Genomic DNA, 57,671 nt, shown 5'->3' on the forward strand with positions numbered 1-57,671 from the left:
TGTATGAGGTTTGCGCCCCATAAATTCCCCTAAATACGGCTAATGCGGCTAGGAAATTAGAGGCGTTATGCTCCCCAGGTAAGGGTAAGGGTAAATCTATTCCTTCGACTCGCAAGGTTTGGGCGTCGATTAATTCTCCTCGCAGATCTCCCTCTTTTAACCCATAGGTAATTGTATTACCTGACCAAACTTTAGCGGCGGTATTGATTAAACGATCCTGATCTTGATTTAATACTGCTAAACTGGTTTTTGGCATTTCTGCTAATAGTTCACATTTGGCTTGGGCGATCGCATCTTCCGACCCCAACAGTCCAATATGAGCCGTCCCCACATTAGTAATTACCCCAATTGTCGGTAGAACAATTTGGGTTAATTCGGCAATTTGTCCGACTCCGCGCATAGCCATTTCTATTACGGCAAAATCATGATCGGATGTTAGTTGTAATAGGGTTTTAGGAACTCCAATTTCATTGTTATAATTGGCTTGAGTTTTTAACACTTTGCCTTGAGTTCCTAATATGGCCGCAATTAATTCCTTAGTTGTAGTTTTCCCCACCGAACCTGTGACCCCGATAATCGGAATCTGAAATTGATCCCGCCACCATCGGGCAATCTGTTGATAGGCTGTTAAGGGGTTGGGAACCGGGAAAAGGGGCAAATTCGGGTGATTTTGGGCAAAATCCTTAGTGACAATCGCAGCAATGGCTCCCTGGTTAATCGCCTGTTCCACAAAATTATGGCCATCAAAGTGTTCCCCCTGTAGTGCTAAAAATACCTCTCCAGGTTTAATACTGCGGGTATCGGTTGTGATCCCGATTACGGTTGTAGAATCCGTGGAATTACGGTAAAATGGGGAATTAATCGCTAAAATCTGAGCAATCTGACCGAGAGTGATGAGATTAGACATTCTCTGAACTCTTGAAAATTGATTATTATTGATTACTCAGATATGATATTCTAAAACATCGCGGGTTTTGTAGCGATTTTTATTGAGATTGATTGCGATTTCAGCCCTAGTTGTTGAAAATAGCATAACAAGCTGGAAAATATATTATTAATCGGAACTATTTCCCCTAATAGTTCTTTTATAGAAATCTATTCAACTGAATGGTGGTGCGAGTATTCGATATCGGGTCAGGATGACCGAAGCATTCTTGAATAGATTTGCCCAGGATGTCAAGGGTTGAACTTCTTTTAAATCACTTTTTTTTAAAGAGTTTTTGATCTAAGTTCTATCATCTGTAATCTTACAAAATCTTCCCGTCTCCATACCGCTATTTTATTGTAGATTTTAAAACTTAATTAGGGTCAAAATCATAAATTTATTGTTATCATAAAACTTAACTATAAAATTACACTCAAATTGAGTAGATGGGTAATCAAAAATGAACAACAATTTAGCAAATCCTTTTAATCGAGCTACTGTTAAAGAAGAACAAATTCTCTATAATCACTTACTCGAAAAGGTAGAAATAGAGGAGCCTCCTCAAATGATAGAAAGGCTGAATCTATTATTTATTCAAGGGTCAGGATATCCAGATTTGGAAGTCTCTAAAGCCTTGAATAAATTAGTCATCTCTAAATTAGAGACTCAGGATTTTAATTATATCCTGAATCGTTGTTGTTATATTTTAATTAATCGCTGGCATACTTCTCCCGAAAGGAAAACAGCTATTAATAAATTAATTCAACTTTTTGATGAATCTATTCTCAAAGTTAGAAAAGTTTATTCTTATTCCCGAAATGTTCGGGAATTGGGGGATTTGGTTTGTGAATTTACTAAAAGTGAGCAGTATTTGGCATTAAAACGCTTTGCAGAAGTGATTAATCAACCAGCAGAATTAGATTATAAAACCCAATCTTCCGAACCCCTAAGAATATTAATTCCTCGCTATCCCTATCTTTATAAACATTGTTTACTCAGTGAAGATAGTTCCTATGAACATCGACAGATGATTCAACTCATTCAAGTTCAAAAACAACGGAAATATGAACTGGATTTATCTCAGTATGCAGCCCATCAAATGCGACTCGCCAACATCGCCCGACGGACATCCATAGAAGAAGCCAGAAAAATTGTTTCTCCGGTTCCCAATCCTACCTTTTTAAATAATAGAGAACTATTTGCCGCCCTGAAACAATTTGTGGGCAAAATAGAAGGAACACAAACCTATAAAGATTTAGCTCAAAGTTTTCTATCCCAGACTAAAACTAATCAATCTTTTCGAGAATTTAAAAACAGTTTATATGAATATATCAGCCCAACTTCTATTGATTCATCCTATATCCGTAATCAATTTAATGATAAATTATACAAACAGTTACAAAATACTATTCCCCATAGTGATGAAGAAAATTTTAGTGAATTTCTCCTCCTGAGAACTTGTAACCAAATATTAAACTTTCTGGTGGTTGAAAGTCCCCAAAAACCCAATCATTTTGTGTTTATCGACTTAATTGCTAATGTGGGCCCCACCATGACCGTAGGTTTATTACTCAAAATCGTTTTAATTTGTCGAAAAGTCAAACCCTACCTAGAAAAACGATTTGCTATTTTATTTAATCATTACGAGTCCTGTTCTCAAGATGGAGTTCTCTGGTTAGTAAAAGTATTGGAAAACTTAAATATTGCTTTAAGTACCAACTTTGGTGGCGTTGATTTGTCTTTCATCAGATAAACTTCCTTAATTAAATATCTGAAAAAAGTGCTTGGAAATTTAGGTTAAGAATATCCAATTAATTTTGTTTAGGTACTTATAGCAAGAGGGAATAGGGAATAGGGAATAGGGAATAGGGAATAGGGAATAGGGAATAGGGAATAGGGAATAGGGAATAGGGAATAGGGAATAGGGAAATACTTACTGTGAGCAGCTTTTAGCTTTCAAGAATGTCCTAATAGATGCGGCAACTTCTATATTAGATATCTCCGAAAATCCCCAAATGCCATCTATCGCTAATTTTTGAACCTCTAGCACTCCTGTGCCGGGTTCTCCCAAAGTAACGGATTTATAGGCTTTTTCAGTTACATTAATAATAATTAATGAATTTTATCTCTGATATTCAATCATTTTTTACAAGAATTATGGGCAATTCTTAGATGATAATACAATCGCTCCTATTCGCCATCTTATTAGTCCACATACTGTCAAGATTACTGCTTCATAATTTTCCCTCTTTAACCGAAATCTTTCTGAAGCAACTCGATAAATTTTTATCAGTCTTATTAAATGTTCGACTACAATCCTTTGTTTGGCTTTTAACCGATTTTCTTCTCGATGTTCAAGCGATATTTCTTGATTTCTCGGTTTCTTATGTGGTGTATTAATTGCTGTTTCCCCTACATAAGCTTTATCCCCTCTGTATTTTTGATTGTTCCCCAATTCCTCGCTTCTTTCTCTCCACAATTTTAGATCGCTTGTTGCTCCGGTATAACCCACTACTACATCCACTATTTCTTTCCCATTTGGCATGACAATCACTTGATTTTTAAACGTATGTGTTTTTTTCTTTCCTGAGTAATATTTTTTCTGCTCTTCATTGTCTGTTGGTCTTTGCATGGGCTGTTCATAGCTATCTACTATTAACTCAAATTCCAGCAGAATTTTTTCTACCCACTCCCAATCACTCTCGTTTTTTTTTACTTGCTCAACTAAACTCGCTGGTAGTAATTCTCTGAAGATTTTTATCCAGTTATGGAAAATATCATTCGCTGTTGATTCACTCACTTCAAACTGTAACCCTAACATTTGAAATGTGGGCATCTGATGCAGATAAATTAGAGTTAGTAATATTTGTTCATCCACAGATAATTTCTGGCGACGACCCCCACCTGCTTTAATCAACCTGATTTTAGTTTTTTCTTGTTCCTGTCGTTTTTCTTGTTCTAATAACTCCGCAGCTTGAATGAGTTCTATCAACTGTTCATATTCCATCCCTAATAGCCTTTTTGCTTGCTGGGGATTCTTGTCCAGATACTCTCTTAAGTTACTCATCTCTTATTGGGGTAAAATCCAATTTTACCATCTTGCTATCCTTCCCAATTTATATTTTGGAGATGTCTATTATATCACAATCAAAATCCAGAATTGCGATCGCAAACGAACTTGGTTTAATGCTGTTTCTGAAATTCAATGGTTTGATGCCGATAGTTCTAATTTATTAGATCAAGTTTGGAAATTAATTATTTTATAAGTACCTAAACAAAATTAATTACACATCCTCTACCCTGTTCCCTCTCTCAACTAGGTAATTTATTTTGTGCAACTACTTATATAGCAATCCTATTTGAGTTGTAGGGATAAATGAGCCTGAAACCCAGGCACAGCAAGGAGCCAATATTAGAACCTACTTAGGATTGCTATAGATATAAATTATACTGATAATTAGTGTATACTTGAGTAAGTTAAAATTTTGAATTCAGTAATGAACTCAATGAAAATAAAACAAACTCCAGAAATTGAACTTCACTATCAACAAAACTTCCAGGAATTCATAAATTTTCAAGATATTCCCTATAATCAAACTGATTTAGGTACAGCCTATTGGGGAAATAGCTTGGAACTGATGAAAAATATTCCTGATCAAAGTATTGATCTGATCTGTACTTCTCCTCCCTTTGCATTAATTAGAAAAAAAGAGTATGGTAACAAAGATCAATATGAATATATTAAATGGTTTAGAGAGTTTGCTCAAGAGTTTTACCGAATTTTGAAACCAAAAGGATCTCTAATTATTGATTTGGGAGGAAGCTGGATTAAAGGTTATCCTGTTCGATCTCTTTATCATTTTGAACTGGTTATAGATTTATGTAAACCAAAAACAGAAGGAGGTTTAGGATTTTTCTTGGCTCAAGAATTGTATTGGTATAACCCGGCTAAACTTCCGACTCCTGCTGAGTGGGTAACAGTGAGAAGGGAACGGGTAAAAGATGCGGTGAATAATATTTGGTGGCTGTCAAAAGATCCTCATCCAAAAGCCAATAATAAAAGGGTCTTACGACCTTATAGTGAGGCAATGAAAAATTTACTAAAAAATGGTTATGATGCCAAATTGCGTCCATCTGGCCATGATATTTCTACAAAGTTTAGTAATGATAGAGGAGGAGCTATTCCCCCAAATATTATTGATGGTCAAATTGAAAAAGAATATGGAGAAATTGGCTCTCCTATTCTGGGATTTTTTGATTGGTTATTCATCAATGATCTGGCACAGCCTGTTAATGTTATTTCTGCTTCTAACACATCTTCTAATGACTATTATCAAAGACGTTGTAAAGAAACAGGAATTAAACCTCATCCGGCTAGATTTCCTCAATCTTTACCCGAATTTTTTATTAACTTATGTACAGAACCGGGGGATTTAGTATTAGATCCTTTTGCGGGTTCTAATATGACAGGTCGGGTTGCAGAAACCCTACAACGAAGATGGTTAGCTTTTGAAATTAATGAAACCTATCTTCAGGCTTCTAAATTTCGTTTTGAAGCTGATTCTCCCTTGGTTGTAAAACCACTTTCTCCTGAAAAATCTGTTAAACAGCGAGTGATTGATCAGATTCAGTCTATGTCCCCTATTTATCAATTGTCGGATAGTTCTCAAGATGCTATTCAGTTAACCTTACCATTCCTAGAAGAAGAATTAGAAATCATGGAAAAAAAACAACTTAAATTTACCTATGGTCATCAATTTGAACCAAAAACTTTTAATCTAGTTGAAATCATTCAACTCTGTATTGATTGTGAACAAAATCGCAGAACTTTGCAAGAACAGATCGCTAATCAATATTTTTCCAACCATTCTAAAAAAAATAGTGATCCAGATCAAGCAATTGCTAATATCTCTAAATTAGCAATGAATACTTACTTATCTTTAAGAGCTTATAAGCTAGTAGAAACAGTAGATAATGATGCTTGGAGGTATCAAGTTACAGCCGTAGGTCGTGAAGTTTTGAATGCTCAGGATAATCTGCAAGAAGCAGCCAAGATTTTTGCTCGTCATATCCTGAGCAATCTTACAGGAATGTCTTTATTAAAAGCAATTGAAGCTATTAATTCCAGAGCAGATAAACCCGAATTACAAATTATTGCTTATGAGTTACAAGAAATGGGATATCAGTTAGATCCTAAAGCTATTTATATTAGCACGATGCGTCAGTGGTTAGAACTAGCTGGAGTTTTTGAACGACAATATGAAATTAATTGGGATATAGTTGCTGAACTTTTAGAATTAGATCAGGATTATATTGATCAGCTTTATACACTAACCCCAGAGCAAAAATATTTTTTGCTGGCAATGATTCATCTCGATATACAGGAATTAACACCCTCTAATAAAATCGCGGATTATGTAACCAGTGTTTATAAAGTTCGACTACCCGAAAAACTTTTAGTTAAAGCGATAATTGAACCTTTGGTCAAGTTGAGGTTAATTGAAGCTCAAAAAAGTACCACTGGTCGAGGTGGAGGCAGAGTAGGTACAGCTATTAAATTGACTGAAAAGGCAAGAATTGATCTGGTGTCTTGTTTGATTAAAAGTATCGCCGATTTAACAGAATTATCACAAACAGAACTGAATAGAAGTTTTGAAGATGTTGTTAATGATCTCGATAGTAATGATAAATTTGTTAAAGGTAAAGCTCTGGAATTATTAGCAATTTGGATGATTCGCTTAACTAGCTTAAGGTTCACAAAATGGCGGAAGCGAGACTATGAAACCGGACAAGGTGAAGTTGATGTTTTAGCAGCTTCAGATCGTTTTGTTTATCATCGTTGGCAAATTCAGTGTAAGAATACTAAAAAAGTTGATGTAGATATATTAGCTAAAGAAGTTGGGATGACTTTTGTGACAGGTGCAGATGTTGTTATGATTGTAACAACGGGACAATTTACACGAGATGCGTTTCAATATGCTTACAGAATGATGGAGGTTTCTCGGTATTATATGATTTTGCTTCAGTCTGAAGATATTGAAGCAATTAAAAAAGATAAAACCAGTATTATTTCAATTTTAGATAGAAAAGCTCGCAGGGTTTTTGCCAAGAAAGAATTAGGGATTACGGATGAACAAGTTAATGAAATAGAGGAAGAAGAATTGGCTTTAGATAATTTTGATCCAGATGTTAATGATCTATTAACTTAAAAAGAAAAATTACCTGAATTAAGGAAGATGAGAAAATGAGTTAAATCCGATAAATCATTTCCTCACCTTAACATTAACTCCCAGGAATCGTCACATCAATTGTGGTGACTTTTGATTGATTATCTAAACTACTTAAAGCCGGATTAATCAAAGCTTTATTTCCGACAACTAAGATTACTAACTTGTCGAAATTAAGATATTGTTGAGCGACTCGTTGAACATCTTCGATGGTTGTTGCTTGAACTTGACGTTGATAATCAAAGATAAAATCCTTGGGATAACCATAATATTCATACTGCATTAAACGGGATAAAGTTTGAGCCGGATCTTCAAACTTAAAGATAAAAGAATTTAAGGTAGATTCCTTTGCATAGGTTAATTCTTCCGACTTAATGGGTTCTTTTTTTAACCGTTCAATTTCATTTTTTAACCCTTGAATTAATGGAACTGTTGTTTCAGAACGAGTTTGTCCTCCAGCATTAAAAACCCCTGGATAATCATAACTTGCACCCCAATAGCCATAAACAGAATAGGCTAAACCTTGGCGCGATCGCAGATTATTAAATAACCGTCCACCGAACCCATTTAACACCCCATTCATAACCGCCAATTTGGGATAATTGGGATCATTTAATAACCCGCCTAAATGACCCATTTCCACATAACTTTGATTTAGTTGTGGCTGATCAACAAAGAAAATACCGCCCAAATTAGCTTGAGAAACCGCAGGAAGGGGAGGAATAACCGCCTTTTGACTCGGTTTCCAAGTTCCTAATTTTTCATCAATTAAAGCCTTGATTTTTGCTCGATCAAAATCCCCCACAATTCCCAAAATCATAGTTTCAGGATGAAAATATTTTTCATAAAAATCAACTAAACTCTCGCGGCTGATATTTTTCAAGGTGGAATATTCTGTGATGCGGGCGTAGGGACTATCTACACCATAAATCAGCTTAACAAACTCCCGAGAAGCAATGTCTCCGGGGTTATCATTCCGACGCGCAATTCCGCCTTTTGCTTGAGTTTTTGCTAAGTCTAATTGATCTTGAGGAAACAGAGGATTACGAATGACATCCGTAAACAATCCAAACACTAAGTCTAAATCTTCTGTTAATCCTGAAAATCCAGCACTACCAGAAGTTGTAGAAATCCCGACTTCAACGGAGGCGGCTTTTTGTTCTAATAATTGATTCAATTCATCGCCAGAATTTTGACGAGTTCCCCCATTCCGCATCACCTCTGCGGTAATACTTGCTAAACCAACTTTATCCGCAGGTTCAAATCGATCTCCGGTGCGAAATAACGCACTTCCTCCAACTAAGGGAAGTTCATGATCTTCGACTAAATAAACTATGATTCCATTGTCTAATTGATAGCGTTCATAATCAGGAAGTTTAAGGGTGGGTAAGGGAGGAAAAGTTAAATCGGTGTAATGTTTGGGCGTGGAAGCGATCGCCGGAATATGGCTAAAAGCAGTAAAAAAGAAGGTCGTTAGCAACAATCCAATCCAAAAAAGTATGGATTTTTTCAAGTTTAGGGTTTTCAAAGTCAACATAGTGAATCGAAAGGTTAATCAGAATAGAATGAGTCAGGATAAAATCAGGTGAATTTAAAGTTTATTCGTCGGATAATAGGCGGCCAATGGTGCGTTTTTGCGGAAGAAATACCTCTTGAGCCACCCGTTGAATATCTTGGGGAGTAATGGCATCAATTTTTTCTAATTCCTCAAATAAGTTTATCCAAGATCCGGTTTTGACTTCATATCCAACTAAAGCAAATGCCATGCCCATATTAGAATCTAAGGATCTTAACAAACTGGCTTTAGCTTGAGTTTTCACCCGATCTAATTCGGTTTCAGACACCAATTCTGTTTTCAGTCGTTCAATTTCTTTGCGTAGGGATACCGCCACTTCATCCACGGTATGACCGGGTGCTGGCATAGCATAAAATAACATTAAATTGGCGTATTTATTACCAGGATATCCACTTGATCCTTGAGCAGTTAAAGCAATTTGTTGTTCTTCAACTAAGGACTTATACAAACGAGAAGTTCGACCATCACTCAGAAGACTAGAAATCATATCATAAATCACAGAATCAGGATGATTTGCCGCCGGACTGGGATAACCTTCTAAATACCAAGGTTGAGTTTTTAAGGTTAAAGTCACTTCCCTGGTTTCGGTTTGAGGCGGTTCAACAATATTTAATTCAGGGGGTTTCGGTCTGGCGGGATAACGACCAAAATAAATTTCTGCTAAACGTTTGACTTCGGTGGGGTCAACATCCCCGACAATTGCTACGGTTAAATTATTAGGAACATAGTAGGTTTCAAAGAAATTTTGAACATTTTCACGAGTCAAATTTTCTAAGTCTTGTACATAACCAATCACCGGACGACGGTAGGGATGTGCTTTGAATGCTGTGGCGGAAAATGCCTCGATCATTTGACCAATGGGAGAATTTTCTGTCCGCAAGCGACGCTCTTCTAAAATGACTTGTTTTTCTTTATAAAATTCTCGAAATACGGGTTCTAAAAATCGCTCGGATTCTAAGGACATCCATAGTTCTAATTTGTTAGCAGGAAGGCTATAAAAATAAGAGGTAGCATCGGCGGAGGTTGTTGCATTCAGTCCCACACCTCCAGCTTGTTCTAAAATTCTACCAAACTCATTTTGCTTGACATATTGATCAGCTTCGCGACTTACTGTTTCTAAATCAATGATTAATTGTTTTAGTTTTTCCTGATTTCCTTCAGCTTTAGCTTGTTTAATTTGTTCAAAAATTTGATCTTGCTTTTCTAAAAGAGGTTGTTCAGCTTGATAATTGGTTGTGCCAATATGTTGGGTTCCTTTAAAGGCTAAATGTTCTAAATAATGGGCGACTCCCGTTTGTCCATCGGGTTCATTAGCTCCTCCAACATCGGCATAAATTAAAAAAGAAATAACCGGAGATCGATGTCTTTCTAAAACAATAAATCTCATGCCATTATCGAGGGTAAATTCTGTAATTTCTCGCTTCACTCGTTTTAAATACGGTTGAATTGAAGAATCTGAAGGGGCAATTTCATCGGCCCAAACAGCTTGAAATCCCATTACCCAGAATAAACATAGACTTAACAGCGCAACGGACAAACGTTTCCCCAGTAAGGATAGTTTGTGAGTTCTTTGTTTCCCTCGGAAAAAATAATCCCAAAACATAGGTTTTTAGCGGTATAACTTGACAAAAATTCGAGAAGCAACTAAGGTCTAATCTATCTTAAAATATCACAAAATCAGAATTTTAACCGTAAAAATATCAAAGCATTAAGAGTTATATCGTTTCCGCTCGGTCTTCCCCAACGAATGATAGGCTCAAACCAGAGCCACATAAGATAAAAAGGTTATGTCGCATCTCCATTCCCCTACAGCATTGGAATTAGAAAACCAGATTCTACTGGCAGCCCGGGGGTTATTTGCCCGCAAAGGCTATGATAGTACCACTACTCGTGATTTAGCGACAGCCGCCGGGGTCGCCGAAGCTACTTTGTTTCGACATTTTGCTAATAAAAAAGCGATTTTGATTGCCATTGTGATTCAGGGATGGGCGGAAATTTTAACGGATTTACTAACAGAATTGAGTTCTATTAGTAACTATAAATCCATGGCACAATTGTTATATCGACGGATGATAAATCTCCATGAAAATGCAGATATGATGAGAATTTGTTTTTTAGAAGCTCAAGTGCATCCTGAATTACGCGATCGCCTTCAATCAGAAATTATTAATAAAATGATTGATGTAACCGAGGCTTTTTTTGAAACAGCAATCCAAAAAGGAGTATATCGTCCGATGAATCCTAAAATTGTTGCCCAAGTATTTCTAGGAATGTTTGCAATTGCAGGATTTAGTTATAATACCCTCCTAGAACCCAATGCTTCCCCCCAAGAAATGAAAGAAATGGCGGAAGGATTGGCTGATATTTTCCTGAATGGAGTATTAGCAAAAGAATAAAAAAACGTTATAAAAATCTAGCTTGTTGCACCCATTGTTGAATTTGATCAACGGACGGACATAAATCTCGACGCTGTAAATTAACCACATAAAAACGGAGGATTTGTTGATGTAAACGATGGACGGATAACTTAGTTAAATGGTGAACTGAACTCACTCCCGCATGAAGCAAAAGTCCACAATATTCACAACCAACCCCAGGAATCCTCGCTAAGTCCGCCATGGCAATCCATTTGTTAATATCTCTAATATTAATCTGGAGCAAATTGGCTAAAATCATTTTTTCGGCGGGAGTTTTGCCTTGTTTTAACAGTTGATTGGTGGTTTTAATGCCATAATTGTTTAATCGGGTTTGATTGTCCGAATTCAACCCCGGAAGTTGAGAAATCGGCCAATTAACCCCTTGAATAGAGTTATGGGAGTTCGGTTTAAAAGATGTCATGATCTTGTTCTTGTTGGTTTCAGTTTGAGGCGGTATCATCCTCCTCAATTTGTGCTGTTTGATTCTAACCTATTTTTTTCTAAAATTCAGGGTGGGCTGTTCAGGATTTACACCCTATACTTTAGATAAAGATGATACTAACACTAGCATCACTTAAATTAAAATTACCCAAATTTCGATTAAATTATGTTATTTAATTCTTCCCAATTCCTGATTGATACCCTCCGCCAACGGCGCCAAAAACTCGGCTATTTAATTGATTTTCCGGCAATTTTGTGGTCGGGTCGTGAATCTTCCCGCAATTTTCCTGCTAATATTTATCCCTTTCGTGCTAGTAGTCATTTTCTTTATTTTGCTGGATTTCCCTTAAAAAATGCAGCGATTCGTTTGTATGAAGGTGGCTTAGAATTATTTATGGATGATTCCCCCGAAGGTAGCGCCCTTTGGCATATCGAAATCCCCCCAAGAAATCAGATTGCAGAAATGATCGGTGCGGATTTTTCCTATCCCTTATCAGAATTATCTGTTCATCTTGAAGATGCGGCAACTATTCTGGTACAAAATCCGATTACCGCCAACGAACAGCGTCAATTATTGAATTGTCCTTTAAGATCAGCAAAAGAGCCCGAAGGAATTGATTTAGAATTAACCCAGGCAATTATTTATTTGCGTCTAACCCATGATGGTCAGGCATTACAGGAGTTGCGCCAAGCCGCAGAAGTTAGTATTCAAGCCCATAAAAGGGGGATGAAAGCAACAAAAACAGCCCAATTAGAAGCAGAAATTCGTGGGGCAATGGAATCGGTAATTATTAGTCATAATATGACCTGTTCCTATAATAGTATTGTGACGATACAGGGAGAAGTTTTACATAATCAACACTATCATAATCGCTTACAATCTGGGGATTTACTATTAGCTGATGTGGGGGCGGAAACGGTGCTAGGATGGGCGGCGGATATTACCCGAACTTGGCCAGTTTCGGGAAGATTTTCCCCGACGCAACGAGATATTTATCAAGTGGTTTTAAAGGCTCATGATAGCTGTATTAATTCTATCAAACCTGGGATAGAATATCAAGAGATTCATCGAATTGCAGCAATAATAATTGCTGAAGGATTAGTCGATTTAGGAATATTAAAAGGAAATCCAGAGGATTTAGTCGAACAGGATGCCCACGCCTTATTTTTCCCCCATGGAATCGGGCATTTATTAGGCTTAGATGTGCATGACATGGAAGATTTGGGGGATTTAGCTGGATATGAACACGGACGAGTGAGAAGTCAACGGTTTGGCTGGTGTTTTCTGCGGTTAAATCGTCCCTTAAAACCCAGGATGTTAGTAACAATAGAACCCGGTTTTTATCAAGTTCCGGCTATTTTAAATGATCCTAAAAATCGAGAACAATATCAAAATATTGTTAATTGGGAACGTTTAGAACAGTTTGCCGATGTTCGAGGCATTAGAATAGAAGATGATGTCTTAGTCACGGAAACGGGAACAGAAATTTTAACCCAAAGTTTACCCACATCTATTCAGGATATAGAAGATTTAGTCAAAAATTAATAGTGTAAATTTATGCTGAGTCAACAACGAATTAAACGGTTTATTATCTTTTTCCTGGGAACTCTAATTGTCACGGGTTTAACCGTAGCTGGTTATGCCTTTACAACTCTATTTTTATCCAATACTCCTACAACAGAATCCCCGATTAGTTTGGCTGACTGTGGGAGTTCTAAGGGCGGAGAAACAGATAATGTAATCTTAACTTTTTATGGTAATAATACCTATCCTTGGGCGAATAAAATCCAGTGGAATTGTGTTTATAATATTAAAGATTTCTCCGGTTCAAATTTAGTAGAACAGTTCAATGCTGCGCGAGATGCAGCCTTTAATCATGGTGGAGGAGTGGTTTATTTTCCATCGGGAACCTATATTTTTAATGATAGCATAAAACTAAAATCCGGTGTGGTTATTCGAGGAGAAACTCCTGCTATTAAATCCGCAAAAGCTAATAATTATAATCCCCCCTCAAAATTAGTTTTTCCTAAATATGAACCCCAACTTTCAGGAGACGGAACCCCGAATGAAACCGCTTTCAAAAGTATTCAAACCCTGACACCCAACCAAGATAGTAATATTGGGATTATTAACCTAGATATTAATCGGGCTTCAATTAATATAATCGGAGATTTAGATAACAGTAAAAGTAGTAATATTATAATTTTTGGAGTTCGTAGTAATAACGTAGCAAAACCCGACCCTCAAGTACCTAAACTGGAATTTCAGAACCCTTGGCAACGCTATAGTCATCGCTTTGCTTCTAATATTGAACTTACCGGATATGAAAATATTTTAGTGGCGAATAATCGAATTAATGATAATATTACTGATAATTATGAACAACCTGGATATCAGTTACAGTCCAAAGATAAAAAGACAATTTTAACCTATCAAGATGGTAGTAAAGTCCCCTTTAATTATAGCAATCATTATGGAATTGTTGTTAATAGAGGTGGGAAACAAGGCGGGTTTAAATTAGCTGGAAATCCCACTAACGAACCCGGACTATTTAGAAAAGGCATTGTGATTCGAGATAATTGGGTTTACCATACCATGCGAGTAGGAATTCATGCGGCGGGAGATGGTTTAATTATCCAAAATAATGATATTCAAGACCAAGCAAATAAACAATGGTGGACAGACCCCACGGGTACTAGAGAAGCAACGGGGGCAGTTACCTTAGAAAATAGAGGAATTGATTTTTCAGGATGGAATGTTTTAATTGAGGGTAATAACTATCAAGTTTATCGACATAAAATTGGGGATACAAAATATTTAAGTGTGGATGGAGAAGGGATTTTAATGCAGGAATGTTGTGGGGGAACAACGGTTAAAAATGTTATGATTAAAAATAATCAAGGAAATGCTTATATTGGACTCTATAAAGTTCAAGAAATTAATCATGCAACTATTGAAAATAATCAAATTTTAGGTTCTGATATTTTTGTTATGGCAGATACGAATAATCAACCATATAGAATGAATCAGGTTAAAATTATTAATAATCAAGTTTCTGGGAATATTCTGGCGAAAGCCAGTTTGGGCGGTCAGGGGAATGAAATTTCAGGAAATAGAGGAAACCAGGGCGGAAAACTAGAGTATTCCTGTTCCATTGAAGTTAATAATAACTCAGGATTTAATACTCAGCCCTGTTTTCCATTACGCTAATTTACCATCACGTTTTTTTCTATTTTAAATAGGTAAACTTACCATTTTTTCCCGTTTCATCCATTTTAATTTGGGCAACATAAAACTTTTCTTGCACCACTTCACCTTCGGGTGTAAAAGAAATATTGCCTAAAACCGTTTCATATTTTCCTGATAAAATTGCTTGATTTAATTGTTCTCTTAGCTGTTCTAAGGATAAACTATCAAGTTTATTTTTCTGGTCAACCGCTTTTAAAGCATCCACAAATACTTGAACTCCGGCGAAGGCTTGGGCGGTAAATTGCGGGGGTTCTTTTTTATTCTGGGCTGCGTAAGTTTCCCGAAAGGTTTTATTAATTGGATTATCAATTTCAGGACTATAGGCTTGGGCAATAATTACCCCATCACATTCTTTTTGACAGACGGAAAAAATATTAGAAGTATTTAAACCATTCCCCCCAATAATTAATCCTTGATAGCCCAATTGTCTTAACTGTTTAATTAAATTTCCTCCATCGGCAGCCAGTCCCGAAATAATAATTAAATCTGGGTTTAAATTAATTCCGGCGGTGGCTTGATTTTGAAAATCCGTGTCGGTGGTTTGGAATTTTTGAACCGTTACCAAATCTAGGTTTAAATCCTTAATAGTTTGCTGAAAAGTCTCCGTTTCTGATTTACTAAAAGCATCATTTTGAGCATAGAAAACCGCGACTTTTTTAATATCAGGATTGATTTTTAATGCCGCTTTTACAGCATTCGGGGCGACAACGGCAACGGGGGCAGAAACCCGGGCAATATAATCACCAATTTGAGGCACTCCTTTGGCGGTATTAGAAGGGCCTAAAACCGGAACTTTTGCCCGTTCCGCAATGGGGTCAGCGGCGAAGGCTTGTTGAGATAAAGAAGGGCCTAAAATGCCCACAACTTTCTGTTGAGTAATTAGGGTATTAAAGGCATTAATTGCCCCTTGTTCATCGCCTCCCCCATCTTGGAGAGCTAATTTAATTGGAGTGCCATTGACGCCTCCTTGTTGATTAAAATATTGTTCAGCCATTTTCGCCCCAATCACCTGTTCTTGTCCTAATAAGGCGGCGTTACTGGTTTGGGCGAGAACGACTCCAATTGGAATTCCTTTAGAATTTTCAACGGTATTTGTCGTGGAATTGGAATTAGAAGCAGGGTTATTTCCAGATGGTTGAGAGGGACTACAGGCTAATACGAAAGCCCCGGTTATTCCTGATAATAATAGAGGGATAAATTGTTGTCTTTTAATCATGGCGGTAAAATTATATAAAAATAGTGAGTTTTTTCAACTCAAGAGATAATCTAATTATACAACTATTTTTAATTGTAGACAAGTGGATATTTAGAGCAGGGTGGTAAAATCAGTGAGCGAGGACGTTCGCACTACATTTAATTATAATAATCAAATAAAGTGTATTTTTCTTCAAATACCTCTTGCCAAGATAAAGATATTAATGGGCATTTTTTTCCCATTTCATCCTCCGCATCCTTAATCGCTCGTTGAAAACATTGTTCCCAAATTGAATCAATAAAATTTTGGTTTAAACTGGGAACTTCTTCTTGAATATCAGCAATTTCTTGACGCGCCGAACGAATACTAATAGACCAACTACCACTCCGTTTTTCCGGTTGACATTTCCATTTAATAACGTGCATCATTAACCGGGTTAATTGACTTTTTAAAGCTAATTTCTTGGATTTTCCCATAGATTCAATTAAAACCGCTAACCCAGATCCGGCTTCCATAAATTTTTCCTCCTCTAATAACTCTTGAATTGCGATCGCGGCTAAATATTCCGAACTCGCCGCCAACCATTCCCAATCTTTTCCAGTTTCCATAATAACTCTTAAGTTTGATTCAAAATTTCTAAAAACTCTTGCACTACTTTATTTGCTTCTTTTATACATTGCTCCGAGCTATAATACTTAACTACAGAGATGCTATGATAATTATCGATATGAGTTAAATGTTCATTCCAATTTTTTCGATCATTATCTAATTTTAAATCCTCAATATTAAGAATTCCCCACTTTCCTCGATCACAAATTAGAAAGTCTGTTTCTTGATTTTCTCTCCCCTCTTGAGTTGTTAATCTTACCTTGGATTTAGGTAAAAATATTACCCCCGTTTGATCGAGTGCTACGGCAATTTTTACTTCTGCTTCTGAGGAAAATTGCAAACCTTTCCAACAGTAAATTTTATTATCCCCATTGTGGAAAATTTGTTGATGATGTTCTAAATCTGAGCGTAGATCCTCTAATTCAGTAACTTCTGATTCAGACACGAGATCTAATGATGAATCACTTGATCTCGAATAAAATTTATTTAAGTTAGTAATTAATAGGGGAGTTTCACTTAAATTAGCAATACTTAAACTAGCTCCATTTAATTCGGCTCCACTCAGATTAATCTCAATGAATCGATATCGATTCCCAGATAAATTAACTTCCTCTCGCTTCAAGTATCTCCTCACAACTGACTTGAGATTATCTTTTTTAACTTTTTCCCCAAAAGCTTCAGAAAGTCGCTTCCAAAGTTTTGATCCGACATCCTTAATATACTCATAATCATATTCAGTTAAAGTAGAAATTTCTCGATAGGATTTTCCTTCCCAAACATGGCGAAAAACAATCTCTTGGACTTTATTTAAGCCTCGATCATCTAGCACCATCTCTGTAATTGTTAGGGCTTCATCAACAGTCATAGGTCAAAAATTATTGCAAGTAGAGTATAAAATTCTATATAAAAAAACAAGAATTGTAAAATTCTACTTAAGACTGAGACTAATTTTAGCATAAGTTATCAGAATTTATGACTTTTTTATGACTTTTTTATGACTTTTTCTCACTGACAAAACAAATTCAACAGGGGTAAAGTAAGTATATATACATTAACAGAGTTAATTACTTCGGTTAGTGATCATTACTGTTTCATCAATATTCACCTAGAAATACTACATCCAAGTCAAGACTTTAACCCAGCATGACACGGAGTAGAGTTTGGTCAATCATTGAGCAGGTAAAAGTCACAACCTTTGCTATCGGTTTAGCTTTATTGTTAATACAAATTTAATTAGTCAGACTAAAGGGGAAAAACTAATGTTGCGTAAAATCATAACCTGTCTATCGGTACTATTTAGTATTATATTTGCCTCTCCTCCTGGATTGACTCAACAAGAGTGGGTGTTAATAGAACGTGGTAATCAGGGTACAGAATTATTTATTGATAAGTCTTCTATAAAACGTTTTGCAAATGGAAATAGAAGGGAAAATCTTGTTCTTTACTTACAATATATGAGGAATGAAAGAGAAAATACAAAAATCTATGCTGTATTTTTAGTGGACTGTGAGACATCAATGTTTGCTATTATGAGCCAAAAAAATTACGAGCTTAATAGTGGTCGCTTGTTAAACAGTGTAGAGTATGGACTCAATGCAAAAATGGAACTCTTACGGAAGGATTCTATATTACAAAGTGGAGCTATTTTTGCTTGTACAGGTCGTCAATAAAATATTAGTTGATTGAGTCTTTATTTGTGCCAGATTAAAAAGGATAAAGCTGATGTTTCGTAAAATTATAGCATCTGTTTGTGTATTATTTAGTTTTACAGTTGTCTCTCCTCCTGGATTGACTCAACAAGAGTGGGTATTAATAGGGTATGGGAACAACAATGAAGAACTTTTTGTTGATAGCGCTTCTATACGGGGTTATTCAGGGAGAGGTGGAAGCGTTGTTGTTTACCTGCAATATATAAAGGATGAAAGAGAAAATAGAAAACACTATTATTCTACGTTAGTAGATTGTCAGACATTTATGTTTGCTATTATTAACATAACAACCTATGAATTTAATAGTGGTCGCTTATTAGAAAGCGTAGATTATGGAGGCAATGCAGAAATGAAACCTTTAATCAAAGATAGTTTAGGACAAAAAGCTGCTATTTTGGCTTGTAAAAAATAATAATAAATAGGGCTAAATGTCTTTTTTTTGAGATTAAATTAGTTTTTTAACTTGTAAATATACACTGGAAAATAGAAACGATAAATAAAAAAGTTGGTGCGTGCGCTGCGCTTACGCATCCTACGGATTGTTAATTATAATTAAATAAACTATATTCTTCCTCAAATACCTCTTGCCAAGATAAAGATATTAATGAGCATTTTTGATTCATTTCTGTTTCCGCTTCTTTAACCGCTTTTTCAAAACATTTATCCCAAATTGAATCAATAGTATTGCGGTTCAAACTGGGTGTATCTTCCTGAATTGCTTCAATTTCATTCCGCGCTGATAAAATTGTAGTTGACCAACTAGAAGTCCGTTTTTGGGGTTGACATTTCCACTTAATAACATGAGCCATTAACCGAATTAACTGACTTCTTAACGCTCGTTTATCAGATCGTCCCATTGCTTCAATTAATGCCTCTAAACCTATCGTAGCTTCCATAATATCTCCCTGTTTTAAACAGTTTTTAACTTCTAATGCCACTAGATAATGAGAACTCATGGCTAGATCTTTCCAATCCATTTGAGTTGACATAAACCCCTTCTCCTTAATTATAATCAAATAAACTATATTCGTCTTCAAATACTTCTTGCCAAGATAAGGCCGTTAATTGACATCTTTTGCTCATTTCACTTTCCGCTTGTCTGATGGCTTTTTTAACAGAAGTTTCCCAAATTGATTCCAGGTAATTTCGATTTAAACTGGGAACTTCTTCCTGAATATCAGCAATTTCATCTCTGGCGGAAATAATCGTGGTTTCCCAACTGGAAGTCCGTTTTTCTGGTTGACATTTCCATTTAATAACGTGCATCATTAACCGGGTTAATTGACTTTTTAAAGCTAATTTCTTGGATTTTCCCATAGATTCAATTAAAACCGCTAACCCAGATCCGGCTTCCATTAATTTTTCCTCCTGTAATAACTCTTGAACAGCGATCGCAGCTAAATATTCAGAACTCGCCGCTAACCATTCCCAATCTTCTGATGTTCGCATTTTTACCTGAATAGAAAATAATTCAAATCATACTTTTAATTATATGTCAAGTCTTTGGGATTGAACTTAACATTTCTATTTAATTTAACAAAATATTGCTCAAAATTTAAGAATTATTGCAGTTAAACAATGTTATTATTGTTTTAGTGTCAAAATGAATTCTAAAATAGAGATTAAATTGCGATCGCTATGTATAAATACTCCTAGCGATTGGCACAATTTCTGAGAATATAAAACAAGCTGTCCTCATCACCTATCAACGGAGAAACACGCTATGAAATTAGCTTATTGGATGTATGCTGGCCCCGCCCATATTGGCACCCTAAGAATTGCCAGTTCCTTCAAAAATGTTCACGCCATCATGCACGCCCCTTTAGGAGATGACTACTTCAACGTCATGCGGTCTATGTTAGAAAGGGAACGGAACTATACACCTGTGACCGCTAGTGTTGTAGACCGGAACGTTTTAGCCCGGGGTTCCCAAGAAAAAGTGGTTGATAATATTGTTAGAAAAGATCGAGAAGAACATCCCGATTTAATTGTATTAACTCCTACCTGTACTTCTAGTATTTTACAAGAAGATTTACAAAATTTTGTTGAACGTGCCCAACTCGATGCTAAAGGCGATGTCATGTTAGCCGACGTCAATCATTATCGCTTTAATGAACTGCAAGCTGCTGACCGGACATTACAACAAGTGGTTCAATTTTATCTGGAAAAAGCCAAGAAAAAAGGCGATATTCCTGAAGGAAAAACCGAAAAACCCTCGGTTAATATTATTGGAATCTCTACCCTCGGTTTCCATCACCATCATGACTGTACCGAGTTAAAACGGTTAATGGTAGATTTAGGAATTGAAGTTAATGAAGTGATTCCTGAAGGAGCATCAGTTCACAACTTAAAAAACCTGCCTCGCGCTTGGTTTAACTTGGTTCCCTATCGAGAATTAGGGTTAATGGCAGCCAAGTATTTAGAAACAGAATTCGGGACACCTATAGTTGATATTACGCCGATGGGAGTGGTTGAAACCGCCCGTTGTATTCGCAAAATTCAACAAGTAATTAATGATCAGGGGGCGAATGTTGATTATAGTGAATATATTGATAATCAAACCCTGTATGTGTCTCAAGCCGCTTGGTTTTCCCGTTCCATTGACTGTCAGAATTTAACCGGAAAAAAAGCCGTTGTGTTTGGGGATAATACCCACGCCGCCGCGATGACAAAAATTCTGGCGCGAGAAATGGGAATTCACGTCGTTTGTGCTGGAACCTATTGCAAATATGATGGCGATTGGTTTAAGGAACAAGTGAGTGAATATTGCGATGAAGTTCTGATTAGTGAAGATAACGGTCAAATCGGAGATATGATTGCCAGAATTGAACCTTCTGCTATTTTTGGAACCCAAATGGAACGTCATGTTGGGAAACGTTTAGATATTCCCTGTGGTGTGATTGCTTCCCCAATTCATATTCAGAATTTCCCCATTGGTTATAAACCATTTTTGGGTTATGAAGGAACTAATCAAATCACCGATTTAATCTATAATTCCTTTACCTTGGGAATGGAAGATCACCTCTTAGAAATCTTTGGCGGACACGATACTAAAGAAGTGATTACCAAAGGAATTTCGGCGGGTTCGGATTTGAATTGGACGCGAGAAGCTCAAACCGAACTGAATAAAATTCCTGGGTTTGTGCGTAGTAAAGTTAAACGCAATACCGAAAAATTCGCCCGTGAACGAGGTTTCAACGAAATTTCCTTAGAAGTGATGTATGCGGCCAAAGAATCCGTAGGAGCTTAATTTTAAGGTTGACATTGCCACCTTTTTTGTTACAATCTCAATCAAAGCAACCCCAACTTTTTGTACTCAGCTAGTTTGGGTTAACTTAGTGTTATTCCGACATAATTTATAAGAGGTAATGTATGTCAAATATTCGGAAAATTTCAGGGAATCCAGGGGACACTTGGGATGATTTAAGCTGGACAGATATGAACAACGATGAGCAAGCATTGTGGGCTACTTTAGGCTGGAATGAAGCCAGTTGGGAAGAAGACTCTGATGCTCCCGATTCTAATGAGAAATATTGGGAAGACTTAACCGAAAATGAACGTGATGCAGCAACAAAACTCGGTTATAACCAATCTTATTGGGATGAGGATTAAGGTCAAAAGAAAGTCTCCATTTGTATTGTTAATCAAATAGTTTGTAAGGTGCGTAAGGCGCAATTGATTTATTGGGAAATCCAATCATTAACAATTTGTTCCTCGCACCATTTTTTTTGATTAATAAAATTTGGGTACGCTTTTTAATCAGTGATAATATTGTTCTATAATTTTAACATTATAATAGGTAAGCCCTTGACTCAAAATCCAGACTATGAAACGGAAAGATCTGCCTTAATTACAGAACTTCAAGCCAAAGGAATCAAGCATAATCCTGAAAAGATTGTAAGAATCGCTAAATGTACGGATGATCAAATTGTATTCTTAGAAACCGGAGATGAAAACCGAGGTTTACAGCATATTTTAGCGAAAGCCGATCAATTTGCTAGAATAGGAATTAATGTAGATGAAATTGTTGATATTGTTATGGGAGCAATTACCAAAGGAAGCATTGTTAGTTTGCAAGGTAGGGACACAGTTAACCCCCGTCCAGTTTATCAATTTATTCATAAAGGTGAAATCAAATATATTGCAGTTACAATAGGGAATAATGGATATATTGTAGGGACAAATCCGAGAACAAAACTAAAATAATCTTTATAGAGGTTCAATTATATGCCTAAAAAAATTAGACTAATGACAGATTATGGATGTTATCCTTTATGGTGGGATGAACCTGATCAAGTGGGTGATTTAGATCCAGAATCTTTACCTTTAACTCAAGAAACCATTCAACGTTTGTATCATTGGGCTGATGCTTTTGAAGCTCGATTAAACTTGGCTGATCCATCTGATTCTCCTGAAGTTACACCGGAAGAAGTAGAGCGTTTTGAATGGGAAGGATTAAGTTTATGGAAACAGTTACATCAGGAATTAGCCCCTGATTATGAAGTGGTTTATTTTAGTAGTCATTTTCATCAAATTTTTACTGACTCAGTTGAATTAGAGGAAACATTAAAATCTAATTTTATTGAATTTAATCAAACAGAAAGGGGAATTGTTTTAACGAATAACTTGATCAAGCAAACAACTTAATCATCAATTTTGTATGATTAATCAAATAGTTTTTCTGGTGCGTAAGGCGCAATTAATTGATTAGTAAATCCAATAATTAATAATCCGCCGCCCGCACCATTTTTTATTAATTAACAACATTTTAGTGGGTGCGTAAGCTCCGCGCACCCTACAAAAACTTTCTTGACTATAAAAAAAAATAATATATTATTGTTTTTAGCATAACTTAAACCTATGTTTTAGGAGGGATTGATGGGCGACATTGAAAACATGACGGGTACAGACCTTATAGCTGTGGGAGCTTCCTTCGCATTGTATTTTCTTCCCTGGATTATTGCTCTGTTTAAGTCCAAAAGAAATACAACCGCGATATTTTTGCTCAACATCTTTTTAGGATGGACAATTATCGGATGGTTTATAGCACTGATTTGGTCAGCCACTAATGAAAAAGACTAATTGATAAAAATAAAGGCTTGATATCCTCTATTTCAAGCCTTTATTTGTGTTTAAAGCGATCGCACAGGATAAGGTTTATTTATATTGATGGTTTAGTTTATAGGGTGCATGATGTTTGAAATGGGATATAATTATTGTATAATAATGGTCAAATTTGCAATATTAATATTATAAGAGGAAATAACCCATGATTCCAGGGGAAATGATTGTTAAAGCAGGAGAAATTGAACTTAATGTTGGTCGTCCGACTTTAAAGGTCAAAGTGGCAAATACAGGCGATCGCCCAATTCAAATTGGCTCACATTATCACTTTTATGAAGTTAATGAAGCCTTAAAATTTAAACGCGAAAAAACTAAGGGAATGCGGTTAAATATTCCGGCGGGAACTGCGGTTAGATTTGAACCGGGAGATGAACAGGAAGTTGAGTTGGTTTTGATGGGGGGAAGTTTGGAAATTTATGGGTTTAATGGGTTGGTGGAAGGTCAGTTAAATTTGAATTTATCTGAAGCAGAGAAACAAGAAAAAAAAGAGAAGGTTAAGAAAGATAAAAAAGACAAGGGGAAGAAGAAAAAATAATTTTAGTTTGACTTGGGCTTGTAGAATTAAATGATTGAAGAAAGCCCTGAAGGGCTTACTACTTAAGGAGTGAAAAATGAGTTATAAAATGGATCGGCGGGCTTATGCGGAAACTTTTGGGCCTACGGTGGGCGATCGCGTTCGGTTAGCGGATACGGAGTTAATAGTTGAAGTGGAAACAGACTATACAAATTATGGGGATGAGGTAAAATTTGGGGGCGGAAAAGTGATTCGGGATGGCATGGGACAGTCTCCAATTTCCCGTGCAGATGGGGCGGTGGATTTAGTGATTACTAATGCTTTAATTATAGATTGGTGGGGGATTGTTAAAGCAGATGTGGGGATAAAAGATGGAAAAATTTATAAAATTGGGAAGGCGGGAAATCCCTATATTCAAGATAATATTGATATTATTATCGGCCCTTCTACGGAAGCGATCGCCGGGGAAGGAATGATCCTCACCGCCGGGGGAATTGATAGCCATATTCACTTTATTTGTCCTCAACAAATAGAGACCGCCATTGCATCAGGAATTACCACAATGATCGGGGGTGGAACTGGCCCGGCAACGGGAACAAATGCCACTACTTGTACTCCGGGTGCATGGAATATTTATCGGATGCTAGAAGCGGCGGAAGCGTTTCCGATGAATTTGGGATTTTTAGGCAAAGGAAATAGTAGTCAACCCCAAGGTTTAGTCGAACAAATTGTGGCGGGGGCGATGGGTTTAAAACTACATGAAGATTGGGGAACGACTCCGGCGACAATTGATACTTGTTTAACAATTGCTGATCAATATGATGTTCAAGTTGCTATTCATACGGATACTTTAAATGAATCGGGGTTCGTAGAAACGACCATTGAAGCATTTAAAAATCGGGTAATTCATACCTATCATACCGAAGGGGCTGGAGGGGGTCATGCACCGGATATTATTAAGGTTTGTAGCCTGAAAAATGTCTTACCTTCTTCTACAAATCCCACCCGTCCCTATACGATGAATACCTTAGAAGAACATTTGGATATGTTGATGGTTTGCCATCATTTAGATCGGAATATTCCAGAGGATGTGGCTTTTGCTGAGTCCCGAATTCGTCGAGAAACTATTGCCGCCGAAGATATTTTGCATGATTTAGGGGCATTTAGTATGATTTCTTCTGATTCTCAAGCGATGGGAAGGGTGGGAGAAACTATTATTAGAACGTGGCAAACTGCCCATAAAATGAAAGTGCAACGGGGGGTATTAACTGACCCTGAAAATGCTCAAGTAACCCATGATAATTTTCGGGTTAAACGCTATATTGCTAAGTATACAATTAATCCGGCGATCGCCCATGGAATTGCTGATTATGTGGGGTCAATTGCTGAAGGAAAATTAGCCGATTTGTGTTTATGGAAACCTGCTTTTTTTGGAGTTAAACCGGAATTAGTGATTAAAGGTGGGTTAATTGCTTGGGCACAAATGGGAGATGCTAATGCGAGTATTCCTACTCCTCAACCTGTCTATGGTCGCCCGATGTTTGGAAGTTTTGGAAAGGCAATTTCATCTACGTCTTTAACTTTTATGTCTCAAGCGGCTTTAGAGGCAAAAATTCCTGAACAATTAGGGTTAAAAAAACAATGTGTTGCGGTTTCTGGAACTCGAAATATTAGTAAAGCGGATATGAAATTAAATGATGCTTTACCAAATATTGAGGTTGATCCTGAAACCTATCAAGTTAAAGCAGATGGGCAATTATTAACCTGTGAACCTGCGGAGGTTTTACCAATGGCGCAGCGTTATTTCTTGTTTTAGTTTTAGATAGATTTCGACAGATTCCGACAGATTCCGATAGATTGAAATCTATCGCTACACAGACAAAACCCGCCTGCGCGGGTTATGAAATTAAATATTAGCGATATTCTATCCTTTAATTATTCCCCCTATTCCCTCTTTTTTAAGGGGGTTATGGGTTATAATTTTGTTAACCGATCTAAACATAGTTTTAGACAGATTCCGACAGATTGAAATCTATCGCTACACAGACAAAACTCGCCTACGCGGGTTATGAAATTAAATATTAGCGATATTCTATCCTTTAATTATTCTCCCTATTCCCTCTTTTTTAAGGGGGTTATGGGTTATAATTTTGTTAACCGATCTAAACATAGTTGATGGGAAGAATTAAGTAAAGCTTGCCATGCTAATAATACCACTCCTAATGTTCCTAAAGCTGTGGCTGAGGCGATCGCAAAAATAATAATAATTTGATAACGCACCGCATCTAAAGGATTTGCCCCGGCTAAAATTTGACCCGTCATCATCCCAGGTAAACTGACAATTCCCATCACCATCATCGAATTAATCATCGGGATCATTCCGGTTTTAATAGCAGCTTTAACTTCTTCGTGGGTTGCTTCCCAACGGGTCGCTCCTAATGCTAATAAGGTTTCGATTTTTTGGCGTTGATTAACTAAGGATTCCATGAATCTATCTAATCCTAAAGAAATCCCGGTGAGGGTATTTCCTAATACCATTCCCAATAAAGGAATAAAGTATTGTGGATCATACCAAGGTTGCACTTGAATAATTCCCAAGGTGGTTAAATTAGTAATCAAAAATGATGATATAAAAACTGATAATAAACTTCTCCAATAAATTCCCACAAATCTCCGAGAAGTTCGATTAACACCAGAAATTCCCGCAATTGTTGTCATGATCATTGCTAAGGCAATAACCGGAAGGGGTTGGGATAAGGCAAACAGCCAATTTAAGACATATCCAATTAATAATAACTGCACCACCATTCGCACACTAGCAATAACTAATGATTGAGCTAGACCTAATTTTAGTCCTAAAGATAAGGCAATATTAATCACAATGAATAATACAGATAGGGCTAATTGTTCTACAGTAATCGGAATATAACTACTAGACATTTTAGGATGAATGAGATATAATTATTGATCAGAAACTAATTCTTGTTGAACTTGAGTTACCCGGCGCAATTGTTTAGAATCATGACTTGTCCAAATACAAGCTCGTTCTGGGTTTTCAGCTAACCAACGTTGAATTAAAGACTCAACTTGTTGCGTGGTTCTAGGGTCTAAAGATGCGGTAGGTTCATCCAATAATAACACCAAGGGATCTAATTGTAATCCTCTAATTAATGCCACTAATTGTGTTTCTCCTCCCGATAGATTTTGGGTAGATTGTTGGAGGAAATCAGGCGATCGCCCCAGATCTAAAAACCAATTTTCTACCCGTTGCGGATTATAATATTTTTGATGATGAACCGATAGATCATAAATCCTTTTTAAATTTGTTTCTACAGTTCCTTCTAATAATACCGAACGTTGATGTAAATAAATAACTAAAGAACGATATTGAGGGATATAACATTGGGTTAAAGACCGATTTCCCAGTTTAATTTCGCCTTCATTAATGGGATCTAAACCTGCTAAAGCCCTCATTAATAGGGTTTTTCCGGTTCCTGTAGCCCCGACTAAACCCAAACACATCCCGGGGGATAATACCAAATTAACCCCTCGCCAAACCCATCGAGACTGAATTTTACGACCAAGATTAATCGCTGATAATTGGCTCATTGGATATTACGAATTATACTTTTCTATTCTATCAAAAACTTAAACCGATTGATACAATTCTAAGTAATTTCTTATTTGTATTCATAGTAAAAAGTGAAACAACTTTTAGGAAATAAGGATTAGGAAACAAGTCACACCGCTAAAAATCGTTGGATGACTTCTTGACTTAAATCTTTTGTTGCACCAGAAGCCACAATTCCACCTTTTTGCATAGCATAATAACGGTCAGCTTGACGAACAAAATGCAAATGTTGTTCGACTAATAAAACGGATATTCCTGTTGTTTGAATAATTCCCCGCACCGCCGCTTCAATCTCTAAAATAATTGAAGGTTGAATCCCTTCTGTGGGTTCATCTAAAACTAATAATTGCGGTTTTCCCATTAACGCCCTAGCAATAGCTAACTGTTGTTGTTGTCCGCCACTTAAATCTCCTCCCATGCGGGATAACATAGTTTTTAAAACTGGGAATAATTCAAAAATTTCATCAGGAATTTCTGGTTTTCCTTTCGGTCTTTGGGCTAATGCTTCTAACCCTAATAATAGATTTTCTTTCACTGTCACCCTGGGAATAACTTCTCGTCCTTGGGGAACATAACCAATACCTAATCTAGCCCGTTTATCCGTTGAAACTTTATTAATGGGTTGACCTTTGAAATAAATCTCTCCAGTTTTGGGTTTGAGTAACCCCATAATACTTTTTAATAAAGTGGTTTTTCCCACGCCATTCCGCCCAATTAAACATACCATTTGTCCAGGGGGAACGTTTAAATCTACATCGCGTAAAATATGACTTTCCCCATAATAAACATTCAATCCAGATACTTTTAACATAATATTTGGCGGTGCTACAGATTCCATAACTGCTCCTTCTGTTCTTCCGATCATTTTGAAGTCCTCCTAATAATTAAAATTAAAATTTTCTATTATCTTAACTCTTAGTCATAGCCCCCGCTTACCAAGGGGGGTTGGGGGGTATTAATCCTCCTCTTGTTTACCCAAATAAACCTCAATCACCCTGGGGTCATTTTGAACTTCATCCATATCTCCTTGACATAATACCGAACCTTGATGTAAAACCGTCACAGTTCTGGCAATTTGTCGGACAAATTCCATATCATGTTCAATCACAATAATCGAGTGACTTTCTGCTAATGCTAACAGCAAATTACCCACATTTTCCGTTTCTTCATCCGTAAGTCCCGCCACGGGTTCATCTACTAATAATAAATCGGGAGATTGTGCTACTAACATCCCAATTTCTAACCGTTGTTTTTCCCCGTGAGACAGTAACGCCGCCGGAAAATCGGCTTTAGCAATTAACCCAATTGTATCTAAAAGTCCCGCAACGTTTCTAATTTCTGGCCCTGTAGTCCGTTGAAATAGGGTGGGAAATACATTTTTATTGCGGTTACAAGCTAAACCTAAATTATCTCTAACTGTTAAATTTAGATAAATTCTAGGGGTTTGAAATTTCCGCCCAACTCCAAAACAAGCAATTTGATATTCGGGCATTTTTTTTAAATTACGCCCTTTAAAAAATACCTGTCCGCTCGTGGGTTGAACTTTTCCGGTAATCACATCCAAAAAAGTAGTTTTACCCGCTCCATTGGGGCCAATAATTACTCGCAATTCCCCCACATCCATACTAAATGTTAAGTGATTGAGGGCTTTGAATCCATCAAAACTGACGGTGACATCATTAATTTCTAAAATTTTAGCATTCATGGTTTTAATCTTTGGTTATTTTCTGTTCAAATTCCTCTCTTTCTAACTCTATTTCCTGGTCTTCTTCTAAACTGGGATAGGTCGCCACGGGCTTAGGAAATCCGAATAAGGCACGAATTTTATCAAAGCTAAAGTTTCGTACCCATCCCACAATTCCATCGGGTAATATTGTCACTACAATTAAGAATAATGCCCCTTGAAAAAATAGCCAAACTTCGGGGAATTGTTCACTTAATACGGTTCTTCCTAAGCGGACTAATAGGGTTCCTAAAATTGCCCCAATTAAACTTCCTCGCCCTCCTACTGCCACCCAAATTACCATTTCAATTGAAAAGGCAACATCCATCGAATTCGGGGTAATAATTCCGGTTTGGACGGTATATAATGCGCCAGCAATTCCGGCAAATGCTCCCGAAATCGCAAAGACTAAAACCTTAAACCAAGTAGGATTATAACCGGAGAATCTCAACCGAAATTCATCATCTCGAATCGCAATTAATAAATTACCAAACCTTCCACTGGTTAACCAACGACAGATTAAATAGGTAGCAATTAAAAACAGAATTGTTATTTCATAAAATGCTAACTGAACCGGGGCAGAACCGACAACAAATCCAAATATTTTATCGGTTTCGGTTTTTAATCCGTTGGTTCCATTAATTAGTTGTTGTTGACCATTAAAGAAGTTAAAGAATACGATTAATGCCGCTTGGGTAATAATCGAAAAATATACCCCTTTAATTCGATTTCTAAACACTAAATAGCCTAATAATCCGGCAACAATACCCGGAATAATAATTACTGCAAATATAGTGAAAGGAAAGGAATAAAATGGTTTCCATAACCAGGGTAAATCATTCACCCCATAGAGAGTAAAAAAATCGGGGATTTCTCCCTGGGGAAGTTGCAATTTTAGATACATGGCTAAGGCATAACCCCCTAATGCAAAAAATATCCCATGTCCTAAACTCAATAATCCCGTATATCCCCAAATTAAATCAATCCCTAATGCGGCAATGGCTAAGGCGAGAAATCGACCCAATAGCTGTAAGCGAAAGGTGGGTAAGATTAGGGGCATAATTATGGCAAAAAACAAGCCCAGTCCCATAATGATTGCCCCTTCAAGCAGTTTTTTTTGTTGTTTCTGCTTCTTGGTTTGAGGTAGAATAACATCATTATTCATAGTTCAGCCGTTCTCCCTTTTTGTGGAAAGATTCCTGATGGTTTGACTTGTAAAAAGGCAATAATTAATACGAAAACTAATACCTTTGCCATACTGGTTGTGGCAAAAAAGTTGAAAAAATCAACAAAGAAAGGCGCGGCATTCATGTTAGTTAATAATAGAGCCAGAGTTCCTGAACCGATTAAATAACTGGTGACACCAATGGCGAAGGAAGCAATCACAGTCCCGAGCAGATTTCCTACCCCTCCAACCACCACCACCATGAAGGTATCAACAATATAGTTTTGTCCGGTATTCGGGCCGACTGAACCTAATAATGTAATCGCACATCCGGCAATTCCTGCGAGTCCTGAACCGATAGCAAAGGTCAGGGCATCAACGGTATCGGTGGGGATACCTAAACAGGCGCTCATGGTACGATTTTGGGTGACTGAACGAATCCTTAATCCCCAATTAGATCGGTTAAAAAACCAATAAATTCCGATTAAACAAAATATGGTTAAAACAATAATAAAAACCCGAGCATAGGGAATCTGAAAAGTTCCTAATTCTAATCCCCCTCGCAACCAAGGTGGGGCGGTAACATCGACGTTTCTGGCACTAAACCAAGGTTTTGATAGGGCTTTTTGGCTTTGTCCGATAATTAATCCGATGGTCAGACCTATTCCTGATGATAATAGGAATAAAACCGAGGTCGCCCACTTTTGAATATTCTCCCAATTGGGACGACGACGTAGTAACGATAATCCGCCAAAAAATAGCAGACAAAATATAACAATTCCGATCACAAATGTACTACTAACACTGCGAACAAATTGCTGTAAAATCAAACTCACACCCCAAGTTGCTAATAACGTTTCTAAGGGTCTTCCATACAGAAATCTAATTACACCTCTTTCTAATGCTAATCCCGCTAAGGCTGTGATGATAAAGGCAATCGGAATTGCAAAAAAAATGTAGGTACTAAACAGAGATTCGCCGAAGGATTTGAATATATTTTGCACTACAAACGTTGTATAGGCTCCTAACATAATTAATTCCCCGTGAGCGAGGTTAATTACACCCATGAGTCCAAAGACAATAGCCAACCCTAATGCTGCCATTAACAGCACTGAACCAATGCTAATTCCATTAAAGATGGCAATTAATAAATCCTGCATTTTTTAAGAAAAATTCTAAATTAGGTCAGAAAACTGAAAGTTCCTTGATCTTTTCTAAGGGTATATCTCCCTAAATCCCCTTAAAAAAGGAGACTTTGACTTCTTTAATTTCCCCTTTTAATAAGGAAGACTTTAACTTCAAGTTCCCCCCTTTTAAGGGGGGCTAGGGGGGATCTAATCTAGGGTTAATTATGTCGTTTCCATTTTGTATTTTTCCCCTTTCTTGGGATCTGTCCAGTCACAACCAAAGCCTTTTGTGGCGGGAACAAATTGGTTCCAGGGAACTGGATCAACGGGGCCTTCTGTTGCCCAAACAATATTAAATAATCCATCATCCCGTACCTGTCCCATCCGCACGGTTTTAGAAATATGATGGTTAGGGAACATCGTAACTTTGCCGCCAGGAGCATCGAAACTTTGACCGATAGCAGCTAATCTAACCTTATCTAAATCATCGGCTGTTCCCGCTTTTTCTACCGATTGTTTCCACAAATACACCATCAAATAAGCGGCTTCCATCGGGTCATTTGTCACCCGATCTGGCCCATATTCGGCTCTAAATGCTTCTACCCATTTCTTATTAATGGGAGTGTCAACGGTTTGGAAATAGTTCCAAGCAGCATAGTGACCTAAAAGAAAATCTTTACCAATTTGTCGCACTTCTTCTTCGGCAATACTTACCGACATCACCGGATATTTTTCCGGGGTCATTCCCGCCCCTTGTAACTGTTTGAAGAAAGCTACATTACTATCTCCATTTAAACTATTAAAAATTACACCGCCATTGGGTAATGCTTGTTTGATTTTAGTAATAATTGGAGTAACTTCCGTATTCCCTAACGGTAAGTAATCTTCCCCTACTGTTGTGCCGCCAATGGCTGCTAATTGTTCCTTAATAATATTGTTAGCTGTGCGGGGAAAAACATAGTCAGAGCCAACTAAGAAAAACTCCTTACCCTTATTATCAAATAACCATTGTACGGCAGGTTCAATTTGTTGGTTAGGGGCGGCTCCAGTATAAAAAATGTTTTTAGAACATTCTTGACCTTCATATTGAACCGGATACCATAACATATGATTTCTGGATTCAAAGATATCTTTTACCGCTTTCCGACTGGCAGATGTCCAGCACCCAAAAACCGTGACAACCTTATCTTGATCGATTAATTTTTGGGCTTTTTCGGCAAAAGTTGGCCAGTCAGAAGCACCATCTTCAACTACGGCTTCAATTTGTTTACCGAGGACGCCACCATTGGCGTTAATTTCTTTAATGGCTAACTTCTCTGCTTCAACAACCGTGGTTTCACTAATTGCCATTGTTCCACTTAAGGAGTGAAGAATTCCCACCTTAATTGTATCGCCATTACTCGTAGGGGTTGCTGTGGGAGTTGCGGTGGAGGTTGAGCTAGTGGTATTATTGGTAGCAGGGTTGGCACATCCTTTCAGAAACAGGGTGCTTCCAAAGGCCGCCGAACCATAAACCAAGAATTTGCGTCTACCGAAATTTTTTTTCACGATGACTATTTAGCGATTTTACTTAAAATTTTCCTCGAAGAATAGGCTACTTTCTTTACCATATCTATAACCATGAGTTGGTTAAATTGAAACATCGAGCAGTAGATAAAAACACTTAAAAATTAACAATTTACTGCAATTCGATGAAGATATGGTATGGTCAATTTCCTATTCAGGCTTCGTATAATAAAGGAGTTTTGCATAGTAAATTGTAGTCTACAATACAAAATATTAATAATTAATAATCAAACCTTAGAAAAATCAATGACTCTTTAAATCAGTTGATGAGCTAGAGTATTTATTACATCAGCTTTTAAATGAAGGAGAGTTATTTTTTAAATGAGGACGTAAACTTAAAAACAAAGGTAATGCTATAATCACAGTTTAAATAAACAACAGCTTAATCAAAATATGAGCAAAAAAACCGAAAAATATGGGTCTTGGAAATCTCCCATTACCGCCGATTTAATCGTAGAAGGAACCGTTGGACTCGGTGGTTTAACCTGGGATGGGGATAATATTTATTGGACAGAAGGACGGTCATCAGAAGCGGGACGCAGTGTGATTGTTCGTTTGACTCCTGATAATCAATTAAGTGATGTGACTCCTCAGTCTTTTAATATTAGAACTCGGGTTCATGAATATGGGGGGGGTTCCTATATTGTTAATCAAGGAACAGTTTATTTTTCTAATTTTGTTGATCAACGTCTTTACAAACAGAACATTCAAGGAGAAAATACACCCTATCAAATTACTCCCAACCCTATCACCCCAGAAGCAGAATATCGTTATACGGATGGGGTAATTAATACTCAAAATCAACGGTTAATTTGTGTTAGAGAAGATCATACCGAAGGGGGAGAACCTGTTAATACCATTGTCAGTATTAATCTGAATAATAGTGAGGATATTCGGGTTTTAGTCGAGGGTAATGATTTTTATGCCTTTCCTCGTTTAAATCCCGATGGTAACAAATTATCTTGGATTTCATGGAATCATCCAAATATGCCTTGGGATGGGACGGAATTATGGGTTGCTGAGGTTAATTCTGAGGGGTTATTAGGAGAAAAAGTATTAATTGCGGGAGGTTTAGAAGAATCTATTTTTCAACCCCAATGGTCGCCAGATGGGGTGTTATATTTTGTAAGCGATCGCTCGAATTGGTGGAACTTATATCGCTATACTGGAAAGATAGAACCTCTATATCCCATGGCTGCGGAATTTGGTTTACCGCTTTGGGTTTTTGGAATGTCAACTTATGGGTTTAGTTCCGCAGAAAAGATTATTTGCACCTACAGTAAAAATGGGAATTGGTATCTAGCAAGTTTGGATACTAAAACTCTGAAATTAGAGGATATTGAGATACCTTATACTGCTATTGATGGCTTAACTGTTTCAGGAAATCAAGTGTTATTTATTGGCAGTTCTCCCATAGAAAGTAGTGCTATTGTGCAACTTAATTTAGACACGGGAGAACTCGAAGTATTACGACGTTCTAGTCAAATTGTACTAGATAAAGGCTATTTATCCGTACCTCAACCAATAGAATTCCCTACAGAAAATGGGAAAACTGCCTATGGATTTTTCTATCCTCCTCAAAACAAAGATTATCAAGTTTCAGAGGGAGAAAAACCGCCTTTAGTTGTTAAAAGTCATGGTGGGCCAACGGCGGCTACTTCTAGCAGTTTGAGCTTAAAAAATCAATACTGGACAAGTCGAGGATTTGCGGTTTTAGATGTCAATTATGGGGGAAGTACGGGTTACGGACGGGAGTATCGCCAACGCTTAAATAAAAGTTGGGGAATTGTGGATGTGGATGATTGTTGTAATGGGGCAAAATATCTGGCAGAACAGGGTTTCGTGGACGGAAATCGAATGGCAATTGCGGGCGGAAGTGCGGGCGGTTATACTACTTTATGTGCTTTAACATTTAAGGATGTATTTAAGGCGGGGGCTAGTTATTATGGAGTCAGTGATTTAGCAGCTTTAGCAACGGATACCCATAAATTTGAATCCCGTTATTTGGATGGTTTAATTGGGATTTATCCAGAAGAAAAGGCTATTTATCAACAGCGTTCTCCGATTTATCATGTTGATCAATTATCCTGTCCGGTGATATTTTTTCAGGGATCAGAAGATAAAATTGTGCCTCCCAACCAAGCAGAAATGATGGTAGAAGCCTTAAAAGCTAAGGGTGTTACGGTGGAATATGTTCTGTTTGAAGGAGAGCAACATGGCTTCAGGAAAGCGGAAAATATTAAACGTGCTATTGATGGTGAATTTGGTTTTTATGCCAAGGTTTTTGGTTTTGAACCTGCAAAATAAACCAATTTAACTGTAGGGGTAATTCATGAATTACCCCTACATATAGGGTTACATCCCCAAATTTGCGTAATTCCTGTATATAATGGTCTATAAACAGATAGCATGAATTATTATGTCTGTCACACCGATTCAACCTCCGACGATTGATTTAACTGAAGTTATTACCGAGGATGATAGTCCTGTGGATAATTTTCTATCGGCAAAGTTACAGCGTTTATTAGTTGAATGTTTATATAGTTCTTGGCAAAGATTAGGAGAAAATTCAACATTTTTAGCTGATGCAAATGTAGGGATTTTTTATGCACTCCGTCATCCTCCCATTGTACCCGATGTATTTTTATCTTTAGATGTTGAAGTCCCGCCGGATTTTCGAGAAAAACGAAATCGGACTTATTTTATTTGGGAGTTTGGTAAACCGCCCGATGTGGTAATTGAAATTGTTTCTAATCAAGAAGGAAATGAACTCGGTAGTAAGTTAATTAATTATGCCAGGATGCGGGTAACATATTATGTTGTGTTTGACCCGTTACAACAATTGGGCGATATTTTATTACGAGTTTATGTTCTACGGGAGGGACACTATCAAATATTAGAAACAACAGTAATTGAAAATCAATCAATATTTTGGTTAGAACAAATTGGTTTAGGATTAACTATTTGGTCAGGAATATATGAAGAAAAACAGGATATTTGGTTACGGTGGTGTGATGATAAAGGGGTGATTATTCCCACCGGAAAAGAACGGGCTGAAAAGGAACATTTAAGGGCGGAAATTGCTGAACAATCTCGGCGGAATGCTATTCTTCGGTTACGAGAAATGGGGTTAACTAATGAACAAATTGCTGAAGCTTTGGGTTTAGAGATTGGAGAGATTTAACCTTATTCAAAGGATAGGGAAATAAAACAAGTCTTTTGTGAGTAGGTTACTCACCCGCAGCTTGCAAAATAGTTGTGTATAACTCGTGACTAACTCGAAAGTCCGCTTCATCAATGGTAATGTTTGAACTTCTACAGCACCAGGAACTAGATGTTTAACTCCTACCATTTCACTATAAACGGCTGTGGGAATGAGTACACGAGTATAAAGTTTTTCCAACAATTCTAATTGCCCAATTGCTGCTAAATTGGTAATAGGTGAAGTATCGCTAACAACAATCACAATAACTCCATTGATTGCAATGTTTTTATATCTGCTTCAAAATCCTCTACGTCATAGTTGATACACAAACCTCTTTTAGCAAGTTCATGTTGAAACTCAATCACAGTTAGCTTAGTCCAAGTCCGAGCTTTACCACTACTAATTTTTTCTTGCTGATATAGCAAAATAGCAATTTCTAACTTCAATTCATCCTCAGTCATCTTTGTGGCTCGGAGGATCTCATCAGGAATCAGAACACTCATTAGGGTTGTACCTAAAATGATTGATGGTATAATTTTAGTATAAGCGATGATATTGAATTTGTGATAAATTTTCCAAATTCAGCATCATTGCCAGTTTCGAGAATAATCTTTAAATATCTTTAGACACAGGGCGCCGTTTTCTAATTCCTTTGGTTAGAATAGCCAATAAAAATCCGACTAAAAATGATAATTCTAAAGCCGGATTTTGAGTCGTTAACAGGAAAGACCCAACAATTGAAATAGCAGCTACCGTGTAAACAATCTGTTTGGGTTTCATGGTTTTCAACCGTAAAGATCACAAAACTAGACAAAATGAATTATAATAAATGGCGTGGAAAGGCTAAATTTAACCTTTCTCAAGAGATAGGAGACTTCTAAAATTCGATGACTACAAATTCCCAACGTTATCATATTACAACTTTCGGCTGTCAGATGAACAAAGCTGACTCAGAACGCATGGCTGGCGTTTTAGAAGAAATGGGCTTTGATTTTACCGAAGATCCCAATGATGCTAATGTGATTCTGTATAATACTTGTACGATTCGAGATAATGCCGAACAAAAGGTTTATTCCTATTTAGGAAGACAGGCAAAACGCAAACAAAAAGAACCGAATTTAACCATTATTGTCGCCGGATGTGTTGCCCAACAGGAAGGAGAAACCTTACTGCGTCGGGTTCCTGAAATAGATTTAGTCATGGGGCCACAACACGCTAACCGTTTACAAGACCTATTAGAACAGGTATTTCAAGGCAATCAAATTGTTGCCACAGAACCCATAGAAATCATCGAAGATATTACTAAACCCCGTCGAGATAGTGAGGTAACAGCCTGGGTTAATGTAATTTATGGTTGTAATGAACGGTGTACTTATTGTGTGGTTCCCAATGTACGCGGGATTGAACAATCGCGCCGACCGGAAGCTATTCGGGAAGAAATCGAAGAATTAAGCCGTTTGGGGTATAAAGAAATCACCTTATTAGGGCAAAATATTGATGCCTACGGCCGCGATTTACCCGGTTCAAGTCCTGGCGGTCGGAATTTATATAATTTCACGGATTTATTATATTTTATTCATGATGTTCCTGGCATCGAACGGATTCGATTTGCCACCAGTCACCCCCGTTATTTTACAGAAAGATTGATTCGGGCTTGTGCGGAATTACCGAAAATTTGTGAACATTTTCATATCCCCTTTCAATCGGGAGATAATCAGCTTTTGAAGGCAATGGCGCGGGGCTATACTCAAGAAAAATATCGCCAAATTATTCATACCATTCGGGAATATATGCCCGATGCTTCTATTAGTGCGGATGCGATTGTGGGATTTCCAGGGGAAACCGATGAACAGTTTGAAAATACGATGAAATTAGTCGATGATATTGGCTTTGATTTATTAAATACAGCCGCCTATTCTCCCCGTCCTGGGACTCCGGCGGCGTTGTGGGAAAATCAACTCAGTGACGAGATAAAAGCCGATCGTTTACAACAGTTAAATCGCTTAGTTTCTGTGAAGGCGGCCGAACGTTCCCAGCGTTATTTAGGCAGAATTGAAGAAGTATTAGTCGAGGGAACAAATTCTAAAGATACTTCTCAAGTTATGGGACGCACAAGGGGAAATCGTTTAACCTTTTTCTCAGGAAATTTAGCGGAATTGAAAGGTCAACAGGTGAAAGTGAAAATAACCCAGGTAAGACCCTTTAGTTTAACTGGGGAACCTGTTGAGTTGTGTATACCTGTATGACCGCTAAAAATGATTTGAGATTGGTGATTTTATCCTTGGGTTTGGGGTTGGTATTAACGGGGATGGGCGTCCGGGCGATCGCCTGTCAAAATTCGTCGAATAGACCCCCCCAACCCCCCCTTACCAATGGGGGGCTAAGTTCTGACTCTAACTCTCTTAACAATGGGGGGCTAAGTTCTGACTCTCTTAACAATGGGGGGCTAAGTTCTGATTTTCCTCCCTTTACCAAGGGGGGGACACAGGGGGGGTCTATTCCCCAACCACAAGCAAATGGAGATTATCGGAGATCGCCCCATTCTTCCTGGAAAATAACCCAATCTAATCCTCAAGGAATTGATTGTCGGATGTTAGGAAATACCAATTATTCGCAATTAGAAAATCCTAGCAATAAAACCGAATTAAATATTGAAAATTGGCCTGTGGTGGGAAAACTTCCCGCAGGACAAGACTTTGAAATCAATTTAGGCCCGGCGGGGTTTGGTGTGGTTTACGATACGAAAAAACAACCTTGGATTTATGTTGAAAAAACCGATCAAAAAGCCGCACCTTCCCATTGTTTTGTGCGAGCTAATCGGCAGTTTGTACAACCGATTTCTGTTAATTAAATTATACAATTATACCATAAAAACCCGGTTTCTCAAAGAAACTGGGTTTTTATTCATTACTAATTAATTTTACAAGTTTCTAATTTTTCGGCTAAAATTTCTAGGTTTTTCCACCATTTTCCGGTGCTAACTATCCAATTGCGGGTGGGTAAATGTCCAGTGGGGGCGGATGTTTTATATTCGATGCCATAATCAGGATTATTGGGATTATAGGTTAACCATCCCACCTGCTGACAAAATTTTCCATAGTCTCCTTCCACTGTTTGATAAATTTGATTTTGGATACTAAATCCAAACCGACTATTACTATATTTTACCCAAAGATGATTAATGGTTTGTAGATCTTCACAGGGTAAATTGGCTAAATCCTGGGCGTATAAATAGGTTTTTTTAGATTTTTTTAGGGCTTGACAGAGGACAAACCAAGTTTCTTGATCCGCTTGTTTCCAACGTTTTTGAGCTAAGAGGGTTTGGAGTTGAGTATAATCGACTCCCACGGCGGATTTTAAAGGATCATTTAAGGGCTGATAGCCTAAGTTTTGTTTAATTCTCTCTAATAAATTAGGCGTTTTAGCTGGAGTTTGGACGACTTTTGCAGATGTTTTTTTAATCGGAATAACCGGTTTAACTGCTATATTTACAGGCGTTTCAGAAGATTGAATTGCTGTTAAGACTTCTTCGGCGGATTTATAACGTTGATTAATGGCGATCACAATTAATTTATTTAAAACGGTTTCTAAGCGATCGCTAATAATTTGTTGCGGGATTAAATAACTTCGCCAATTCCATTTTTCATCATGATCATCATATAATTTTCCAGGGGAAATTCCCGTGATTAAATATAAACAAGTTAGCCCTAAACTATATAAATCACTAGCGGGATAAACGGTTCCTCTCATTTGTTCAGGAGCCATAAATTCCGGTGTTCCGACAATAGTTCCACTGTGGAGTAAAGCGGTTCCTGTTAACAGTTTGGAAATCCCAAAATCTATTAAAACAATATCATTTTTATTAAAATCCGTGCTTGTTTGAAGGTCGGAATTTTCTGGGGATAAAATAGGATAAATAGTTGATTTGAGTTTAGCACTAATTTGAGCCTGTTCCTGATCTCTCATTGGAATAGTAGGCGGAATTTGGGTTAAATCTACAACCGTATCTAAGGAGTTTTCACCAGAGGAGGGGAGAGAACAACGCCGCATCAAATTAGCAGGTTTAATATCTCGATGAATAATATTTTGTTCATGAATAAATTGTAAAATAGGGAGAATTTGTTTTAAAACTTGCCAAATTTTTTGTTCTGTAAATAATCCATCTTGTTTTAATTCATCAAATAGGGTTTTTCCCTGAATATATTCTTGAATAATAAACAATTGTTTGTTTTGTTCAAAATGTGCTAATAGTTGAGGAATTTGAGGGTGTTTTCCCAATTGATCTAAACGGACTGCTTCCTGACGAAATAATTTAGCGGCGGTTTGATAATCCTGGGGGTTTTCATATTGCACAAAGAATTGTTTAATTACACAATGGGGATGGGAAGGAATTTGTTGATCAATTGCCAAAAATGTCCGACCAAAACCGCCTCTACTTAAAGGTTTTATGGCGAGATAACGGTTTTGAAGTAATAGAAATTGACCACAACCTTGACAATATTCGGCTGAGTTGAGATTTTCTGGATGAGAACATCCTACGGTCATACAATAACTCATCGCAGGTGAGGGAATATATTGTTGAGTCGATAATAACACAACTGTGAGTGTTGTTGCGCTTAAGCGCACTCTTACAAGAGGTCTTAGCAACAACAACAAACACCATTATAAATTAAAAACTTTCGCAATTTGACAAAATCCTTCAACTTCTAAACCTGCGGTAATATAACGGGGTTTATGGGTTAATTGATCCCTATATTCTAAGAGATTAGCAACTCCAATAGACTGAGGAAATAACTCAGAATTAAATAGAGTTTGATCATTAGGACTATCTCCAATGGTAAGAATTTGTTCCGGGGTTAAGTCTGACCAATATTGCTGAATAACCTTTAATAATCCCGTGGCTTTGTCTTGGTTTTTAGGTTTAATATGACCTTGAACAGTGCTATAGGTAAATCCCCAACCCAATTCTGCACAGAGTTCTGTTAATTGTTGAATTTCTGATAAACTAATATTTTGAATATCAAATGTCCAATCCGTAAACCGAAAAGGATTATCGGTGGAAGCCTGAAGATGGGGATATTGAACTTGGAGAATTTGAAACGCCGTGGCTAAATTTTGCCGATGTTGGGATAGGGAATTTAAAGAGATTAAAAATTGTGGCTGATCAGACTCCAAGGGATAATATAAACCGCCATTCTCGGCGATCGCACCTGTCACCGGAAGATAATTTTTTAAGGCTTGTACCCATCCCGCCGACCGTCCTGTAATTAAAATTACCGGAATTTTAGCCTGTTTTAATGCAAACAAAGCCTGGAATAAATCCGAGGTAAATTTTCCGTTTTGGGTTAAAGTTCCATCAATATCCGTTGCAATTAAACGAATATTATCGAGTGCATTGGCTTCTATGGCTTCGCTCAATGGCATTAAGGACATGGACACAACCCCCCTATCAATGATTCAAGTATTTTAATGATCGGGGGCGGAAAAAACGGAGAGGGTGGGATTCGAACCCACGAGGAACCGTAAAGCCCCTAACACATTTCGAGTGTGTCGCATTCGACCAACTCTGCCACCTCTCCAAGTTAGAAATGATCTATATCTAATTCTAAACCACTTTTTGAATTATATCAGAGAAGGGAACCATCTGTTTGATCAAAATCTAAAGTTGTTTCAAAACCCTGGGTCGGCGTCCATCTCAAAGCCCCATCTCGACCCGTCCAGAAGATTTGAGTTTGCTGTTGATTTAGGGTTTCTACGGTTTTCGGATCAATAGAATTGGAAGATGCGATCGCAATTTTAGGCCTTAATACGGATAAAAGTTCCGGGGTTAAGGATTCTCCCGACCACCATAATACCTGAGTTGACCTGACCTTTTGAATTAACTGTTGTTGTTCAGAAATGGAAGTTTCTCCCAGTAATGTCCAAAGATTTTGACCAATTTTAAATTGAATAACTGGAGGTTGAGCACTTAATAATTCCAGTTCTACAGAACCTAACAGAATCGGTTGACCAACTGTTAAGGAAACATAATTTCCTTTTTGTTCGGCTAAGGCTTTTAGAATAATTTCATTAGTGGCTTGATAGTTTTTTTTCGGAGTAGGATTATCATAAAAAGTTTGAATCGGAATATTTTCTAAAATCAACGGCCAACCAATACTTAAACCCAGTTGGGAATGGGTAGCTACGGCGTTATTAATAGCATTAATCCCTTGGGCATTTAAAAAGGGTAAAATTGCAAATTTAGCGGTGTTCTGACTCCCACTATTGATTAAGGTAACTTGTCCTTTTTCTTCAATCACTAAAATCGGTTCTTGAGGAGTATTGAGAAGGTTGGCTTGAAACCCTAGGGTTTTAGTATACCAACTGGGGATAATCACAATCAATAGGGCTAAGGTGACGGCAAAGAGAACAGGAATAAATTGGGTTTTTGATCGGGAAAATTTGGGGTTTGATGCCGGATTAATCCAGGTAAAATAAACCCAAATTATCACAATTAAACTATAGAGAGTTATTAATTGAATCAGGGAAATACTCCCAACTGCAATCGAATTTCCTGGCAGTTGACTAAAATATTTGGCGATTTCAATTAAACCTAAAATTGGATAATAGAGAAATTGGGCGATCGCACTTCCCAAACTGGGTACTAATAAGGCGGATAAAGCACTCGCCATCCCTCCCAATGTAATAATAGAAATCAGGGGAGATGCGATAATATTAACCAGAATACTATAGGGAGATAATACTTTAAAAAAATAGAGTTGCAAAGGTAATGTCCAGATTAGTGCTGATAAAGGAACAGCAATTAAAGATGCGAAGAAAGGGGGCATCCAATTTAATCTTTCCATTAAGGCAGGAACCGTAACCATTAATCCTAAAGTTGCTAAAAAACTGAGTTGAAATCCAATATCAAAAATCCAAGTTGGATTAGCAATTAATAATAAGATAGCAACAATTAATAATACGTTTAAAGGTTTAGTTTGCCGTTGGCTTAACAGAGCAATTAATACCGCCAAACCCATTAATGTTGCTCGTAATACCGAAGGAGAAATCCCTGTTAATCCCAAATAAATCAGTAAGGTTAATAATCCCAAACTAAATCTTATCCTGGGAGAAAACTTTTGAGTAATCGCTAAAATAACTCCCAATAAAAATGATACTTGAAATCCTGAAGCTGCTAAAATATGAGCCAGTCCAACTTGAACAAAAATATCTCTAATATCGTAGGGTAAATCAACAGCTAAACGTCCTAAGACCATCGCGCTTAATAGGGAACCTTTGGGAACTCCTAATAATTGAGCTTGAGCGCGGGTAATCCGTTGGCGAATTTTCCATAGTCCCCAAGGAGGGGGTTGACTATCATCATGACTAATATAACGTCCTCGAAGTCCGGTAAATGATCCCTGTTGAGCGAGATAGTTTTGAAAATCAAATCCCCCCGGGTTAGAAGGGGGTTGAGGTTTGTATAAACTTCCGGTAATGGCAATACTTTCCCCCGGATATAATCCCGTAGCTTTTAATAGGGGAACAGTCACATAAACCAAACCACTAACATCTTTACTAACGGCAATGGTCGTATTATTATTAGTAATTTCATTAACTTGATTCACCTCTAGCCAAAATTGTCCCCGTCCTGAACGAGTTAACCGAGGAATACTGCTAACTTCTCCCCGAACCGTAATTAATAAATCTTGGCTATTTCCACTATTAATAATTAACTGACTAATATCATTTGTCGCGGGTTGAGGCGTTCTGATTTGTAAATAAACACTGGCTAAAAAAGCAATAATTCCGGCTAATAACCACACCCAAAAGGGAATTTTAGGACGGGGAATTTTAGGGATTTTATCTACAAATTCAATCGGATCAGTTAGGGCATCTTTGCGGGTTTGTTTTTGCCGAGTAAATTGTTTAATTCGAGCTTGACGGGATTGTTTTTGTTGATAAACTTGTTTTAGGGCGGTGGCTATTGCCAATATAATTCCTAAACCTAATATTGCATAATTTCCCCCAGGAATTACACCCACTAGCAAACCTAAGAGATAAGCAAAAGCCAGAATTAAAATCACCGTCTGATTCATGATATAGCAGGGAACAGGGAACAGGGAACAGGGAACAGGGAACAGGGAACAGGGAACAGCCCCCCCTAGCCCCCCGTGCACGGGGGGCTAGGGGGGGAGGGAACACCGGGGGAAAATACTTCACTGTCTGGGTTACAAGATCCGTCTGGTGTCCTAACTGCCTTGGCGGTTGCTATATGACAAAATAGGGATCAGGGGGAGTTTCTTGGTTTCAATAGCCAACCGTCAACAATATTAGATAGACAATCCTAACTTTAAACCTAAAAAGGTATGGACTAACATTAATCCTAAGATAACGGTTCCAATATAAGCATGGGTCGCCCTAAAACCAGAGTTATCTTTGTTAAATCCGGTAAAAGCAATCAGACTATTAGTTAATAACAATCCTAATAATATTGTTCCTGTCCAGAAGTGGGGACTTTCTAAAATGGGTTCTTTTTGCATTACTAAAGATAATAAACCTCCCGTGTAGCCTAATGCCAAAAACAAAAACATTAAAGGGGCGAGTTTTCGGTGGTCAGCACGATTTTTTAAGGCGACTTCCTTATCTGCTGCGAGACGCCCGCGCCATCCCGTCCAACCCACATAACTCCCCATCGTAAAAATAACAGTTCCCATCATCACCGGATGTCCCCAATGGGTGATAGGTTCGGGAATACCTAAACCCCGAAATAGATTAGCAATGGGTTCTAAAAGTTCAACTAAACTCATATTTTTTGTTCAAAAGCCGATTAGATTTCCATAGTTTAGTTTAGGACAATTAGGTACCGAATTGCTAGATTACGTTTTATGAACCCGAATGAGTTGATAAGCACCCGCTTGATCCATAATTTGATATTGATCGGGTTTTAATCCTAGATCAATTAATTCTTGGGGATGTGCCAAAATTAAAAGGGTTTGGGGAGGAGATTTTTGCACCAATGGAGTTTGAATATAGGCGATCGCATCCCGGGGGTCAGGACGGTATTGCACTCGATGTTGAGTATAAAAAACTAAACTGGGTTTTTTGAAACCAATCATAATTAATTCTTCCCCTAATTTTCGCTGTTGTACGACGGTTTGGGCTAGGTGTCGTAAGGGTTCTTGTCGATGTTGATCGAGTAAACTATAGGTGGGAGTTACCGCCACAATAAAAAAAACAATAAATCCCAAAATATTAACTATAAAAATAGATGAAATTCGACCTTTCCACCAACTTAGGACTATTCCTAATGTTGTGATCACCCAAATCAAAGCCGATATATTTGGAATCCCAGAGGCTTGTAAATCCCCTCTAAAATCCGGCATATCTGCATCATATCCAATTAAATTTTTACTAAAATAACTGCCAATAGATGCCAAAAAAACAAATAAAATATTAATAAAAATTGCAATATTTAGGGAATTAAATTTATTTTTTTGAAAGCTATTTTTAGAGATGATATTATTCCAAAATAAAGATACTAATAAAACTGAGGCAGGAATCAGGGGCAAAATATAACTGGGAAGCTTAGTAACCGCTAGGGTGAAAAATATAAAAATTCCGCCAAACCAAAAAACAGCAAATAATTGGAGTTGTTTAATTCGAGTTTGATGTTGCCAATAGCGACGTTTCCAGAATTTTGTTGAAGCGATCGCCGGAGGTAAATACACAGAAAATGGTGCAAATCCGACTAAAACTACAATAAAATAGAAATACCAAGGAGCAGAATGGTGATTCACAACCGTTGTAAATCGTTGAAAATTATGATAACCAAAAAAAGAGTTAATATAGTTTTGACCATTAACTAAAATTACTAAAACATACCAAGAAATTGTAATTACTAAAAAAATTAAACTTCCCTTTAATAAATCCATTTCTTTTAAAACTTTGCGCCCTTCTCCCAAATAAATTAAAAATGAACCAATAATTAAAATCGGTAAAACAATCCCCACCGGGCCTTTGGTTAAAACAGCTAAAGCGGTTAAAATATAAAAAGCCAAATACCAAATTTTATAAGAATTAAAACCTGGAGGTAAATCTTGCCCTTCCTGTAATTCTGACTTTGCATATCCCAGAAAAAAAGCTAATAACGCCGAACCCAAACACCCGGTTAATAACATATCCGAAACCCCAATTCTTGCCCAAGCCAGAATCCCCGGATTAAATGCGATTAATAAAGCCCCCATCCAAGGTAAAGGATGTAAAATAATCTTTCTAAAACCTGGTTGAACCAATGGAGAAATAAAATCTTGTTTTTGATTATCTTTTATAGTATAAAATTGGATTTGTTGGACGTAATAACTTAAAGTATAAAATCCTAAACAAACAATAATAAAACCAGAAAATGCCGAAGGAAAACGGACTCCCCATTCATTTACCCCAACTATCTGATAGGAAATTGCCATTAACCAATAAATTAATGGGGGTTTATCGAAACGGGTTTCTTCATTAAAATAGGGAGTAATCCAATCCCCAGTGACTAAAATTTGACGGGAGGCTTCCGCAAATAGAGGTTCTGTTTCATCCACTAAACCAGAAGTTCCTAAATTCCAAAAAAAAGCCAGAAAACCGATTAAACCTAAACCTAAAATAAAAACTAGCCAAGGGAACCCAGGTGTTTTGAGTAGAGGTAAAAAAAAGCTGGGAATTTTTCGATTTGAACTTGATTTCATTGGCTAAAAATGCAGATATTAACGATTGAGATATTGACAGTTTACTGTTAATGTGTTAGATCACTAACACCTAATTCAATATATCAATTAGTTATTATCGTACATGGGAGTAAGAATACCCACATCATTAGGAAGATTGCTGCCTGAGTCAATTCGATCCCACAAAAAAAATAAAAATACAAAATTTGTGGTAATATGAACTTGGTCACTGACCCACCGACTGTTTCGGAACAGACAGGCTAAACACAACAGAAGTAGGCTTTTTGCCTTGCCGCAGATAGAACGGAGTTCGGGAAGGAGATGGATCACTGGTACAAAAACGAATCCACATTTATCTCCACAATTATTGATTTCTTCATGGGGTCGGTTTAATCACCAATTCCCATTCCTGGTCTTGAGGATTCCAAGCCGGAAGGGAAGTTTCCCCGACAATATACGGCCCCCAGTAATAGCGAGAACCATCAGGAGCAAAAACCACCAGAATATCACCGGATTTGAGGATTAAATCTTCTTGGGGAAGGGATAAAATCAGACCCTCCCTACTGCCCTCGGCGGGGGCAAAATCCCAGTGAACAGGTTCGGTGATATTCGGGGCTGAACGACTGAGTAAGGCCACACGCACCGGATGTTCCGTCAGGTTACTGACTCGAAATGACCCTCGGCGATAGTTTGTGGACAGTGGAGGCAAAGACGGGGGAATCATCCCAGATTTCAAGGGAAGACTAATATTCGGGGGGGATGGTTGCGGAATAGAGATTTTAGGAAAAGTTGTAGACAGGGAACTATGGGCAGATAAGACCATCTGTTCGGCGGGTTTTCGCTCCGTTTGGACACAATAGCGAAACAGAAATTGCCTTAAACTAATTAAAGTTAATAAAATTATTCCAGTAATTAGAAAGGCTGGATAAAGTTTATCTTTCATAATCTTTTGCTTTAAATTAGATCATTAATCCCACTAAAATTCACACTCTGTTTTATGCAAAATACCCGTCTGAATCGACTTGTCAATGTAATTAATGCCCAGGTAGGGCGATTGTTAATGAATCCTTGGCGACGGATTTCGCTGCTAATTATTAGTCTACTGTTTGGGATATTCCTAGCCCTGGGTATTTCCACGATAACCGGACAAAGGGGGCGTTTAGATGTGACGGTGGCTTTAGTAATATCTATCTTTGTCGAAGGGGTTAACTGGTTAGTTTACAATCGTTCTCCTCGTTTACGACAATCTTTTTGGGTAGAAAACCTAAATGCCCTCAAAATTGGTTTGAGTTATGGGTTATTTTTGTTAGCCTCAATGGTAGGTTCATAATGGAAATTTATTGCATAGAATTAGAATTATCTATGATTGAAATTCTCCAGGCTTGGAGGAATGGAAAAAAACCAGATTCCTCAGATTTAGCAGTTTTAGAAAAATGGGAACTGTCTGATCATCAACGTTCAACTGCCTTTGGAATTACACCGGAAAATGTTATGGTGAACATAGAAGCCCGATCCCGTCTATTCTGTCAACTTCAACAGAAAAAGATTGAGTTTCCTCTGTTATTTGAACAGCTAGAAACTCTATGGAAATTTTGGCTACCTTTAGCGACCCAACTAGCTGAACATCGTCAACGCTTGGGTCGTCCTCTGGTTCAAGGAATATTAGGAGGGCAAGGCACAGGAAAAACAACTCTAGGGAAAGTCTTAACTTATATTTTGTCTCTGTTCCACTATGACACACTTAGCTTGTCCTTAGATGATCTCTATAAAACTTATTCGGAACGTCAACAATTACAAAAAGCTGATCCGCGTTTAATTTGGCGAGGGCCACCCGGAACCCACGATCTTGAATTAGGAATCCAGGTTTTAGATCAATTGCGTCAACCTTTGCCAGATCAAACCATTGCCATTCCTCGGTTTGATAAGTCATTATGGCAGGGGGCAGGCGATCGCATTTCACCGGAATTCGTGACCGGAATTGATATTATTTTATTTGAAGGTTGGTTTGTAGGCTGTAGACCAATTAACCCCCAACTGTTTGATTCTGCCCCAGTTCCGATTATTACTCCCTCGGATAAAAAATTTGCTAGGGACATGAATAAACAGTTAAATGGGTATATTCATTTATGGGAAAAATTAGATCGGTTGCTAATTTTAAATCCTGTAGATTATCGCCTATCAAAACAGTGGCGAATCCAAGCCGAACATGATATGATTAAAACAGGAAAATCGGGAATGACTGATGTAGAAATTAGTCAATTTGTTGATTATTTCTGGAAAGCCTTACATCCCGAATTGTTTATAAACTCCTTGATGGAAAATCCCGAATTTGTTGATTTAATTATAGAGATTAATCCCGATCATTCTATCGGGAATGTTTATCAGGTTAATCTATGATTACCTCCGAGATTAGATCCTCCTAAATCTCCCTTTCCAATGAGGATTACGCAGATTATAGCAACCGCCAAGGCAGTTAAGACACCAGACGGTAAAGTGTTTTCCCCCGGTGTTCCCTCCCCCCCTAGCCCCCCGTGCACGGGGGGTTTGGGGGGGCTGTTCCGGTGTTCCCTGCTATAACACAAATTAAAATCCGTGAAATCCGTGAAATCCTCTTAAATCCGTGATCCCTATTTACCTATTATGAAAACAACTCTATTAACATTAACTCTGATTTTCTCCTTTGGCATTAGTCAAATAGTTGAAGCCCAAACCCCAATCAAAAATCAACCAGTGGGTTTACAAAATTCTCTTATTGTGAATCAAATAACTCAAAATACCGAAACAATAACCATTGGAAAAGCCGCCGATTTAATCACTCAATGGTTAAATGCCAAATCCAAAATTTTCGCCTCTCCCTTTGACCGGGCACTCCTCGGAGATTTAACTACGGGTGTATTATATGCTGATAGCTTAAAAGGAATTAATTTTTTACAGGAAAATAATGCTTATTATCAATATGGAGTCCAGAAAATTGAATCTATAGAACGATTTGCAGCATCGGGAAATAAAGCTACCATAGAAGTTAAAGTTACCGAAGATACGACTTTATACAAAAATGGAAAAATTATTGAAAGTAGCTTTAATACCAAATTAGTGCGTTATAATTTAGAATATTGGGATGGAATTTGGAAAATTGCTAACTCTCAAGTTATGAGTTAAAGGTTTTAAGAATTAAAAATAGCGATCGCATTTGCAGAAATTCACTATGGTACAAGAACTGATTGATTTAAGAACTTGCATCGAAGAACAACGCTATGACCAAGCGTTAATGATTATTGATGAATTGGAAGGAATGGGAAAACAAGCTATTTTACGCAATATTCAGTCTTATTTACTTAGACTGTTGATTCATTTAATTAAAAATCAAATTGAAGAAAGGTTAACAAATTCTTGGGCAGCTTCTATCCGAGGTTCTATTCGAGAAATCCAAAAACTTAATCTTAAAGACAATAAAAAATCCTATTATATTCAACAAGATGAATGGCAAACTTGGTTAGAAGATAGCTTGGAAGATGCCATTCGAGATGCCAGTGTTGAAGTCATGAATGGAACCTATACCCCGTTTAAATTATCAGAAATAGTAGAACGAGATTCAATTTTAATGAGGGCTCAAATCTTACTCGATTTAACCTATCGTTATCCGGCTAAAGAATTAGCTGCTCAAGTTGATCAAACCTTAATAGAATTACCCGGAGGAAATGCTTGGAAAGATTAATAATCTGATAAAAAAGGCGGGTTTAGTACAATCAATAATTGCCATTATAAACTTTTTTGAACCCGCCCCTATAGAAATAATATGCCGTTTTAATGTCTCAATTTAAAGTTTATTAATCATCGGCATAAATATAACGGTATAACTCTTTCGGATCAGGTTCCGGGCTACTTTGGGCAAATTCTACCGCATCATCAATAATGGCTTGAACTTGCTGATCAATAGCTTTCAATTCCTCATGGGTTGCCAAATTATGTTCGGTTAAATGAGCCGCAAATTTTTTAATCGGATCACGAGCAAACCAAAATTCCTTCTCATCTTTATCGCGTAATTCATCGGGATCGGCCAAAGAATGTCCCCGGAAACGATAGGTTAAAGCTTCAACTAAAGTTGGGCCTTCACCCGCCCGGGCGCGAGCAACGGCCTTTTTAGCCACTTCCCTAACCGCCAAAACATCCATCCCATCCACTTCATAACCAGGCATTCCAAAAGCCGGGCCTTTTTTGTAGATTTCCGGGTCAGAAGTTGCCCGGTCATGGGCCATTCCGATCGCCCATTTATTATTTTCCACCACATAAATAATCGGCAGATTCCATAATGCCGCCATATTCAAACATTCATAGAATTGGCCGTTATTACAAGCCCCATCCCCAAAGAAACACATAGTTACCTGATCCGCATTCGGATCATTCATCGCTTCCCTGCGGTATTTGGTTTGAAAAGCCGCCCCTGTAGCCACCGGAATTCCTTCAGCAACAAAGGCAAACCCCCCTAATAAATTATGGGCCGAGGAGAATAGGTGCATCGAGCCGCCCCGACCCTTAGAACAACCTGTGGCCTTACCAAATAATTCCGCCATAACTTCCCGGGGTGTAACCCCCGCACTCAAAGCATGAACGTGATCCCGATAGGTACTACAAACATAATCCTCATCCCGACGACCCGCCCGGATCATCCCCGTAGCCACGGCTTCTTGACCGTTGTACAGGTGGACAAAACCGAACATTTTGCCCCGATAATACATCTCGGCACATTTATCTTCAAATAGCCGCCCCAGCACCATATCCTCATACAGCATTAACCCTTCATCGCGGGTTACAGCATTTGCATCCGCCTTAAACGTCGGTAACGTGCGTTCCTGTACCATTTTTTCCAATTACCTTTACCAATTTGAGATTCTATTTTACAGGTTGGGGGCGGGTTTATTAAAATTTCTGCTAATTAACAAATATTGACCCGAACCCGCCCCTACGGTCTGGGTAATATTAAGATAATTAGGGGGATTTAGAATCAATCTGATTGATCATTACTAAAAGGCAAATCCTGATTAACATGATCAATTTCCTGTTGTTCCATTTCGTTAATTCGTCCGATATAAGACTTTAAAATCTGAGCTAAACGTTGATCATAGAATCTATGTAAACTATAATTTGGTGTGGCGGGAAAACCGCGACGTTTTTTATGACGACCTCCCGCACCCGGATCAAACAGAGAAATTTTGTTTTCAATTGCCCATTCAATTGGAGAATAATAACAGGCATCAAAATGTAAACAATCAATATCTTGAACACTTCCCCAATAGCGACCATATAAACGATCGCCTTTAGTTAAACAAAACGACATTCCCATTGGTTGATGTTGGGTAGTATCATCAAAAGCCGCGACAAAGACCACCCGATGCCGATAATTATGATGCAATTGTTCAAAAAATCTGCGGGTTAAATATTTACTTCCCCACCAACCAAACTTATCACAGGTACTAGCATAAAATTGATACATTTCCAAAAAAAACGCTTTCGGAATTTGATCTCCCGTGTGAGTTTGTAGTTGTAATCCCGCTTGAGTAACTGCTTTACGTTCCCGCTTAATATTCCGCCTCTGATTAGCATTAAAACCTTTTAAATAATCATCAAAACTTTCATATTCTTGATTTTTCCAAATATAACTATGGTGTAACCAAGAAGCAAACCCAAACTTTTCTAACATCGGTTTCCATTCGGGATCAACATAGAGAAAATTACAGCCAGAAATTTTATTTTCAATACAAAATTGATCAATTGAATGCACCATTAACCCCGTAATTTCTTCTTCATCTTCTCCGGGTGCAATCATAAATCTATAGCCTTCGGCTGGAGTAAAAGGCGACATTCCTAATAGTTTAGGATAATATTCAATGCCTAATTGATGGGCAACATCCGCCCATTGATTATCAAAAACAAATTCCCCGCGACTATGCCCTTTAAGATATAAAGGTGCAATTCCTACTAACTGTTGATCCCGCCATACGGTTAAATGATGGGGTAACCAACCCGTGCGTCCAGTAGCACTTCCCGATGATTCAATGTTATGCAACCAATCCCACTCAAAAAAGGGCGTAATTAAAGGTTGGGCTAGGTTATCCCAGGCTGTTTGAGGGACTTCAGCAACCGTATTAATCCAACGGGTCGAATAGGAGGAGGTTAAGGGTTTTACCATATTATTTCAAAAATGATGATAGACGCATTCTTCAATATTTAGGGTAATCTAATTTTTACAAAAATGGGAAATAACATAATTATTCGCCAGTTAATACTTGATAATGTAAAAATACTTCTTGTCCAATGGTTTTTACCTCCAATAATTGCAAACGCGGGGCGACGGCGGATAAAAAGCCCTCTCCATCGGCGGGGCTGGGAGAATTTCTACCACTTAAAATTAAGGGACAAATGGTTAACCAGAATTGATCAATCAGGTTTTGTTTTAAAAGGGAAGCAACCAGTTGACCACCTCCTAATATTCCTAACTTATTTAAGCCTAATTTTTGGAATTGTTCAAAAGCCATACTCCAGTTAATTTGATGATTATTATGATCAGCAATAATTATATTTTCAAACCCTTCTGTATTATTCCATAATTGTTTACCCTGATTTGTGGTTAGCAACCAATGGGGAACAGATTGTTGAAAAAAACGTAAATTCGGATTAATCTTTCCTGAAGCAGACACCACAATTTGTATGGGTTGAGGGGGTTTTCCGTGCCGTTTTCGGTATTTTAATAATTCAGGATCAGTAATTTTGATAGTAGTTTGATAGGCGTTTAATGTTCCCGCACCGAATAAAACCCCGTCCATTTGTGCCACTTGTTTTTCTAAATGTAGTTTATCTTGTTCTGAACCAAAACGGGCGGGCGATCGCATTTGATCAGAAATTTTACCATCCGCACTCATCGCTAAAATTACCGTAGTTTGAGGTCGGTTAACACCGGGTTGAGGAGTCATAAATTAAATTCGCAACAAGCACCAATAATACACCCACAGTAAGCATTACTTAAGTGTTTACAACTTCTTGATATTCTTTGTGTCTTAGTGTCTTTGTGGTTAAATTAGGTTTTAAAATCCTTAACAGTTTAGCTAATTAACTAACCAGATGATTTTTAGCATTTCTCAATTCTTTTTGAATAGAAATCGCTTTTCCTAAAGAAGAAATTGCTTCAGGATATTGTTTTAACTTAGACAATAAAGAACCTCTATAACGCCAGGTTTGCGCATCATCAGACTGACAGGAAAGAGCCGCATCATAGGACGCTAAAGCTTCAGGATATTGTTCTAATTTTTCTAAACATACCCCTTTAGATCGCCATGCTTCTGATGAATCGGGTTTTAAATTAATCGCTTGTTCATAAAGGGCGATCGCTTCTGAATATTTTTGTAGTTTAACTAAAATTTCTCCACATTCAAAACAAGTTTCATAACTATCAGGTTTAATTTCTATGGCTTTTTTATAGGAATTTAATGCCTCTTGATTTTGGTTTAATTTCCCTAAAGTATTTCCTTGAATTTTGAATAATTCAAAATTATTAGGATTTAAACTCAATGCTTTTTCCAAGGATTTTAATGCTTCTTCATGGCGTTGTAAAGCTAATAAAGCATTGGCTTGATTTAACCATAATTCTGATTTATTGGGATTAAGTTTGATCGCTTGTTCGTAGGATGCGATCGCTTCTTCATACCGTTGTAATTTTGCTAAAACATTGCCTCTATTATGCAGAGTTTCATATTTATCGGGAGCAATTTCTAAGGCTTTATTATAGGATTCTAAGGCTTCATTAAACCGTTTGAATTTTCTCAATAATGCCCCACGATTGTGCCAAGATTCATAATCATTAGGTTTAATTTTAATAGCTTGGTTATAGGATTCAATTGCTTCTGCATACCGTTGTAACCGCACTAAAATATTGCCTCGATTATACCAAATTTCATATTTTTGCGGTTGTAAACTCAGACATTGATCATAAGTTAATAACGCCTCTTGATACCGTTGTAATTTAACTAAAACGCCCGCTTTTTTATACCAGGCTTGATCTAAATTAGCATTGGCTTCAATTGCCTTTTCTAAATATTTTAAAGCCGGGTCTAACTGACCTTCTATAATTAAAGATTCTGCTTTTTTTAAGTAATCATCAGCAATCATTAACTCGGAAACTGGCTGGGATTTAACAGCCATGGATATCGGAGAAATTACTAATTTTTCTGGATCGGAAAATTTTGATAACCCATTCAAAGAGACTAATTTTTTATCGGGTAATTCGGGGATATTTTTGGGAATTTCTAAGGTTTGTTCCTTTAATTCTTTTAAAGACTGCTCTTTAATCTCTTGTACTTCAGAAATCATGGCTTGTAACCGGAATACAAATTGAGATTTAAGGGTTTCTACTTGTTCAATAGAAGACTGAGAAAGTTTAGCTTCTCGGCTTAAAAAATCAAGAGATTCCTGGGCGGTTCCCATTTGTACCTCTAATTCTTTAATTAACTGTTGATAACGCTGTTTAGAGGCTTTTAATTGTGCCTCTAAATTATCAATTCGGTTCAACTGCTTTTGCGCTTGAGTCACAATCTCTTTAACTATCAAACGACGCACTAACCAAAAGAATAAAATTGTTACACTGGGGATTAATGTGGCGACAATTAATAAGGTATTTAATAAAGTAATTGTCTGACTAAATTCATAATTTAATGCAGAAGCTGGGCTAATTTGGGCGACGGAAATGGGGGTTGTAATTTTGCTTTGGGCTTCACCCTGAACAATTTTAACTAATTTCGCTAACCAAGTTTGATCCAGAACATTAGTCATTGATAATGATGCCAGTTCTGTTGAGGAATATTCCGCATCGCTAAAAGATGGACTACCGATCATTTCCGGCATACTGACTGCTAAACTAGGAGCTAATGCAATCATCTCAACCGCATCAGCCGACCGACCCGCCTCGGAAGCATTGGGTAGAGGATTTGGAGATTGTTCAGGAATAGAACTCGCTTCAACACAGGAGTCCTGAGCAACAAGGGCTGCTAAGGTTAAAAGGGTAACTGTCGATAACCGCATAAGTGTCAATTCGTTTAGGGGGAGTGCTGTTCCATCTTACGAATTGACACCGCTTGATCAGGATTTTGCAGCAGAAACCCGATTTCCAATTTTTAAACCTGAGCTAAAACAGGGTGTTGGATTTGAGAGACTGTAGACTCAGATTTCGTATTTGTACAATACACTTCACAGGAATTATTCGGGCTTTCAATCAGTTTGATTTTATGTAATTGCGCCCCTAAATTATGAATTGGTTTTTGCAATAAATTTTGGATATGAACCGCAATATTTTCCGCCGTTGGTACAACTTTAGAAAAGTAGGGAATATCTTTATTTAAAAACGTATGATCAAAGGGTTCCACAACATAATCATTAATCACTCTTTGTAACCCTTCTAAATCTACAATCATCCCCGTCTGAGGATCAACTTCCCCTTTAACAGTTACTTCTAAATGGTAATTATGACCATGACCGTTAGGACGGGCGCATTTGCCATAAATTTCACAATTATCCTCAAAACTGAGGTCAGGATGAGCCAGCCGATGGGCGGCACTAAAATGTGTACTAATTGTCAGATAAGCTTCCATACTGTTTCCTTGATATTCTGCCCAGAGTTCGGGATGTTCAAATAGTTGAATTTTGGTGAGGGGAAGATGGGGGGCCAACCGATGCCAAATCGCCTGGGCCAGAGCTTCCGTTGTCGGTAAGGTTTGCTGAAATTCCGGCCAAACATCATTCAGGTAGGAAAAGTCTAAATGGTCGGTGACTTCCCGTTTTAAGGTATGTTTAACGTCGGACAGGTTTAAGACCATGCCATATTCATCGAGTTCTCCGACCATTGACACATACAAAACATAGTTATGTCCATGTCCAGGGGCGCGAGATGTGGGGCCAAATCGCTTTAAGTTCTCGGTGGCGCTCAATTCGGGCAACCAATACCGATGACTGGCGGAAAATTGCGCCCGACGGGTGATCACGCATTCCATAAAATCTGAGCCAGAGGGATGTTGTTAATTTATATGAACTTAATTTTAAGCTTTTACGATCACTTTTTATTTTTAAATGCGATCGCAACTTCATCAGAATTTACAGGGAAACCAGGTTTCTGAACAAAAAATCTTGTTTAAGTCAATAAATAACGGTCAGAAACCCGATTTCTTGGGCTAAACGAAACTAGGGTTATGATATAATTAATCACGTTTAACTTATTAGTTAGTTATGCTACGAGAAAAGCTTAAACAGGAATTAGACAAACTCAACGAAGATCAACTGAATAAGATTGCTAATTTCATCAGTTTGATTGAATCTCAATCTAGTCAAGTGACATCATCTTTTATTCCATTTTGGCAAAAAGCAACACCAACAGAGCGGGCTAGAGAGTTCCGTGATTGGATTTCTCAACTCCCTACAACAATTGTGAGCTTACCCGATGAAGCCTTTAGCTGTGACTGCATTTACGAAGAATGATTAGATATCTGCTGGATACCAATGTGATCTTAGGTTTTTGTAACGTTTACATTTTCAGAGT

55 protein-coding genes and 1 tRNA gene (1 of these 56 cut by a window edge) are annotated in these 57,671 nt (G+C 37.6%); 24 read left to right on the forward strand and 32 right to left on the reverse strand.

Annotation, left to right across the window (positions count from 1 at the left end):
* On the reverse strand, window positions 1–907 hold the 5' portion of the coding sequence (locus tag NMG86_RS15965; RefSeq protein WP_026798044.1) for a UDP-N-acetylmuramoyl-tripeptide--D-alanyl-D-alanine ligase. 479 nt of this gene lie to the left of the window's left edge; 907 of the gene's 1,386 nt are visible here — the first part of the coding sequence; it begins with the start codon at window positions 905–907; the stop codon falls past the left edge of the window.
* A 478-nt stretch (window positions 908–1,385) separates the two neighbouring features.
* Here NMG86_RS15965 and NMG86_RS15970 point away from each other — a divergent pair, with 478 nt between their 5' ends.
* Entirely contained in the window at window positions 1,386–2,678 is a 1,293-nt protein-coding gene (locus NMG86_RS15970) for a Sll1247 family protein (RefSeq protein WP_026798045.1), read from the forward strand.
* A 402-nt stretch (window positions 2,679–3,080) separates the two neighbouring features.
* Here NMG86_RS15970 and NMG86_RS15975 read toward each other — a convergent pair whose 3' ends face one another.
* Complete coding sequence (locus tag NMG86_RS15975) at window positions 3,081–3,992, reverse strand: IS5/IS1182 family transposase (RefSeq protein WP_026788241.1); 912 nt, start codon at window positions 3,990–3,992, stop codon at window positions 3,081–3,083.
* On the opposite strand from NMG86_RS15975, the gene NMG86_RS15980 reads away from it, so the two are divergent.
* Window positions 3,964–4,191: a hypothetical protein gene (locus tag NMG86_RS15980; RefSeq protein ID WP_026798046.1), complete on the forward strand. Its 228-nt coding sequence runs from the start codon at window positions 3,964–3,966 to the stop codon at window positions 4,189–4,191. The genes NMG86_RS15975 and NMG86_RS15980 overlap by 29 nt on opposite strands.
* A 240-nt stretch (window positions 4,192–4,431) precedes the next feature.
* Window positions 4,432–7,134, forward strand: a complete 2,703-nt coding sequence (locus NMG86_RS15985; protein ID WP_081694491.1) for a DNA methyltransferase — start codon at window positions 4,432–4,434, stop codon at window positions 7,132–7,134.
* A 73-nt stretch (window positions 7,135–7,207) separates the two neighbouring features.
* Here the strand turns inward: NMG86_RS15985 and NMG86_RS15990 are convergent, their stop codons facing one another.
* Both NMG86_RS15990 and NMG86_RS15995 read right to left on the reverse strand, forming a co-directional pair.
* On the reverse strand, window positions 7,208–8,689 hold the full coding sequence (locus NMG86_RS15990) for a M16 family metallopeptidase (protein ID WP_026798047.1): 1,482 nt from the start codon (window positions 8,687–8,689) through the stop codon (window positions 7,208–7,210).
* A 61-nt stretch (window positions 8,690–8,750) separates the two neighbouring features.
* On the reverse strand, window positions 8,751–10,226 hold the full coding sequence (locus NMG86_RS15995; protein ID WP_036843571.1) for a M16 family metallopeptidase: 1,476 nt from the start codon (window positions 10,224–10,226) through the stop codon (window positions 8,751–8,753).
* A gap of 289 nt (window positions 10,227–10,515) precedes the next feature.
* Between NMG86_RS15995 and NMG86_RS16000 the strand changes: the two genes are divergently transcribed.
* Window positions 10,516–11,124, forward strand: coding sequence for a TetR/AcrR family transcriptional regulator (locus tag NMG86_RS16000; protein WP_043936916.1), 609 nt, complete (start codon window positions 10,516–10,518; stop codon window positions 11,122–11,124).
* Between the two features lie 7 nt (window positions 11,125–11,131).
* Here the strand turns inward: NMG86_RS16000 and NMG86_RS16005 are convergent, their stop codons facing one another.
* On the reverse strand, window positions 11,132–11,566 hold the full coding sequence (locus NMG86_RS16005) for a DUF4332 domain-containing protein (protein WP_026786127.1): 435 nt from the start codon (window positions 11,564–11,566) through the stop codon (window positions 11,132–11,134).
* Between the two features lie 183 nt (window positions 11,567–11,749).
* Between NMG86_RS16005 and NMG86_RS16010 the strand changes: the two genes are divergently transcribed.
* Both NMG86_RS16010 and NMG86_RS16015 read left to right on the forward strand, forming a co-directional pair.
* Window positions 11,750–13,132: an aminopeptidase P N-terminal domain-containing protein gene (locus NMG86_RS16010; protein ID WP_026798048.1), complete on the forward strand. Its 1,383-nt coding sequence runs from the start codon at window positions 11,750–11,752 to the stop codon at window positions 13,130–13,132.
* A 12-nt stretch (window positions 13,133–13,144) separates the two neighbouring features.
* Entirely contained in the window at window positions 13,145–14,797 is a 1,653-nt protein-coding gene (locus NMG86_RS16015; protein ID WP_052338751.1) for a glycosyl hydrolase family 28-related protein, read from the forward strand.
* A 19-nt stretch (window positions 14,798–14,816) separates the two neighbouring features.
* Here NMG86_RS16015 and NMG86_RS16020 read toward each other — a convergent pair whose 3' ends face one another.
* The 3 genes from NMG86_RS16020 to NMG86_RS16030 form a co-directional block, all read right to left on the reverse strand.
* Window positions 14,817–16,052 carry an ABC transporter substrate-binding protein gene (locus tag NMG86_RS16020; RefSeq protein ID WP_026798049.1) on the reverse strand — a complete coding sequence of 412 codons (1,236 nt, stop codon included), beginning with the start codon at window positions 16,050–16,052 and terminating at the stop codon, window positions 14,817–14,819.
* 137 nt (window positions 16,053–16,189) lie between these two features.
* Window positions 16,190–16,639, reverse strand: coding sequence for a DUF29 domain-containing protein (locus tag NMG86_RS16025; RefSeq protein WP_026798050.1), 450 nt, complete (start codon window positions 16,637–16,639; stop codon window positions 16,190–16,192).
* Window positions 16,640–16,647: 8 nt separating this feature from the next.
* Window positions 16,648–17,505: a helix-turn-helix domain-containing protein gene (locus NMG86_RS16030; protein WP_026798051.1), complete on the reverse strand. Its 858-nt coding sequence runs from the start codon at window positions 17,503–17,505 to the stop codon at window positions 16,648–16,650.
* A 394-nt stretch (window positions 17,506–17,899) separates the two neighbouring features.
* Here NMG86_RS16030 and NMG86_RS16035 point away from each other — a divergent pair, with 394 nt between their 5' ends.
* Together NMG86_RS16035 and NMG86_RS16040 are read left to right on the forward strand one after the other, a co-directional pair.
* Entirely contained in the window at window positions 17,900–18,310 is a 411-nt protein-coding gene (locus tag NMG86_RS16035) for a surface-adhesin E family protein (protein WP_026798052.1), read from the forward strand.
* 52 nt (window positions 18,311–18,362) lie between these two features.
* Window positions 18,363–18,761 carry a surface-adhesin E family protein gene (locus NMG86_RS16040; protein WP_026798053.1) on the forward strand — a complete coding sequence of 133 codons (399 nt, stop codon included), beginning with the start codon at window positions 18,363–18,365 and terminating at the stop codon, window positions 18,759–18,761.
* Between the two features lie 130 nt (window positions 18,762–18,891).
* On the opposite strand, the gene NMG86_RS16045 is transcribed toward NMG86_RS16040, so the two are convergent.
* Together NMG86_RS16045 and NMG86_RS16050 are read right to left on the reverse strand one after the other, a co-directional pair.
* Entirely contained in the window at window positions 18,892–19,338 is a 447-nt protein-coding gene (locus NMG86_RS16045) for a DUF29 domain-containing protein (protein WP_026798054.1), read from the reverse strand.
* Window positions 19,339–19,351: 13 nt separating this feature from the next.
* A complete protein-coding gene (locus NMG86_RS16050; RefSeq protein ID WP_026798055.1) occupies window positions 19,352–19,798 on the reverse strand; it encodes a DUF29 domain-containing protein in 447 nt (148 codons plus the stop codon).
* 274 nt (window positions 19,799–20,072) lie between these two features.
* Here NMG86_RS16050 and bchB point away from each other — a divergent pair, with 274 nt between their 5' ends.
* From bchB to ureC, 7 genes are all read left to right on the forward strand, one after another.
* Window positions 20,073–21,599 (forward strand): ferredoxin:protochlorophyllide reductase (ATP-dependent) subunit B, encoded by a 1,527-nt coding sequence (bchB, locus tag NMG86_RS16055; protein ID WP_026786121.1) that lies wholly within the window; start codon window positions 20,073–20,075, stop codon window positions 21,597–21,599.
* A 122-nt stretch (window positions 21,600–21,721) separates the two neighbouring features.
* The gene (locus tag NMG86_RS16060; RefSeq protein ID WP_026786120.1) at window positions 21,722–21,961 is read left to right on the forward strand and encodes a hypothetical protein; all 240 of its coding nucleotides are present in this window, start codon (window positions 21,722–21,724) and stop codon (window positions 21,959–21,961) included.
* A gap of 195 nt (window positions 21,962–22,156) precedes the next feature.
* A complete protein-coding gene (locus NMG86_RS16065; protein WP_026798056.1) occupies window positions 22,157–22,555 on the forward strand; it encodes a hypothetical protein in 399 nt (132 codons plus the stop codon).
* A gap of 21 nt (window positions 22,556–22,576) precedes the next feature.
* Window positions 22,577–22,996: an immunity protein CdiI family protein gene (locus tag NMG86_RS16070; RefSeq protein WP_071782740.1), complete on the forward strand. Its 420-nt coding sequence runs from the start codon at window positions 22,577–22,579 to the stop codon at window positions 22,994–22,996.
* Between the two features lie 231 nt (window positions 22,997–23,227).
* The gene (locus NMG86_RS16075) at window positions 23,228–23,431 is read left to right on the forward strand and encodes a superinfection immunity protein (protein ID WP_036833027.1); all 204 of its coding nucleotides are present in this window, start codon (window positions 23,228–23,230) and stop codon (window positions 23,429–23,431) included.
* A gap of 187 nt (window positions 23,432–23,618) precedes the next feature.
* Window positions 23,619–24,008, forward strand: a complete 390-nt coding sequence (locus tag NMG86_RS16080; protein ID WP_026794714.1) for an urease subunit beta — start codon at window positions 23,619–23,621, stop codon at window positions 24,006–24,008.
* Window positions 24,009–24,084: 76 nt separating this feature from the next.
* A complete protein-coding gene (gene ureC, locus NMG86_RS16085) occupies window positions 24,085–25,803 on the forward strand; it encodes an urease subunit alpha (RefSeq protein WP_026798057.1) in 1,719 nt (572 codons plus the stop codon).
* Window positions 25,804–26,129: 326 nt separating this feature from the next.
* Here the strand turns inward: ureC and NMG86_RS16090 are convergent, their stop codons facing one another.
* The 7 genes from NMG86_RS16090 to urtA all read right to left on the reverse strand — a co-directional run bounded on the left by NMG86_RS16090 (window position 26,130) and on the right by urtA (window position 33,184).
* Window positions 26,130–26,927, reverse strand: coding sequence for an ABC transporter permease (locus NMG86_RS16090; protein ID WP_026798058.1), 798 nt, complete (start codon window positions 26,925–26,927; stop codon window positions 26,130–26,132).
* Between the two features lie 21 nt (window positions 26,928–26,948).
* Window positions 26,949–27,596: an ABC transporter ATP-binding protein gene (locus NMG86_RS16095; protein WP_026798059.1), complete on the reverse strand. Its 648-nt coding sequence runs from the start codon at window positions 27,594–27,596 to the stop codon at window positions 26,949–26,951.
* A gap of 131 nt (window positions 27,597–27,727) precedes the next feature.
* Window positions 27,728–28,429, reverse strand: a complete 702-nt coding sequence (gene urtE / locus NMG86_RS16100) for an urea ABC transporter ATP-binding subunit UrtE (RefSeq protein ID WP_036843563.1) — start codon at window positions 28,427–28,429, stop codon at window positions 27,728–27,730.
* Window positions 28,430–28,573: 144 nt separating this feature from the next.
* Complete coding sequence (urtD, locus tag NMG86_RS16105; protein WP_026798060.1) at window positions 28,574–29,323, reverse strand: urea ABC transporter ATP-binding protein UrtD; 750 nt, start codon at window positions 29,321–29,323, stop codon at window positions 28,574–28,576.
* A 4-nt stretch (window positions 29,324–29,327) separates the two neighbouring features.
* Window positions 29,328–30,506, reverse strand: a complete 1,179-nt coding sequence (urtC, locus tag NMG86_RS16110) for an urea ABC transporter permease subunit UrtC (RefSeq protein WP_026798061.1) — start codon at window positions 30,504–30,506, stop codon at window positions 29,328–29,330.
* Window positions 30,503–31,666, reverse strand: coding sequence for an ABC transporter permease (locus NMG86_RS16115; protein WP_026798062.1), 1,164 nt, complete (start codon window positions 31,664–31,666; stop codon window positions 30,503–30,505). Before NMG86_RS16115 ends, urtC begins: the two co-directional genes overlap by 4 nt.
* Window positions 31,667–31,855: 189 nt before the next feature.
* On the reverse strand, window positions 31,856–33,184 hold the full coding sequence (gene urtA / locus NMG86_RS16120) for an urea ABC transporter substrate-binding protein (RefSeq protein ID WP_071782862.1): 1,329 nt from the start codon (window positions 33,182–33,184) through the stop codon (window positions 31,856–31,858).
* A 408-nt stretch (window positions 33,185–33,592) separates the two neighbouring features.
* On the opposite strand from urtA, the gene NMG86_RS16125 reads away from it, so the two are divergent.
* Both NMG86_RS16125 and NMG86_RS16130 read left to right on the forward strand, forming a co-directional pair.
* A complete protein-coding gene (locus NMG86_RS16125) occupies window positions 33,593–35,506 on the forward strand; it encodes a S9 family peptidase (RefSeq protein ID WP_026798064.1) in 1,914 nt (637 codons plus the stop codon).
* Between the two features lie 112 nt (window positions 35,507–35,618).
* Window positions 35,619–36,383: a Uma2 family endonuclease gene (locus NMG86_RS16130; protein ID WP_043938552.1), complete on the forward strand. Its 765-nt coding sequence runs from the start codon at window positions 35,619–35,621 to the stop codon at window positions 36,381–36,383.
* 6 nt (window positions 36,384–36,389) lie between these two features.
* On the opposite strand, the gene NMG86_RS16135 is transcribed toward NMG86_RS16130, so the two are convergent.
* The 3 genes from NMG86_RS16135 to NMG86_RS16145 all read right to left on the reverse strand — a co-directional run bounded on the left by NMG86_RS16135 (window position 36,390) and on the right by NMG86_RS16145 (window position 37,184).
* Window positions 36,390–36,665, reverse strand: coding sequence for a PIN domain-containing protein (locus tag NMG86_RS16135; protein ID WP_052338752.1), 276 nt, complete (start codon window positions 36,663–36,665; stop codon window positions 36,390–36,392).
* Complete coding sequence (locus NMG86_RS16140) at window positions 36,662–36,907, reverse strand: UPF0175 family protein (RefSeq protein WP_026798065.1); 246 nt, start codon at window positions 36,905–36,907, stop codon at window positions 36,662–36,664. Before NMG86_RS16140 ends, NMG86_RS16135 begins: the two co-directional genes overlap by 4 nt.
* 109 nt (window positions 36,908–37,016) lie before the next feature.
* Complete coding sequence (locus NMG86_RS16145; RefSeq protein ID WP_158442103.1) at window positions 37,017–37,184, reverse strand: hypothetical protein; 168 nt, start codon at window positions 37,182–37,184, stop codon at window positions 37,017–37,019.
* 107 nt (window positions 37,185–37,291) lie between these two features.
* Between NMG86_RS16145 and miaB the strand changes: the two genes are divergently transcribed.
* Window positions 37,292–38,650 carry a tRNA (N6-isopentenyl adenosine(37)-C2)-methylthiotransferase MiaB gene (miaB, locus tag NMG86_RS16150; RefSeq protein ID WP_026786102.1) on the forward strand — a complete coding sequence of 453 codons (1,359 nt, stop codon included), beginning with the start codon at window positions 37,292–37,294 and terminating at the stop codon, window positions 38,648–38,650.
* Window positions 38,647–39,255 (forward strand): hypothetical protein, encoded by a 609-nt coding sequence (locus NMG86_RS16155; RefSeq protein WP_052338753.1) that lies wholly within the window; start codon window positions 38,647–38,649, stop codon window positions 39,253–39,255. The genes miaB and NMG86_RS16155 overlap by 4 nt, the downstream gene beginning before the upstream one ends.
* 59 nt (window positions 39,256–39,314) lie before the next feature.
* Here NMG86_RS16155 and NMG86_RS16160 read toward each other — a convergent pair whose 3' ends face one another.
* The 7 genes from NMG86_RS16160 to NMG86_RS16190 form a co-directional block, all read right to left on the reverse strand.
* Window positions 39,315–41,000 (reverse strand): serine/threonine-protein kinase, encoded by a 1,686-nt coding sequence (locus NMG86_RS16160; RefSeq protein WP_237747629.1) that lies wholly within the window; start codon window positions 40,998–41,000, stop codon window positions 39,315–39,317.
* 66 nt (window positions 41,001–41,066) lie between these two features.
* Complete coding sequence (locus tag NMG86_RS16165; RefSeq protein WP_026786100.1) at window positions 41,067–41,837, reverse strand: HAD family hydrolase; 771 nt, start codon at window positions 41,835–41,837, stop codon at window positions 41,067–41,069.
* A 56-nt stretch (window positions 41,838–41,893) separates the two neighbouring features.
* A tRNA-Ser gene (locus NMG86_RS16170) sits at window positions 41,894–41,983 on the reverse strand.
* Between the two features lie 48 nt (window positions 41,984–42,031).
* On the reverse strand, window positions 42,032–44,482 hold the full coding sequence (locus NMG86_RS16175) for a ComEC/Rec2 family competence protein (RefSeq protein WP_026798067.1): 2,451 nt from the start codon (window positions 44,480–44,482) through the stop codon (window positions 42,032–42,034).
* Window positions 44,483–44,716: 234 nt separating this feature from the next.
* A complete protein-coding gene (locus tag NMG86_RS16180) occupies window positions 44,717–45,193 on the reverse strand; it encodes a DUF4079 domain-containing protein (RefSeq protein WP_026798068.1) in 477 nt (158 codons plus the stop codon).
* 69 nt (window positions 45,194–45,262) lie between these two features.
* The gene (locus tag NMG86_RS16185; RefSeq protein ID WP_026798069.1) at window positions 45,263–47,116 is read right to left on the reverse strand and encodes an ArnT family glycosyltransferase; all 1,854 of its coding nucleotides are present in this window, start codon (window positions 47,114–47,116) and stop codon (window positions 45,263–45,265) included.
* Between the two features lie 355 nt (window positions 47,117–47,471).
* Window positions 47,472–48,038, reverse strand: coding sequence for a hypothetical protein (locus NMG86_RS16190; protein WP_026794732.1), 567 nt, complete (start codon window positions 48,036–48,038; stop codon window positions 47,472–47,474).
* A 54-nt stretch (window positions 48,039–48,092) separates the two neighbouring features.
* Between NMG86_RS16190 and NMG86_RS16195 the strand changes: the two genes are divergently transcribed.
* The 4 genes from NMG86_RS16195 (at window position 48,093) to NMG86_RS16210 (ending at window position 50,810) form a co-directional block, all read left to right on the forward strand.
* A complete protein-coding gene (locus tag NMG86_RS16195; RefSeq protein ID WP_026798070.1) occupies window positions 48,093–48,425 on the forward strand; it encodes a DUF565 domain-containing protein in 333 nt (110 codons plus the stop codon).
* On the forward strand, window positions 48,425–49,492 hold the full coding sequence (locus tag NMG86_RS16200) for a glycerate kinase (protein WP_087882146.1): 1,068 nt from the start codon (window positions 48,425–48,427) through the stop codon (window positions 49,490–49,492). The genes NMG86_RS16195 and NMG86_RS16200 overlap by 1 nt, the downstream gene beginning before the upstream one ends.
* Window positions 49,493–49,735: 243 nt before the next feature.
* On the forward strand, window positions 49,736–50,254 hold the full coding sequence (locus NMG86_RS16205) for an ARC6/PARC6 family protein (protein ID WP_026794736.1): 519 nt from the start codon (window positions 49,736–49,738) through the stop codon (window positions 50,252–50,254).
* 46 nt (window positions 50,255–50,300) lie between these two features.
* Window positions 50,301–50,810 carry a DUF29 family protein gene (locus NMG86_RS16210; protein ID WP_026794737.1) on the forward strand — a complete coding sequence of 170 codons (510 nt, stop codon included), beginning with the start codon at window positions 50,301–50,303 and terminating at the stop codon, window positions 50,808–50,810.
* 112 nt (window positions 50,811–50,922) lie between these two features.
* Here the strand turns inward: NMG86_RS16210 and pdhA are convergent, their stop codons facing one another.
* The 5 genes from pdhA to NMG86_RS16235 all read right to left on the reverse strand — a co-directional run bounded on the left by pdhA (window position 50,923) and on the right by NMG86_RS16235 (window position 57,129).
* Entirely contained in the window at window positions 50,923–51,954 is a 1,032-nt protein-coding gene (gene pdhA, locus NMG86_RS16215; RefSeq protein ID WP_026786093.1) for a pyruvate dehydrogenase (acetyl-transferring) E1 component subunit alpha, read from the reverse strand.
* A 143-nt stretch (window positions 51,955–52,097) separates the two neighbouring features.
* Complete coding sequence (locus NMG86_RS16220; protein ID WP_026786092.1) at window positions 52,098–53,282, reverse strand: GNAT family N-acetyltransferase; 1,185 nt, start codon at window positions 53,280–53,282, stop codon at window positions 52,098–52,100.
* A 79-nt stretch (window positions 53,283–53,361) separates the two neighbouring features.
* Window positions 53,362–54,063 (reverse strand): RibD family protein, encoded by a 702-nt coding sequence (locus NMG86_RS16225; RefSeq protein WP_026786091.1) that lies wholly within the window; start codon window positions 54,061–54,063, stop codon window positions 53,362–53,364.
* Between the two features lie 136 nt (window positions 54,064–54,199).
* A complete protein-coding gene (locus tag NMG86_RS16230) occupies window positions 54,200–56,164 on the reverse strand; it encodes a tetratricopeptide repeat protein (protein WP_043936906.1) in 1,965 nt (654 codons plus the stop codon).
* 92 nt (window positions 56,165–56,256) lie between these two features.
* Window positions 56,257–57,129: a 6-carboxytetrahydropterin synthase gene (locus NMG86_RS16235; protein WP_026786090.1), complete on the reverse strand. Its 873-nt coding sequence runs from the start codon at window positions 57,127–57,129 to the stop codon at window positions 56,257–56,259.
* Between the two features lie 232 nt (window positions 57,130–57,361).
* On the opposite strand from NMG86_RS16235, the gene NMG86_RS16240 reads away from it, so the two are divergent.
* Window positions 57,362–57,610, forward strand: a complete 249-nt coding sequence (locus tag NMG86_RS16240) for a hypothetical protein (protein ID WP_026786089.1) — start codon at window positions 57,362–57,364, stop codon at window positions 57,608–57,610.
* The last annotated feature ends 61 nt before the right edge of the window (window positions 57,611–57,671 follow it).

The organism is Planktothrix rubescens CCAP 1459/22 (assembly GCA_904830895.1).
In the GTDB taxonomy this organism is placed as follows: domain Bacteria; phylum Cyanobacteriota; class Cyanobacteriia; order Cyanobacteriales; family Microcoleaceae; genus Planktothrix; species Planktothrix agardhii.

Bases quoted from the DNA above. Each gene is read 5' to 3' on its own strand.
- NMG86_RS16030 (WP_026798051.1), bottom strand. From the start codon at position 17,505: ATGACTGTTGATGAAGCCCTAACAATTACAGAGATGGTGCTAGATGAT.
- NMG86_RS15975 (WP_026788241.1), bottom strand. From the start codon at position 3,992: ATGAGTAACTTAAGAGAGTATCTGGACAAGAATCCCCAGCAAGCAAAA.
- NMG86_RS16175 (WP_026798067.1), bottom strand. From the start codon at position 44,482: ATGAATCAGACGGTGATTTTAATTCTGGCTTTTGCTTATCTCTTAGGT.
- pdhA (WP_026786093.1), bottom strand. From the start codon at position 51,954: ATGGTACAGGAACGCACGTTACCGACGTTTAAGGCGGATGCAAATGCT.
- NMG86_RS16000 (WP_043936916.1), top strand. From the start codon at position 10,516: ATGTCGCATCTCCATTCCCCTACAGCATTGGAATTAGAAAACCAGATT.
- NMG86_RS16210 (WP_026794737.1), top strand. From the start codon at position 50,301: ATGGTACAAGAACTGATTGATTTAAGAACTTGCATCGAAGAACAACGC.
- NMG86_RS15990 (WP_026798047.1), bottom strand. From the start codon at position 8,689: ATGTTGACTTTGAAAACCCTAAACTTGAAAAAATCCATACTTTTTTGG.
- ureC (WP_026798057.1), top strand. From the start codon at position 24,085: ATGAGTTATAAAATGGATCGGCGGGCTTATGCGGAAACTTTTGGGCCT.
- NMG86_RS16230 (WP_043936906.1), bottom strand. From the start codon at position 56,164: ATGCGGTTATCGACAGTTACCCTTTTAACCTTAGCAGCCCTTGTTGCT.
- NMG86_RS15970 (WP_026798045.1), top strand. From the start codon at position 1,386: ATGAACAACAATTTAGCAAATCCTTTTAATCGAGCTACTGTTAAAGAA.
- NMG86_RS16020 (WP_026798049.1), bottom strand. From the start codon at position 16,052: ATGATTAAAAGACAACAATTTATCCCTCTATTATTATCAGGAATAACC.
- miaB (WP_026786102.1), top strand. From the start codon at position 37,292: ATGACTACAAATTCCCAACGTTATCATATTACAACTTTCGGCTGTCAG.
- NMG86_RS16185 (WP_026798069.1), bottom strand. From the start codon at position 47,116: ATGAAATCAAGTTCAAATCGAAAAATTCCCAGCTTTTTTTTACCTCTA.
- NMG86_RS16045 (WP_026798054.1), bottom strand. From the start codon at position 19,338: ATGTCAACTCAAATGGATTGGAAAGATCTAGCCATGAGTTCTCATTAT.
- NMG86_RS16155 (WP_052338753.1), top strand. From the start codon at position 38,647: ATGACCGCTAAAAATGATTTGAGATTGGTGATTTTATCCTTGGGTTTG.
- NMG86_RS16060 (WP_026786120.1), top strand. From the start codon at position 21,722: ATGTCAAATATTCGGAAAATTTCAGGGAATCCAGGGGACACTTGGGAT.
- NMG86_RS16195 (WP_026798070.1), top strand. From the start codon at position 48,093: ATGCAAAATACCCGTCTGAATCGACTTGTCAATGTAATTAATGCCCAG.
- urtC (WP_026798061.1), bottom strand. From the start codon at position 30,506: ATGAATAATGATGTTATTCTACCTCAAACCAAGAAGCAGAAACAACAA.
- NMG86_RS16220 (WP_026786092.1), bottom strand. From the start codon at position 53,282: ATGGTAAAACCCTTAACCTCCTCCTATTCGACCCGTTGGATTAATACG.
- NMG86_RS16035 (WP_026798052.1), top strand. From the start codon at position 17,900: ATGTTGCGTAAAATCATAACCTGTCTATCGGTACTATTTAGTATTATA.
- NMG86_RS16235 (WP_026786090.1), bottom strand. From the start codon at position 57,129: ATGGAATGCGTGATCACCCGTCGGGCGCAATTTTCCGCCAGTCATCGG.
- NMG86_RS16240 (WP_026786089.1), top strand. From the start codon at position 57,362: ATGCTACGAGAAAAGCTTAAACAGGAATTAGACAAACTCAACGAAGAT.
- NMG86_RS16225 (WP_026786091.1), bottom strand. From the start codon at position 54,063: ATGACTCCTCAACCCGGTGTTAACCGACCTCAAACTACGGTAATTTTA.
- NMG86_RS16190 (WP_026794732.1), bottom strand. From the start codon at position 48,038: ATGAAAGATAAACTTTATCCAGCCTTTCTAATTACTGGAATAATTTTA.
- NMG86_RS16070 (WP_071782740.1), top strand. From the start codon at position 22,577: ATGCCTAAAAAAATTAGACTAATGACAGATTATGGATGTTATCCTTTA.
- NMG86_RS16095 (WP_026798059.1), bottom strand. From the start codon at position 27,596: ATGAGCCAATTATCAGCGATTAATCTTGGTCGTAAAATTCAGTCTCGA.
- NMG86_RS16205 (WP_026794736.1), top strand. From the start codon at position 49,736: ATGAAAACAACTCTATTAACATTAACTCTGATTTTCTCCTTTGGCATT.
- NMG86_RS16005 (WP_026786127.1), bottom strand. From the start codon at position 11,566: ATGACATCTTTTAAACCGAACTCCCATAACTCTATTCAAGGGGTTAAT.
- NMG86_RS16140 (WP_026798065.1), bottom strand. From the start codon at position 36,907: ATGAGTGTTCTGATTCCTGATGAGATCCTCCGAGCCACAAAGATGACT.
- NMG86_RS16145 (WP_158442103.1), bottom strand. From the start codon at position 37,184: ATGAAACCCAAACAGATTGTTTACACGGTAGCTGCTATTTCAATTGTT.
- NMG86_RS16015 (WP_052338751.1), top strand. From the start codon at position 13,145: ATGCTGAGTCAACAACGAATTAAACGGTTTATTATCTTTTTCCTGGGA.
- NMG86_RS16075 (WP_036833027.1), top strand. From the start codon at position 23,228: ATGGGCGACATTGAAAACATGACGGGTACAGACCTTATAGCTGTGGGA.
- urtD (WP_026798060.1), bottom strand. From the start codon at position 29,323: ATGAATGCTAAAATTTTAGAAATTAATGATGTCACCGTCAGTTTTGAT.
- NMG86_RS16115 (WP_026798062.1), bottom strand. From the start codon at position 31,666: ATGCAGGATTTATTAATTGCCATCTTTAATGGAATTAGCATTGGTTCA.
- NMG86_RS16025 (WP_026798050.1), bottom strand. From the start codon at position 16,639: ATGGAAACTGGAAAAGATTGGGAATGGTTGGCGGCGAGTTCGGAATAT.
- NMG86_RS15985 (WP_081694491.1), top strand. From the start codon at position 4,432: ATGAAAATAAAACAAACTCCAGAAATTGAACTTCACTATCAACAAAAC.
- NMG86_RS16200 (WP_087882146.1), top strand. From the start codon at position 48,425: ATGGAAATTTATTGCATAGAATTAGAATTATCTATGATTGAAATTCTC.
- NMG86_RS16125 (WP_026798064.1), top strand. From the start codon at position 33,593: ATGAGCAAAAAAACCGAAAAATATGGGTCTTGGAAATCTCCCATTACC.
- NMG86_RS16090 (WP_026798058.1), bottom strand. From the start codon at position 26,927: ATGTCTAGTAGTTATATTCCGATTACTGTAGAACAATTAGCCCTATCT.
- NMG86_RS15995 (WP_036843571.1), bottom strand. From the start codon at position 10,226: ATGGGATTTCAAGCTGTTTGGGCCGATGAAATTGCCCCTTCAGATTCT.
- NMG86_RS16050 (WP_026798055.1), bottom strand. From the start codon at position 19,798: ATGCGAACATCAGAAGATTGGGAATGGTTAGCGGCGAGTTCTGAATAT.
- NMG86_RS16040 (WP_026798053.1), top strand. From the start codon at position 18,363: ATGTTTCGTAAAATTATAGCATCTGTTTGTGTATTATTTAGTTTTACA.
- NMG86_RS16180 (WP_026798068.1), bottom strand. From the start codon at position 45,193: ATGAGTTTAGTTGAACTTTTAGAACCCATTGCTAATCTATTTCGGGGT.
- NMG86_RS16130 (WP_043938552.1), top strand. From the start codon at position 35,619: ATGTCTGTCACACCGATTCAACCTCCGACGATTGATTTAACTGAAGTT.
- NMG86_RS16165 (WP_026786100.1), bottom strand. From the start codon at position 41,837: ATGTCCTTAATGCCATTGAGCGAAGCCATAGAAGCCAATGCACTCGAT.
- NMG86_RS16080 (WP_026794714.1), top strand. From the start codon at position 23,619: ATGATTCCAGGGGAAATGATTGTTAAAGCAGGAGAAATTGAACTTAAT.
- urtE (WP_036843563.1), bottom strand. From the start codon at position 28,429: ATGTTAAAAGTATCTGGATTGAATGTTTATTATGGGGAAAGTCATATT.
- bchB (WP_026786121.1), top strand. From the start codon at position 20,073: ATGAAATTAGCTTATTGGATGTATGCTGGCCCCGCCCATATTGGCACC.